This window comes from Sphingobium olei (assembly GCF_042678845.1).
Classification (GTDB): Bacteria; Pseudomonadota; Alphaproteobacteria; order Sphingomonadales; family Sphingomonadaceae; genus Sphingobium; species Sphingobium olei.
Genome location: NZ_JBHTLS010000122.1, coordinates 1 through 56,422 on the forward strand (window position 1 = coordinate 1; position 56,422 = coordinate 56,422).

The window sequence follows — 56,422 nt, forward strand, 5'->3', positions numbered from 1 at the left end:
TTCGGCCGCTTAAAGGACTGGCGCCGGGTCGCCACGCGCTACGATCGATGCCCCACTACGTTCTTCTCGGCCATCGCGCTCGCAGCCACCGTCATCTTCTGGCTGTGATCAACGAGTCCTGACCCTAACCGCCGATCCGGCGAGGATAACGGCGGTCGATCTCAACACCGCGCATATCGCGCTCAACCGATTGAAGCTGGCGGCAGCGCGAAACCTGCCCAACCATGCCAGCTTTCACCGCTTCTTCGCGCGCGCCGACGACCGGGCGAATATCGCGGCCTATCACGATATCGTCGCTCCCCATCTGGACGAAGCGACGCGCCGCTATTGGGAGGGGCGTGACCTTATCGGCCGACGCCGCATTGGCGGCTTCGCGCGGGGGATTTACAAACATGGCCTGCTGGGCCGCTTCATCGGTGCGGCGCACCTGCTGGCGCGCTTGCATGGGGTCGATCCGACCAGGATGCTGGATGCGAAGAACCGGGAGCAGCAGCGCGAAATCTTCGATCGCGAACTGGCGCCCATCTTCGACAAGGGCTTCGTACGCTGGCTGACGAACCAGCCGGCCTCGCTCTTCGGTCTCGGCATCCCGCCCGCACAGTTCGAGGCGCTGGCCGGCGACGCACGGATGGACAGCGTGCTCAAGGCGAGGCTGGAAAAGCTGGCCTGCGGCTTCGACCTCAAGGATAATTATTTCGCGGTGCAGGCGTTCGGCCGGGGCTATGCCGCCATGGACGGGCAGGGGGAGGGACCGTTGCCCCCCTATCTACAGGCAGCAAACCATGACGCGGTAAGGGACAGGGCGGAGCGCGTCGACGTTCGTCACATCAATTTCACGGACTTCCTCGCTGGCCAGCCGCCTGCATCCTGCGACCGCTACATCCTGCTAGACGCGCAGGACTGGATGGATGACAATCAGTTGAACGCCCTGTGGGCGCAAATCACGCGAACCGCCAGGCCCGAAGCGCGCGTGCTGTTCCGCACCGCCGGGGAGCCGAGCATTCTTCCGGGCCGGGTCTGCGATGCGGTACTGGCACGATGGAATTACCGGGCGGAGCAATCGCTGGATTACACCGCGCGCGACCGGTCCGCCATTTATGGCGGGGTCCACCTCTATGTCCTGAAGAACGCGGCATGAGCGACCATGGGCGGCTGATGGACGGCGTCTATCGCTACCAGCGGCATATCTATGACCTGACCCGCAAATATTATCTGCTTGGCCGCGACGGCATGATCAGCGGTCTCGCCCCGCCGCCTGGCGGGACCGTGCTGGAGATCGGATGTGGGACGGGACGAAACCTGATCGCGGCAGGAAAGGCGTGGCCCGAAGCGCACCTCCATGGCGTAGACATCAGCGAAGCGATGCTGAACACCGCCCGGACGTCCGTGACCAAGGCCGGCTTGTCAGATCGGGTGATCCTGGCAAAGGGCGACGCCTGCGCCTTCGATCCACAGTCGCTGTTCGGACGAACGCAGTTCGACCGCGTGTTCATCAGCTACGCCCTGTCGATGATACCGGGGTGGGAAGCGGCATTGGAGCAGGCCGCCCGCTGCGTCGCGCCCGGCGGACGGCTGGACATTGTCGATTTCGGTCAACAGGAAGGATGGCCGCGTCTCTGCAAAGCCATGTTGTTGACGTGGTTGGCCCGGTTCCATGTGTCGCCAAGGACGGGCATCGCGAGCGCAGTGGAAGCCGCGGCGCGCCATTATGGCGGACACGCCCTCAATCTGTCGCTGTATCGCGGCTACTGTTTCCGCGGGACGATCCTGGTGCCCAAAACGGCAAAAAACCGTGGAACGTTGGGCATTAGATAGACAATATATGGTCCAGCCCTGCTATTTCGACGACAATTAATGCAAGTCATTGTGTTGTGTTGTAATATCGCTACGCTCTTCTTGCTCGGCGGCAACGCCGATAACAGGGGAGGACGGCTGTGTGCAGCCAGCGATAAAGGCCGTGGGGCAAAGCAGTTCGGCGATTCTTGCGTGCGTCGGGTCCGAGGGTGTGGATTTCGCGCTGCCTTCCGCTGCGCCGGGTGAAGTCCATGGCTTGCAACATATCAACGCTAACGATTGTCCGACATTTACTGACGCATTGATGCGCTACGCGTCGCAGGCTCGGCTCAGCTTACGCGACACGAAGCTATTCATGTCCATCGCCGGGGCGGTGAATGGGACCACGGTTCGCACGACCAACGGCCGCTGGTTCATTTCCCTGTCCGGTCTATCCGCGGTGACGGGCGGGGAGCCGGTAATCCTCAACGATGTCGCCGCGACCGCATGGGCGACGGCTGACCGCCCCCGGGCCTTGCCCTTCGGCGGCCCGTCGGACCAGACGCGTTCGCATAAAGGCAGGCATGCCATTATTTCGGCCTGGCGCGGCGGGCTTGGTGCGGCCTGTGTCGACCGGCACGACGGCTTCCTCAAGATCGTCGAGAGCGAAGCCGGACATACACCGTTCGCCGTCCAGGACGAGGATGACTGGGCGATGGCCAAAGCCTGCATCGTCCGGCATGGAACGGCATCCTACGAACATATCCTGTTCGACCTGATGGACGGCCGGACACTGCACCGTCCCATCGCAGGGCATGAACTGGACGAGAAATTCGCGGTGCTGCTCGGCCGATACAGCGCTGAAGTGACGCTGACCTTCACGGCGTGGGATGGCATCTACCTGTGCGGATCGGTGTTCGACACGGTCGCCAAGCGAAGCCTGTCGGCCACCTTCCGCGCAGCGTTTGAGGGGAAGGGCAAGCTGCGGCAGTTGCTGCAACAAACGCCCAGCCAGCTTTTCCAGCTGCGCAACGGATCACTGAGCGGGCTGTCGATCCTCTACAGCCGAACGAGAACCGACTGAAGCGGCCCGGTCAGGCTGCCCGCCGCTCCATCAGTTCCAGGTCGAGCCGGTCCCAGATCTCCACCAGCGCGTTCACAAGGTCGCGCATCATCCGTTCGTCATGCGCCGGCCCTGGCGTGAAACGCAGCCGTTCCGTACCGCGCGGGACCGTGGGATAGTTGATAGGCTGCACATAGGCGCCATATTCGGCCAACAAGATGTCGCTGATCCGCTTTGCCTTCACCGGATCGCCGACCATCAACGGGACGATATGGGTGACGGAAGGCATGACCGGCAGCCCCGCCTCGGACATCAATCGCTTCAGCAGCGCGGCGGACGCCTGCTGCCCTTCGCGTTCCTCGCTCGATCCTTTCAGGTGTCGGACGCTCGCCAGCACGCCGGCGACCAGCACCGGCGACAAGGATGTGGTGAAGATGAAGCCGGGCGCGTAGCTGCGGATCACGTCGACGATCATCTGGTCTGCCGCAATATAGCCGCCCATCACGCCGAACGCCTTGCCCAGCGTCCCTTCGATGATGGTCAGCCGGTGGGCCACTTCGTCGCGTTCGGAAATGCCGCCGCCGCGAGCGCCATACATGCCCACGGCATGGACCTCGTCCAGATAGGTGAGCGCGTTGAATTCGTCCGCAAGATCGCAGATCGCGGCGATGGGGGCGACGTCCCCGTCCATCGAATAGACGCTTTCGAAGGCGATCAGCTTTGGCGCGTCGGGATCTTCGGCGGCGAGCATCTCGCGCAGATGATCGACGTCATTGTGGCGGAAGACGCGCTTCTCGCACCCTGAATTGCGGATGCCCGCGATCATCGATGCATGGTTCAGCTCGTCGGAAAAGATGATGCAGCCCGGGAGCAGCTTTGCCAGCGTGGACAGCGTCGCTTCGTTCGACACATAGCCGGAGGTGAAGAGCAGCGCCGCTTCCTTGCCGTGCAGGTCGGCGAGTTCCGCCTCCAGATCGACATGATAATGGGTATTGCCGCCAATGTTGCGGGTGCCGCCGGAACCGGCGCCGACATCGTGCAGCGCTTCCTCCATCGCGGCAACCACCTTGGGGTGCTGTCCCATGGCGAGATAGTCGTTGGAACACCAGACGGTAATGGGCTTGGGGCCGTTATGGCCATGAAAGCAGCGGGCGTTGGGAAAAGCGCCCTTGTTGCGCAGGATATCGATGAACACGCGGTAACGGCCTTCGCTGTGAAGCCGATCGATCGCCTGCGAAAAGATATGCTTATAGTTCACTACGACTGTCTTCCCGTTCCCGCGCGCCGGTTATGCGTGTCGCGCCATCCTCTGCCTCGACGTCGCATTTACCCGCGCAACCTGCGTATTGCCAGCGCTAAACGTTCGCAACTCTGGGTAGAAATGGCACTGACACTGATGGAAGGGCTTCGCCATTGGACAAATGGCCCATGGGTCATGGTGCTTCGATCAAAGGGCTTCGATGCGGTCCAGGCCATAACGGGCAAGCGCGGGACCGAGCGCCGACTGCCTTTCATCCAGCCGTGTGAACACCGCCGTCCCACGGCCGGCAACCGGCGGCCATGGCTGGCCCTGCGTCAGATATAGGATGCGCCGGGCGATGCCGTCGCCCCCATGCACGAAGGTCACGGGATGGGGCGCGGCGGCCGCCAGTTCGGCCTCCACCAGCGGAAAGTGGGTGCAGGCAAGAACCACGACATCCATGACATCGCCGCCGGGTTGATCGATCAGCCCGGCAAGCGCACCCCGAGCGACCGCCGGGTCGAGCGACTCTCCGCGCAGCTTGGCTTCGGCGAGTTGCACGAGAGCGGCCGATCCGTGGCGCAGGACGGTACAGTCGGCACCATGTTCCGCCGCCAGCCGGTCGACATAGGGCTGACGCACCGTGGCGTCGGTGCCTAGCACGCCGAACACCCTGCTTTTCGACAGGAGCGCCGCGGGCTTGATCGCCGGCACCGTGCCGACCACGGGAATGTCGAGCGCCGCGCGCACATGCTGGAGGGCGATGGTGGACGCGGTGTTGCAGGCGATGACGGCGAGCCGGGGGCGATAGCGTTCGACCAGCCGCCCCAGCAGCGCGGGAACGCGGGCCGCGACTTCCGCTTCGCTCTTCGTGCCATAGGGGAAACCGGCGCTGTCCGCCGCATAGACGATCGGCGCGGTGGGCAAGGCGGCGCGCGCCGGAGCGAGTATGGAGAGGCCGCCGACGCCGGAATCGAAGAAGAGAATGGGAGCATTGGGCGCAACCGTCATCGGCGCTGTGTCGTCACCTCAGGCGTCGCTGTCAACCAGGCTGGTTCGGGGCGGTATCGTCCAGCAGGCGGCGAAGAGCATCGAGACAAGCGTCGTAGCGCGCCTTGTCCGCCGCGTCATCTGACGCGCGCAGCGTCGCGAGATCACCGCGTAGCTGGTCGATGCGGCGAACAGCCATGTCGTGCTTCACGGCCTCGATCCGGGTCTTGAGCTTGTCCACTTCGGCAAAGGCTTCGGTTTCCTTCCAGTCGGGCTGCAGCTTCACCAGCACATCGACCGCATCCATCAGCTTGCCGATCTGGCGGCCATAGCTTTCGACCGCGACGATCGCCTGCTCGGTTTCAGGCGCGCTGCTGTTCTGACCGTTGATCGTCACATTGCCGAACGACCAGCCGTTGTTGAAGGATTGCCAGAGCTTCTGCGGGGCCAGTGCCATGCTGGTCCAGCCGTTGAGAAGCGTGTCCAATGGTGTGTCGGTCATCGCGGGCTCCAGGTCGGCCACAGGGTAGGCGCAGGGCGATGGAATGCAAGTGCGGTGAATAAGGCGGTACGCGACAGGGCCGCTACGGGCTTTCAGATGCGGGCCGCGTTGAATAAGATAATTGGCGTCCACCATTGCTCCGGGGCGCTGTCACGCTATGGTCGCGGGCATATTTTACCGGCGGATTTCATGACACCTCCCTGGATTCTTCCTGCTTTCGTGCTGCTGCTGGGCTATCTGCTCGGCTCTATTCCCTTCGGCATCATCCTGACCCGGATAGCGGGCGCGGGCGACCTGCGGCAGATCGGTTCCGGCAACATCGGCGCGACCAATGTGCTGCGCACCGGGCGCAAGGGGCTGGCGGCCGCGACTTTGCTTCTCGACCTGTTGAAGGGCGTGGCGGCCGTATTCACCGGCGCGGCACTGCTGGACGGCGGCGGGCCGATGGCGGGCGCGATGGCCTTCATCGGCCATTGCTACCCCATTTGGCTGCGCTTTGCCGGGGGCAAGGGCGTGGCGACGATGATGGGCGTCGTGACGGCACTGTACTGGCCGGCGGGGATCGTGTTTGCGGTCGTGTGGTTGGGGATGCTGTTCGGGACGCGCTGGTCCTCGGTCGGCGGCATGTCGGCAGGCGTCAGCGCGCCGATCGCCATGGGAGCGTTCGGACGGATCGACCTGGTGCCCGTCAGCCTCGCCATGGCGCTGATCCTGCTGTGGCGGCACCGCGAGAATATCGGGCGGCTGATGAAAGGTGCGGAGCCCAAGATCGGGTCGAAAAAGGAGTGAGCGAGGCCGAGCGGTTCGACCGCCTCCGCCTCATCCGATCGCCGCGCATCGGCCCGGTCAGCTATCGGCAACTGCTGGCCCGGTTCGGCTCTGCGGGCGAGGCCTTGCGCGCGATTCCGATGCTGGCCGAGCGCGGCGGTGGTCGCGCCGGCGTAGCGGACGCAGGGGCGGTGGAGCGGGAGATCGCGACCTCCCGCGCTCTGGGCGCACGCTACCTGCTGATGGGGGACGCCGACTATCCCATGCTGCTCGACCAGATGGAGGGCGCGCCGCCTGCGCTGATCATAAAGGGCGACGCGACCCTCGCCGGGCGGCCTTGCGTCGCAATGGTCGGCGCGCGCAATGCCTCGGCGGCGGCATGTCGCTTCGCGCGGACGCTGGCACAGGATATCGCCCAACGCGACGCGGTGGTCGTGTCGGGCCTGGCGCGCGGCATCGATACGGAGGCGCATCGCGGATCGATAGACGGGGGGACGATCGGCGTCATCGCCTGTGGCATCGATATCGTGTTTCCCCCGGAAAATGCCGCCTTGCAGGAACAGGTGGCGGAGCGGGGCCTGCTGGTGACCGAACATCCGCCGGGCACGCAGCCGCTGGCGCGGCATTTTCCCGCGCGCAACCGGATCATTGCCGGACTGGCGCTTGGCACGGTGGTGGTGGAGGCAGCACCTAAATCGGGATCGCTCATCACCGCGCGGCTCGCGGGGGACGCGGGACGCGAGGTGATGGCGGTGCCGGGATCGCCGCTCGATCCGCGCGCACAGGGATGCAACGAACTGATCCGGCAGGGCGCGACTTTGGTGCAGAACGCGGCGGACGTGATGGAGGCGATCGGCGGCTTCGACCCGCGCATGGTGCGGCAAGGCAGCTTCGACTTCGTGGGGGAGCCGGTGTCGAGCGACGTGGCGGAGGCGGAGCGCGTGGCGGTGATCGCGTTGTTGGGCCATGCGGCTGTGCCCGTGGATGAGGTGATCCGCCTGTCTGGCCTGTCCCCGGCCGTGGTGCAGACGGTGCTGCTGGAGCTTGAGCTGGGCGGGCGGCTGGAGCGCCATGCTGGCGGGCGGGTGAGCCTCGCATGATCCGTTTTGCGCCATCCATGCGGGCGCTGGCTGTCTGCCTCGCCTTTCTGGCGGGCTATGTCGACGCGCTGGGCTTTCTGGCGACGTCGGGCTTTTTCGTGTCGTTCATGAGCGGCAATTCGACGCGGCTGGCGGTAGGCCTTGCAGGTGCGCGGGCAGAGGCGGTGGCGGCGGGGACGCTGATCCTTTGTTTCGTTTCGGGGGTCATTCTTGGTGCGGTAACGGGGGCCAAGGCGGGGCCGCGGCAGAGCGCGGCGGTGCTGCTGCTCGTCGCGCTGTTGCTGGGCGGCGCGGCGGCTGTGAGTAGATGGAGCGGGCTGTGGACGCCGGGGCTGCTGGCGATCGCCATGGGCGCGGAGAATGCCGTGGTCGAGAGGGAGGGAGAGGCCCCGCTGGGCGTCACCTATATGACGGGGAGCCTGGTTCGGGTGGGCTTCGGCCTGTCGGGCCTCATCACCGGGCGGAGGCACGCTGGCTGGACCGGCTATGCGCTGCTATGGGCCGGACTGGTAGGCGGGGCCTTGGCGGGGGCGTCGCTGTTTCCCATGTTGCGGCAGGACGCGATGCTGCTGGCGAGCAGCGCTGCGGGCGCTCTGGCGATATGGGCCTGGATTGCGGGGACGCGCATCGAAGCCTAGACGCTTGACGCGCGCCGTCCTTTCTTTCCACCCTCGCGCGTATACGTGAGAGACTTTCAAACCGGGGCATAAATGCAGCTTGTCATCGTCGAATCGCCGGCCAAGGCGAAGACCATTGAAAAATATCTGGGCGGCGATTTTCACGTCCTTGCGAGCTACGGCCATATTCGCGACCTGCCGGCCAAGGATGGGTCGGTGGACCCGGACAATGGCTTTGCCATGTCGTGGGAAAATTACGGCGACAAGGGCAAGCAGCTCAAAGCCATCGCGGACGAGGCGAAGAAGGCGGACCGCCTGATCCTGGCGACCGACCCTGATCGCGAAGGTGAGGCGATCAGCTGGCATGTGCAGGAAGTGCTGCGCGCCAAGAAGGCGTTGCCGCAGAAGGTGGACCGCGTCACCTTCAACGCCATCACCAAGCAGGCGGTGACGGAGGCGATGGCTCAGCCGCGCGCGCTGGACGAGGATCTGATCGACGCATACCGCGCACGGCGGGCGCTGGACTATCTCGTGGGCTTTACGCTCTCGCCGGTGCTGTGGCGCAAACTGCCGGGCGCGAAGTCCGCGGGGCGGGTGCAGTCGGTCGCGCTGCGGCTGGTGGTGGAGCGCGAGCGCGAGATCGAGAGCTTCGTGCCGCAGGAATATTGGTCGGTCGCCGCCGAGATGGAGCAGGGGGGGCAGGCCTTCACCGCGCGCCTCGTCCGCTGGAAGGGCGAGAAGATCGAACGGCTGACCATCGGCCGCGAGGGTGACGCCATGGCGGCGAAGGCCGATGTGGAAGCGGGGCGCTTCACGGTCGACAAGGTCGAGACCAAGCCGCTCACCCGCAACCCGCCTGCGCCGTTCACCACATCGACGCTGCAACAGGAAGCGGCGCGCAAGTTGGGCTTTTCCGCCAGCCACACGATGCGGATCGCGCAGCAGCTCTATGAGGACGGCGCGATCACCTATATGCGGACCGACGGCGTGCAGATGGACGGCAGCGCCATCTCGACCGCCCGCAAGGCCATCGCCGAGCGTTATGACGGCGGCTACCTGCCGGAGAAACCGCGCCAATATCAGACCAAGGCCAAGAATGCGCAGGAAGCGCACGAAGCCATCCGGCCGACCGAGTTCGGCCGCGACAAGGTGGGTTCGGGCGATCATGCACGGCTCTACGACCTGATCTTCAAGCGGGCGCTGGCGAGCCAGATGGCGAGCGCGCGGCTGGAGCGCACGACCGTCGATCTGGTGGACGGCACCGGTAGCCACGCGTTGCGCGCGACGGGGCAGGTGGTGATCTTCCCCGGCTTCCTGGCGCTCTATGAGGAGGGCCGGGACGACAGCGAGGACGACGATAGCAAGCTGCTCCCTCGCATGGCCGTGGGCGACGCCCCTGCGAAAAAGAAGGTGACGGCCGAGCAGCATTTCACCCAGCCGCCGCCACGCTATTCCGAAGCGAGCCTCGTCAAGAAGCTGGAGGAATTGGGGATCGGGCGGCCGTCCACCTATGCGTCCACGCTTCAGGTGCTGAAGGATCGCGACTATGTGCGGATCGAGAAGAACCGCTTTTTCGCCGAGGAGAGCGGGCGGCTGGTGACGGCGTTCCTGGAGCGCTTCTTCGAACGCTACGTGTCCTACGATTTCACGGCCGGCCTCGAAGACGAGCTGGACGAGATCAGTGGCGGGCGGGCGCAGTGGCAGGCGGTGCTGGAAGCCTTCTGGCGTGACTTCAAGCCCAAGACCGCCGAGGTGATGGAGCAGAAGCCGTCCGACATCACGGCCGAGCTGGACAAGTTCCTGGAGCCGATGCTCTTTCCGCCCAAGGCGGATGGCAGCAACCCACGCGCCTGCCCATTATGTGGTGACGGACAGCTTTCGCTGCGCGGCGGGCGGTTCGGCGCGTTCATCGCCTGCTCCAACTATCCGGAGTGCAAATATACGCGCAAGTTCGGCCAGCCCGGTGGTAGCGAGGGCGGTGCCGATACCGGGCCAGAGGTGTTGGGGCAGCATCCCGAGACCGGGCAGGACATCGTCAAGAAGTCGGGCCGCTTCGGACCCTATATCGAGATGGGCGAGGGCAAGGAGGCCAAGCGCGGGTCGATCCCCAAGGATCTGCCCGATGGGGAGCTAACGCTGGACTGGGCGGTGAAGCTGCTCAGCCTGCCGCGCGAGGTGGGGCTGCATCCGGAAACGGGCAAGCCCATCGTGGCGAATATCGGTCGGTTTGGGCCGTATCTGCTGCATGACGGCAAATATGGGCGGCTCGCCAATACGGCCGAGATTTTCGAGGTCGGCATGAACAGCGCGGTCGCCAAGCTCGCCGACGCGGCAAACAAAGGCGGGCGCGGCGCGTCCTCGCGCGAGCCTTTGAAGGTGCTGGGCAAGCATCCGCGCACGGAGGCGGAGATCAAGCTGATGGCGGGGCGCTATGGCCCTTATGTCACCGACGGCACGACCAATGCGACTTTGCCCAAGACCATCGAGCAGGATGCGCTGACGCTGGAGGAAGCGGCCCAGTTGATCGACGCGCGCGCGGCGGCGGCCCCTGCGAAGAAGGGGAAGAAGGCACCGGCCAAGAAGGCTGCGGCGAAGAAGAGCGGCGATAAGAAACCGGCCGCCAAGAAGGCGCCTGCGAAGAAAAAGGTGGCGGCCGAATAGCCCTCGGCCGTTCACTTCCAGCTTAACGAGAAGCAGATAGCGCAGCGCTTCCTGGTTCTCGACAGGCTCGAACCGAACGGAGATTGAGAGCGTCAAGGCGCGGGCGGCGCGACGCCTTCGACGATGAACTGGCGGCCGGTGGCGGCGCGGCGACGGAGGGCCAAGGCCTCTTGTTCCTCGGGCGAGAATTGGAAGGTGCGGGCGGCCGCCAGGCTGGGAAATTCCATGATGACGACGCGGGCTGCGGGCGGCGCACCCTCAGCCGGCACCGTCTGCCCGCCCCGCGCCAGATAGGTGCCGCCATATTTGGCCGCCGCGATGCTCGCCTTGGCGACATAGGTCTTATAGGCTTCCGGGTCGGTCACGGTGATTTCCGCGACCACATAGGCCTTTGGCGAAGGCGGCGGGGTTTGGGAGTGGGCAGTAGCGGCGGCCAGGGCCAGGCCGAAACAGAGCGGCGTCAACAGTCGCATATCCCAACTCTCCCTTTACAGCCCTCATCTACCGAAGGCTTCGTGTTCCTGCGTTCGCAGAAGCACTATATGTAACGGCCTCGGTTTACTCCACCCAATCCAGCCCTATGTCGCGGTAGATGAAGCGGTCGTCCTCCCAATCCTCCTTCACCTTGACGTGGAGGTAGAGGTGGACCTTGACGCCGAGCAGCGCCGCCAGTTCGGCGCGCGCCTTGGACCCGATTTCCTTCAGGCGCTGGCCGCCCTTGCCCAGCACGATAGCGCGCTGCGTGGGGCGGGCGACGAGGATCTGCTGGTGGATTTCGACCGATCCGTCCTCGCGCTCCTTATATTGTTCGGTGTCCACAGCGGCAGCGTATGGCAATTCCGCATGAAGCTGGTGATAGAGCTGCTCGCGCGTGATTTCCGCCGCCAGCATCCGGTCGGTCGCGTCGGAGACCTGATCCTCGGGAAAATGCCACGGCCCCGCCGGCATGGCGTTGGCGAAGGCGGTTTTCAGTTCGGCAAGTCCGTCGCCGGTCTGTGCTGAGATGAAGAAAGTCTCCTCGAACCCGACCCGCTCGTAGAGCTTCTGGGTGTGGACCAGCAGCTTTTCCTTGATGGCGATGTCGACCTTGTTGAGGACCAGCCATTTGCGTTCGGGGCGATGGGTCAGCGCCTCTATGATCGGCTCCATCTTGGGGCCCAGACCCGCCTTGCCGTCGACGATAAGCGCGATGAGGTCCGCGCCCTGCGCGCCGCCCCAGGCGGCCTGCACCATTGCGCGGTCAAGGCGGCGTTTTGGCGCGAAGATCCCGGGCGTGTCGACCAGCACGATCTGCGCTTCGCCTTCGATCGCGACGCCCATCACGCGGGTGCGCGTGGTCTGCGCCTTGGGGCTGGTGATCGCCACCTTCTGCCCCACCAGCGCATTGACCAGCGTGGACTTGCCCGCATTGGGCGCGCCGACGATGGCGACGACGCCGCAGCGCTGGGATTCGATTTCGGCCGTCAAATTCGTTCCATTCGTTAGATAGCATGCAGTGTAGCATGATGCGAGGTCAGCCCGCCAATTTATCCAGCAGGGCTTTTGCCGCCGCCGTCTCCGCCTCCTGCTTCGATCCGCCGGTGGCACTTGCCTCGCCTGCCCCCTTGATCGAGACGGCCACCGTGAAGCGCAGCGCATGTTGCGGGCCGGAGCGGTCGACCAGCGCATATTCCGGGGGCTTGCGCTTGTTGGCGGCGGCCCATTCCTGCAATGCGGACTTGGGATGGCGCGGGGCGCTGGTCTGGGTGTCGACACGGTCCCCCCAAAGGCGGCGGACGAGCGTGCGGGCTTCGTCCAGTCCGCCTTCCAGATAGAGCGCGCCGATCAGTGCCTCCATTACGTCGCCCAGCACATTGTCGCTGTCCGCCGCGCCATCGTCCCGCGCTTGCTTGCCCAGGACCATATGTGTCGGCACTCCGGCGGCGCGGGCAATCTCCGCGCAGGTTTCGCCGGAAACCAGCGCATTGTAGCGGCGGGACAGCTTGCCTTCCGGTTCGTCGGTGAAACGTTCATAGACCCATTCGCCCACCAGCAGGCCGAGCACCCGGTCACCGAGAAACTCGACCCGCTCATAATTGACCGCGCTGGCGCTGCCATGGGTCAACGCCTGGTCGAAGGCGGCGCGGTTCTTCGGCGCGCGGCCGATCAGGTCTTTCAGCCAGGCGTCGGTGTCCGGCCGAGGAATGCTCACATTCAAAAACCTTCCCCGATGCGGCTCCAGCGTGCAGCCGAAACCCAAGTCCAGGGCAGCAGCCAGTTCGCGCTGCCGTCAGTCGAGAAGACGGAAATCAGCGCCTTGCCCACCAGATTCTTCTCGGGGACGAGGCCGATGCCGCCGCCTTCGACCGCAGGGAAGCGGCTGTCCGCACTGCGGTCGCGATTGTCGCCCATCATGAAGAGATGGCCTTCGGGCACCAGCACCGTGTCGCGGTCGTCCGCCGCGCCATCGGGAACCAGGTCGAGGACGTTATAGCTTTTCCCGCCGGGCAGCGTCTCGCGATATTGGGGATAGCGGCACTGGCGGCCGCCGCCCGGCGCGGCTTCCTCGAAACTGGGGCGATAGCAGGGGGAGGGCGCGCCTTCCTTGTCTGCGGCGTTGATCATGTTGGGCGTCACGGGAATGACGAAGTCGGCGACCTTCTGCTTGGGGATCGCCTGGCCGTTCAGATACACGGTGCCGCCGCGCACCGCGATCATGTCGCCGGGGAGGCCGATCACGCGCTTGATATAGTCGTTCTTCTGGTTCGGCGGTGCCTTGAACACGACGACGTCGCCGCGCTGGGGCGTGGAAGCAAGGATGCGGCCGGGGATCAGCGGCACGCTGAACGGCAGGGAATAACGCGAATAGCCATAGGGCCATTTCGCGACCAGCAGATAGTCGCCGATCAGCAGTCGCGGCTGCATCGATTCCGACGGGATGTTGAAGGGCGAGACGATGAAGCTGCGCAGGATGAAGACGAACAGCCCCAGCTTGACGAGAAACCAGAGGAAGTCCCGCGTTTCGGATTTGGCGGTCATGGAGGGTGCTTTTCGTCCTTCTTTCGGCCCGGAAAAGGCTCGTTGCGGCTTTTGCGGCGTCCTTCCGGTCGCGTCAAGCATGGCGGATGGTGCATTGCACGATCAACCCGTCTAGGAAGAGACAGAATCGACCGGTGCAGCGTCGATCTCGACCAACGTCACAAAAGGATCATTCCACGCATGACCAGCCCTGCACTGGCGGCCATTGCCGCGCTTCCGCAAGCCGACCTGAAGTCCGTCTTCGATACCGATCCCGACCGGCTGGAAAAGCTGGTGCTGCGGCAGGGGCCGATCCGCTTCGACTGGTCGAAGACGCACCTGACCGACGATGTGATGGCCGGATTCCTGAAGCTGGCCGAGGAGCAGGGTTTTGCCGCGCAGCGCGATGCGCTGTTTTCCGGGTTTGCGGTCAACAACACCGAAGGCCGGGCGGCGGAACATCCCGCCGAGCGAGGGGAGGGTAATGCCGACAGCGTGGCGCGGGCCAAAGTGCTGCATGGGCGGATGCGCGCACTGATCGACGCGATAGAGGCGGGCGCTCTGGGTGACGTGCGCCATATCCTGCACATCGGCATCGGGGGATCGGCGCTCGGCCCCAAGCTGATCGTCGATGCGCTGGACGGCGACGGCGTCCGCTATGACGTGGCGATCGTGTCCAATGTGGACGGCACCGCGCTGGAGCGGGCGATCGAGGGGTTCGACCCTCATGCCACGCTGATCGCGGTCGCATCGAAGACGTTCACGACGACCGAGACGATGCTGAACGCCGCCAGCGCGATCAACTGGCTGGTCGAGGCGGGCGTGGAAGACCCCTATGGCAGGGTGATCGCGCTGACCGCCGCGCCGGACAAGGCGATCGAATGGGGGGTGGACGAAACCCGCATCCTGCCGTTCGCGGAATCGGTGGGGGGCCGCTATTCGCTCTGGTCGTCGATCGGCTTTCCGGCCGCGCTGGCGCTGGGATGGGACGCGTTCGAAAGCCTGCTGGAGGGCGCGGCGGCGATGGACCGGCATTTTCGCCTGTCCCCGCCAGCGGAGAACGCGCCGCTGATCGCCGCCTTCGTGGACCAATATTATACCGGCGTCCTGGGTTGCCAGACGCGCGCGCTGTTCGCCTATGACGAGCGGCTGGCGCTGCTGCCCTCCTACCTCCAGCAGCTGGAGATGGAGAGCAACGGCAAGAGCGTGAAGCGCGACGGCACGCCGGTCGATGGCCCGACGGCGCCGATCACCTGGGGTGGAGTGGGCACCGACGCGCAGCATGCGGTGTTCCAGTTGCTGCATCAGGGGACGATCCTGACGCCGGTCGAGTTCATCGCCTCGATCGAGCCGGGCAACACGCTCGATCCCGCGCATCACCGGGCGTTGCTGGTCAACTGCTTCGCGCAGGGGGCGGCGCTGATGCGCGGCAAGGAGAATGCGGACGATCCCGCGCGCGCCTATCCGGGCAACCGGCCGTCCACGACCATCCTGCTGGACGATGTGACGCCAGAGGCGCTGGGTGCGCTGATCGCCTTCTATGAGCATCGCACTTTCGCGAACGCCGTGTTGATGGGGATCAACCCCTTCGACCAGTTCGGCGTGGAGCTGGGCAAGGAGATCGCCAAGTCGATCGAGGCGAACGGCCCCACCGGCTTCGATCCGTCGACCATGGCGCTCATTGGGCTGGCGCTGGGGGAATAAGCAACGGGATCGACATTCCCATTTGTAACTCGCCCCCGCACCCGCCATATCCGCCGCACACAAGCGGAGTGGCTTCATGAGCGAGTTTGACTACGACCTTTTCGTCATTGGCGCGGGATCTGGCGGGGTGCGCGCGTCGCGCGTATCGGCCGCGCATGGCGCGAAGGTCGCGGTGGCGGAGGAATATCGGGTCGGGGGCACCTGCGTCATCCGCGGGTGCGTGCCCAAGAAGCTGCTGATCTACGGCGCGCATTTTGCCGAGGATTTGAAGGATGCCCGCCGTTTCGGCTGGAACGTGCCCGATTGCGGCTTTGAATGGACGACGCTGCGGGACAATGTGCTGGCCGATGTCGACCGGCTGGAGGGGCTGTACCGCAACACGCTCAACAATCATCAGGTGGAGGTCATCCCCGAACGGGCGACCGTCACTGGCCCCCACACGGTGCGGCTGGCGAGCGGGCGGGAGATCAGCGCCAAGGTCATCCTGATCGCGACGGGCGCCTGGCCGATCATCCCCGAAATCGAGGGGGCGGAGCATGGCATCACCTCCAACGAGGTGTTCCATCTGGAAGAATGCCCCCGCCGCATCGTTATCGTCGGCGGCGGCTATATCGCCAATGAATTTGCCGGCATCTTCCACCAGTTCGGCGCACATGTGACGATGGTCAATCGAGGCAGCGACCTGCTGCGCGGCTATGATGCGCAGATTCGCGACCGGCTGCTCCAGATTTCCATGACCAAGGGGATCAATTTCCGTTTCAACGCGAAGATGCAGCGGATCGAGAAGAATGAGGACGGCACCTTGTGCGTGCGGTTCGAGAGCGGCGATCCGGTCGCCGCCGACCTGGTGCTGTTCGCCACCGGCCGCCGTCCCCATACGGAAGGGCTGGGCCTAGAAAATGCTGGAGTCGAACTCAATGAAAAGGGCGCGATCAAGGTCGATGAGTATAGCCGCACCAGTTGCGAGAGCATCTATGCTGTGGGCGACGTTACGGACCGCCTGCAGCTGACCCCGGTCGCCATCCGGGAGGGCCATGCCTTCGCCGACAGCGTGTTCGGCGGGAACAAGCGCAAGGTCGACTATAGCTGCGTGCCGTCCGCCGTGTTCAGCCATCCGCCGCTTGCGGGCGTTGGCATGACCGAGGCTGAGGCGCGCAACAAGCTAGGCACGGTGAAGATATTCACGTCCGACTTTCGCCCGATGAAGAATGTGCTGGCGAACCGGGACGAGCGCGCGCTCTACAAGATGGTGGTGGACGCGACCACCAATCGCGTCGTGGGGCTGCACATGATCGGGCCGGACGCGCCGGAAATCCTGCAGGCGGCCGCTGTCGCGGTGAAGGCGGGGCTGACCAAGCAGGATTTCGACGACACAGTCGCGCTGCACCCCAGCATGGCTGAGGAGTTGGTTCTGCTGAAATAGCGGCGGTTCAGGTCCGCGCGAACGTGACCACCAGCGCGTCGCGCCAGGCGGGCAGCGCTGGATTGAGAGGATGGATCTCCGTGACGCCGTGCAGGATGCGATGGTCGTCGATCAGCATCGTGTCCGCCGGGTCGGTCAGGGTGAATTCCCCGAGCGGGCGACCATCGGGCGCGCCGATGCGGGTCACGCCCTCCCGCACGTTGCGGCGCTCGACCAGCATCACCAGAACGCGGTCGACCCCGTCGCGATGCATCCCCTCGGGCGTGGGCCGGCCTTCTTCGCCCGCCTTCGCCTCGATGCGGAACTGGTGCAGTTCGACATGCCAGGTGCCAGTCGAGGGCGGATCGAAACTGCGGGCGCAGAAGGCAAGGATCGCCTGCATGGTGGTCGAGGCGGCGGTCGCATCCTCGACCGGATCGAACCAGCGCTGCACGTCGCCGTTCAGCGGATTATAGTCGCGGCTTTGATAATGGGGCTGGTGCGGCTTGCGCAGGTAAAGACCGCGATTCAGCGCGAAGGCGGCGTGGCGGCGGCGGCGGTAGCGCCCGCCATCGGCCATGTAGAGGTCCGGGCCGAGATGGTTCCAGCTTTGGGCGAACGCCACCCAGTCGGCGCCGCCGATGCCCAGGGTATCGAGCATCTGCGCGCCCGGTATGCGCGCATAGCCCTGGCGGTCCAGCGCGTCTTCCGATTTCGTCAGGCAGTCCGTGTCGCTCATATCATCATCCTTAAGCGGATGAAGAGACGAGCGACAGGGCCGCTTTCCCCAATGTGGCTCAGGCGCGTCGACCAGGACGGATGTCAGGCGATCGTCGGGACGATGCCGCCTTCCACCCGAAGGGCCGCGCCGTTGGTAGCGGCGGCAAGCGGGCTGGCGAGATAGGCCACCATCGCGCCGACTTCATCCGCTTCGATGAGGCGCTTGATGAGCGAGAGCGGGCGCAGCCTGGTGAAGAACTCCGCTTCGCGCTCGACTTCGGGCGCATCCTTGTTCTCGACCACCGATCGGATGAACTCCACGATCCCCTCGGACCGGGTCGGGCCGGGAAGGACGCTGTTCACCGTGACGCCGGTGCCCCGCGTCCCTTCGGCAAGGCCGCGCGAGATCGACAGCTGCGCCGACTTGGTCATGCCGTAATGGATCATCTCGGCGGGGGGCAGCAGGCCGCTTTCGCTGGCGATGAAGATGATACGGCCCCAATCGGCCTTCAGCATCTGCGGGAAATAGTGGCGGGACAGCCGAGCGCCGCTGACCACGTTCACCTCGAACAGATGGTGCCAGTCGGCGTCGCTGATCTGAGTGAAGTCCTTCGCTTCGTAGATGCCGAGATTGTTGACCAGGATGTCAGTCGCCGGGACGGCGGCGATGAGCGTAGCGGCCCCTTCTGCCGTAGCGGGATCGGCCAGCACCGGGTTCACCGCGCCGCCGATTTCCGCAGCGGCGGCATCCAGCTTGGCCTGGTTGCGGCCGGTGATGGTGACGGCGACGCCTTCCTGCGAAAGGCGCTTGGCGATGGCAAGGCCGATGCCTGCGGTCGATCCGGTGACGATGGCGGTCTTGCCGTCGAGCTTGAGGTCCATGACTGTGCTTCCTTTGTCGAAATGAGACAACGATGTGGACAGTAGATAGCGCATTGGGCATTGATGATTAGAGGGAATGATGGAACTTCATAAGTGAATCCAAAACATGAATAATCATCTGGCCGACGTGGAGAATTTCCTCATGGTGGCGGGCGAGGGCAGCTTTGCGGGAGCCGCGAAGGCCCTCCGCCTGACGCCTTCGGCGGTGAGCCGTTCCGTTGCGCGGTTGGAGAAGCGGCTGGGCGTGGCGCTGATCCGCCGAACCACCCGATCTCTGGCGCTGACGCGTGAGGGACTGGCCTATCGCGACCGGATGCGCGCGATCCTGAGCGACATGTTCGATCTTGAAAACAGCCTTGCGCAGGAAGCGCAGGGGCCGCGCGGCCTGCTGCGGATCAACGCGTCGCCCTCCTTCGGCGTGCATTGCCTGATCCCCGTCTTGCCGCGCTTTGCCGAGCTGTATCCGGCGATCACGGTCGACCTGACGCTGACCGACGCGATTGTCGATCTGGTGGAGGAGCGGGCCGACGTGGCGATACGGATTGGACCGCTGCGCGACACGCGGCTGCGTGCGAAGAAGCTGGGGCGCAGTCGCATGGTGCTGGTGGCGAGCCCGGACTATCTGGCGCGGCGCGGCACCCCGCAGAGGCCGGACGATCTGGACGCGCATGACTGCCTGCGCTTCAGCTTCCGCCGGTCGGTGGACAGTTGGCCCTTCTTGATCGACGGCCGGCTGGTGCATCGCCCGGTGGAGGGGCGCTTCTTCGGAAATTCGGGGGAGGTCGTGCGGGAAATGGCGGTCGCGGGCTGCGGCATCGCGCGCCACGGACGCTTCCATGTGGCGCGCGACCTGCGCGACGGGCGGCTGGTCGAGCTGCTGCGCGACTATGACGCCGGCGATGGCGAGGACATTCACGCCCTCTATGCGCCGGAAGACCGTGCCGCCGCGCGCATCAGGGCGCTGCTGGATTTCCTGGAAGCGGAGATGCACGTGGAGGGTTGAGCAACAGGCTCTATAGCGGTTTCTCGGCTAGCAACCTGCCACTCAACAGAGCTTGAGCCTCTCGGGCACTGTCAGCGCTCAATGTCGCGGAGCCGGCAGGCAACGGAGCGTCCGCGCGCCTGCCATGCCGATCGATATCCTCGATCAGCATTTTCATCTCGGCAATTTCCTTGACCTGATCGCGCGTGATCCGATCCGCGAGGTATCGGACGCGGGGGTCGCGAATATCGGCCTTGCGCGCATTGTTGATGGCGATGGAATGATGCGGGATCATGGCCTTCATGAAATCCGTATCCCCGATCAACGCCTGGCTGCGGTTCACCGCCAGCAGCGCAGCCCCGCCGATGATGGCCGCGGCGAGAATGGCAATCTTGGCCGCTTGCGGGCGATACATGCTCCACATGAAGCCGAGCATCACCGCCGTCATCACGCAGCCCATGACCAGCGAAGAGACGAGGCGCGTGAGACTGAACAGCGCGTGGTCCCAACTGTAGACAAGCTGGTACATCAGGAAGAACATGATGACGGTGGACGTGGCGATCATGGCCGCGAACCGCCCCCAGCCCATGCCCGTTTTGTGTTGCGTGGAATCTTTCATGGCCGCCTGGCTCCTCAGCCTGATCGATGTCGAACGACCTGCGGCCCGGATTGTTCAGCTTATGCGCTCAACCGATCCAGTAGGGCACGATCTGGCGATTGTCCGGGTCGACACGGATGGGTCGGTCGGCCGGCGGGAAGGCGCGCTGGTCGCAGCTTTGGCGGGGGCAGAGACGGCAGGTAATGCCGATGGGGGTGGCGGCACCTTCCACCTCCAATTGCAGGCCGTCGGCATAGACGAAGTTCGCCGCATGGGCGATCTCGCAGCCCAGCACGACGGCGAAGCGGCGGGGCGTGCGCTTGTAGCTGCCTGAGGGCTTCACCAGTCCTTTCGCCATGGAAACGTAGCGGACGCCATCGGGCGTTTCGCCAAGCTGCACGTTGATGCGGTCGGGCACGGCGACGGCTTCGTGCACGTTCCACAAGGGGCAGGCGCCCCCGAAGCGGGCGAATTGGAGGCGGGTGGCGCTGTGCCGCTTGGTGATGTTGCCCGCCATGTCGACGCGGCAGAAGAAAAAGGGGATGCCGCGCAGCCCCGGCCTTTGTAGGGTCGAGAGGCGATGGCAGGCCTGCTCGAAACTGACGCCGAAGGTTCGGGCCAGCCGGTCTATGTCATGGCGCATCGCACGGGCGGCTTCGCGGAAGGGCGCATAGGGCATGAGCAGCGCGCCAGCTGCATAATTGCCAAGGCCGATGGCGAGCAACCGATCCGCACCGAGGACCGGCAGGGCGGCCCGGTTCACGACATCGGCGATCACCGCCTGCCCCTCCAGCATCATGAGCTGGTGCGCGAGCATGAACTTGCGGCTTTCGGTCGGCAGCGCGGCGTTGATGAAGAGTTGGCGGTCGGCGGCGCGATAGGCGCGCAGCGCGCTGTCGGGCGTTTCGGCGATCAGCGTCGCGATACCGTGACGGCGGGCGAGTGCTTCAACCAGCATGCCTTCGTCCAGCACTTGCCCCGCCGTAAAGCTCTCCGCCATCTCCTCGGCCAGACAGTCTAGCGCATGGACATAGTTGCCCGCCTCATGAAACCAGTCCCGCGCCGCCTCCCATGGCAGGCGCGCCTGCACCTCATGGTCGTTGGCGATCGCTTCCTCGATCATGTTGATGCGCTCATTGGCGCGCATATGGGCGTTGTAGAGATCAACGTAGCGCGCCGCGAATTCGGGGAATTGCAGGTGCAGCTTCTCGATCCGCTCCGGCTCCATCGGCGCGCCGGGTAGCTCCGGATGGGCAAGCGCGTAGGTGAAGGCGCCCAGCAACTGCTCCTCCTCGCGCGCGTCGAAACTCGCCCAGTCGGTCGGGAAGGCGCTGGCGACGGCGGCCTTGACCTTGGCGGTCAGGGGGCGGTCGTCATTCTCCAGTTGCGAAAGATAGGATACGGATATGCCCAGCGCCAGCGCCATCGTCGCCTGATCCATCCGGTGATCGAGGCGAAGCTGGCGCAGGCGTGGTCCTGCGAAGATTCGGTTGCCGCGTGCCATAAACCGCACCCTATTTTGCGAAGTTGAGATTTGCAAATTGGCAAATTTGCATTTGCGAAAAATGTCGCGGACTGAAATGAGCGACAGCACGCATTTTGGGAGACGCAAGCGACCATGTCGAAACTCGCGATCATCGAACAGCTTGAGACCAAACGCGAAGCCGCGCGCCTTGGCGGCGGCCAGCGTCGCATCGATGCGCAGCACGCCAAGGGGAAGCTGACCGCGCGCGAGCGGCTGGACGTCCTGCTGGACGAGGGCAGCTTCGAGGAGCTCGACATGTATGTCGAGCATAATTGCGTCGATTTCGGCATGGACGCCGAACATATCCCGGGAGACGGCGTCGTCACCGGATCGGGCACGATCAACGGCCGACTGGTGTTCGTGTTCAGCCAGGACTTCACCGTCTATGGCGGCGCGGTGTCGGAACGGCACGCAATGAAGATCTGCAAGATCATGGACATGGCGATGAAGGTCGGCGCGCCCGTGATCGGCCTCAACGACAGCGGCGGCGCGCGCATTCAGGAGGGCGTGGCGTCGCTGGGCGGCTATGCCGAGATATTCCAGCGCAACGTATTGGCGTCCGGCGTAGTGCCGCAGATCAGCGTCATCATGGGGCCATGCGCGGGCGGCGCGGTCTATTCCCCGGCAATGACCGACTTCATCTTCATGGTGAAGGACAGCAGCTTCATGTTCGTGACCGGGCCGGACGTGGTGAAGACCGTGACGAACGAGGTCGTCACGCAGGAGGAACTGGGCGGCGCGGTCACGCACACGACCAAGTCGGGGGTCGCGGACGTCGCGTTCGAAAATGACATCGAGGCGCTGCTGGCGGTGCGCGATTTCGTGGACTTCCTGCCGGCGTCGAACCGGGAGCAGGTGCCCGAGCGGCCCACCGCCGATGCCTGGGATCGCGTCGAGGAGAGCCTGGACACGCTGATCCCGGCCAACGCCAACCAGCCCTATGATATGCACGAGCTGATCCGCAAGGTGGTGGACGAAGGCGACTTCTTCGAGGTCCAGCCCGCCCATGCTGGCAACATCCTCTGCGGCTTCGGCCGGATCGAGGGCAAGACGGTGGGCATCATCGCCAACCAGCCGATGGTGCTGGCCGGGGTGCTCGACATCAATTCGTCCAAGAAGGCGGGGCGGTTCGTCCGTTTCTGCGACGCGTTCGAGATCCCGATCGTCACCTTCGTCGACGTGCCGGGGTTCCTGCCGGGAACGGCGCAGGAATTGAACGGCATCATCAAGCATGGCGCGAAGCTGCTCTTCGCCTATGCCGAGGCGACCGTGCCCAAGATCACCGTCATCACGCGCAAGGCTTATGGCGGCGCCTATGACGTGATGAGCTCCAAGCACCTGCGCGGCGACCTAAACTACGCCTGGCCCACCGCCGAGATCGCGGTGATGGGCGCCAAGGGCGCGGTGGAGATCATCTTCCGCGGCAAGACGCCCGAAGAGATTGCACAGCGGACGAAGGAATATGAAGACCGCTTCGCCAACCCGTTCGTGGCCGCATCCAAGGGCTTCGTCGACGAGGTGATCCAGCCTCATTCGACCCGCAAGCGCATTGCGCTCGGCTTGCGGAAATTGAGGAACAAGAGCCTCGAAAATCCGTGGAAGAAGCACGACAATATTCCGCTGTGACGGCCTTTTGGGCCGTCATCCCAGCGAAAGCTGGGATCTCGCGCGCTTGGCTGGCCTGTCGAGGCATGAGACCCCGGCCTTCGCTGGGGTGACGAAATGAGGAAGATATGAAACTCGGACGCCTCAATCATATCGGCATCGCCACGCCTTCGCTGGAGGCGAGCCTCGCCTATTATCGCGATGTCATGGGCGCGACGCTTGGCCATGAGCCCTTCGACCTGCCCGCGCAGGGGGTGAAGGTCTGTTTCGTCGACACGCCGGGCGAGGGTGGCATGGCGGGCACGCAGATCGAGCTGATCGAGCCGCTGGGCGACGACAGCCCGATCCACGGCTTCATCGCCAAGAACCCGGCCGGCGGGCAGCATCATATGTGCTATGAAGTGCCCGATATTCATGAAGCGAAAGCCTGGTTCGAGGGGCTGGGGAAGAAGGTGCTGGGCGAGCCGCGTATCGGCGCGCACGGCACGCTGATCTTCTTCGTGCATCCCAAAGACATGAACGGGGTGCTGACCGAGATCATGGAGACGCCGAAGGAGGCGCATTAATGCAAAATCCTCTCCCGCAAGCGGGAGAGGATATATAGGCTTGGCAGCTTGCTGCCCAGCCGAAGTTGGTGAGGGCAGGGGTGGATCAATACCCTCACCACTGCGACTAAGGCCCGCTGCGCGGACCTAAGTCTCGTTGCCTCTCCCGCCTGCGGGAGAGGGGAAGTGGGTAAGGGACTTTGATGACCGAGAAGCCGACACTGGATCAATGGGCCGCCGCCGCCGCGAAGGAGGTGAAGGGCAAGGATCTGAACTGGGAGACCCCGGAAGGGATCATAGTGAAGCCGCTCTATACGGCGGAGGACGTCACTGTCGATCCAGGCCTCCCCGGTTTCGCGCCCTTTACGCGCGGCGTGAAGGCCAGCATGTATGCGGGCCGCCCCTGGACCATTCGTCAATATGCGGGCTTCTCGACCGCAGAGGAATCCAACGCCTTCTACCGCCGCAACCTCGCCGCCGGGCAGAAGGGCCTCAGCGTCGCCTTCGATCTCGCCACCCACCGGGGCTATGACAGCGACCATCCGCGCGTCGTTGGCGATGTCGGCAAGGCGGGGGTGGCGATCGACACGATCGAGGACATGAAGATCCTGTTCGACGGCATTCCACTCGACCAGATGTCCGTTTCCATGACGATGAACGGCGCGGTCATCCCGATTCTCGCCTTCTTCATCGTCGCGGGCGAGGAGCAGGGCGTCGACCGCAAGCTGCTCGACGGGACCATCCAGAACGACATCCTCAAAGAGTTCATGGTCCGCAACACCTATATCTACCCGCCCGAACCGTCGATGCGGATCATCAGCGACATTTTCGGCTATACCAGCCGCGAGATGCCCAAATTCAACAGCATCTCCATTTCCGGCTATCATATGCAGGAAGCCGGCGCGACGCAGGTGCAGGAATTGGCCTTCACCATCGCGGATGGCGCGGAATATGTGCGCTACGGCGTGGCATCCGGGCTCGACATCGACAAGTTTGCGGGGCGGCTTTCCTTCTTCTTTGCCATCGGCATGAACTTCTTCATGGAGATCGCCAAGCTGCGCGCCGCCCGCGTGCTGTGGCACCGGGTCATGACGAAGCTCGGCGCGAAAGACGAGCGGTCCAAGATGCTGCGCACCCACTGCCAGACCAGCGGCGTGTCGCTGACCGAGCAAGACCCCTACAACAACGTCATGCGCACCACCATCGAAGCGATGGCGGCGATGCTGGGCGGCACCCAGTCGCTCCACACCAATGCGCTCGACGAAGCCATAGCGCTCCCCACCGATTTCTCAGCCCGCATCGCGCGCAACACGCAGATCGTGATCCAGGAAGAGACGGGCATGTGCAATGTCGTCGATCCGCTGGGCGGCAGCTATTATGTAGAGGCGCTGACGCAGCAACTGGTGGATGCTGCGCAGGAGATCATCGACCGGGTCGAGGCCGAAGGCGGCATGGCGAAGGCTGTCGCGGCGGGCTGGCCCAAGGCGATGATCGAGACGGCGGCGGCGGCGCGACAGGCGCGGGTGGACCGGGGCGAGGACGTGATCGTCGGCGTCAACAAATATCGCCTTGCCAGTGAAGACCTGCTCGAAACGCTGGAGGTCGATAATAGCAAGGTGCGCGAAGCGCAGATCGCCCGCATCAATCGGGTGAAGGCAGAGCGCGACGAAGCCGCTTGTCAGGCGGCGCTGGAGGCATTGCGAAAGGCGGCGGCGGGACCGCAAAGCATCGAGAATAATCTTCTCGCCCACGCGGTCGAAGCTGCGCGCGCGCGCGCCACGCTCGGCGAAATCTCCTCGGCGATGGAGGACAGCTTCCAGCGCTACGGCACCCAGCCCACCCCCGTGAAGGGCGTGTATGCCGCGCCGTACAAGGATGACAGTCGCTGGAAACAGGTTCTCGACGGCGTGCAGGCCGTCGAACGGCGCCTCGGTCGCAAGCCTAAACTGCTCGTCGCCAAGATGGGGCAGGATGGACATGACCGGGGCGCCAACATCATCGCGTCGGCCTTTGGCGACATGGGCTTTGATGTCGTGTCAGGGCCGCTGTTCCAGACGCCTGAGGAAACGGTGGTGCTGGCACTCGACAGCGGGGTCGACGTGGTCGGCGCGTCCAGCCTGGCGGCGGGGCACAAGACGTTGATCCCCGAACTGATCCAGAAGCTGCGGGAGCAGGGGCGAAACGACATCAAGGTGATCGCGGGCGGGGTGATCCCGCCGCAGGATTATGACTTCCTCCGTGACGCGGGCGTCCAGGGCATTTATGGACCGGGTTCCAATGTCGTGGAATGCGCCGCCGACGTGCTGCGCCTCCTCGGCCACAACATGCCCCCCGCCGGGCTGGAGGAAGCCGCTTGACCCTGAATATTCCGCGCACCGACTGGATCCGCGACGAGATCGCCGCGCTGTTCGACCTGCCCTTCAACGACCTGATGTTCGAGGCGCAGTCGGTGCATCGCGCGAACTTCCCGCGCAACGAAGTGCAGCTTTCAACCCTGCTGTCGATCAAGACGGGGGGCTGTCCGGAAGATTGCGGATACTGCTCACAATCGACCGAGGCGGAAAGCGGCCTCAAGGCAACCAAGCTGATGGACGTGCAGGCCGTGCTGCAAGCCGCGGCGCAAGCGAAGGATCATGGGTCGGGCCGCTTCTGCATGGGCGCAGCGTGGCGCAACCCCAAGGAACGCGACATGCCAAAGCTCGTCGCGATGGTGCAGGGTGTGCGCGCGATGGGCATGGAAACCTGCATGACGCTGGGGATGCTGGACGAGAAGCAGGCAAAGACGCTCGCAGACGCGGGGCTCGACTATTACAACCATAATATCGACACCTCGCCGGAGAATTACGCCAACGTCATTACGACGCGAACATTCGAGGACCGGATCGAGACGCTGGAAAACGTCCGCAACGCCGGCATCAACGTCTGCTGCGGCGGGATCGTGGGCATGGGGGAGACGCGGAGCGACCGCATCGGTTTCCTCCATGCGCTCGCCACCATGCCGCACCCCGAAAGCGTGCCGATCAACGCGCTGGTGCCGGTCGCGGGCACGGTGCTGGGCGACATGCTGAAGGACACGCCGCTCGCGAAAATCGACGAGGTGGAGTTCGTCCGCACCGTGGCGGTCGCGCGGATCGTGATGCCGCAGTCGATGGTGCGGCTGAGCGCGGGCCGCGAGAGCATGAGCGAGGCGTGCCAGGCGCTCTGCTTCATGGCGGGCGCGAACAGCATCTTCACCGGCGACAAGTTGCTGACGGCGGCGAATGCGGGCGATGACAAGGACGCAGCGCTGCTGGGCAAGCTGGGGCTTACCGCAATGGCCGCGCAGCCGCACGGGCATCTGGAGGCGGCGGAGTGAGCAAGCGGGCCTCGTTCACTCTAGTACTTTTGGGATGTGCGCTTGTTACAGCTTATGCCTATTATCGGCTGTCGCTGCCACATTGCCCGCATTCGCCCACGGCGTGCGCGACGGCGCGAACAAACACGATGAATATTTTCTATATCGCGACACCGATCTTGTGGATCGTTTCGCTCACAACTTGGTGGCGAAGTTTCAGAAAAGAATGATCTCAAACCCCTTCGCTCTGAGCTTATCGAAGGGCCTCATTTTCTGCCGAAATGAAAAATGGGGCTTCGACAAGCTCAGTCCGAACGGGGTGAGAGGAACTGAATAAGGACTGGGGCAAGGACTGATAATGGCAATTACCAAGATCCTGATCGCGAACCGTGGCGAAATCGCCTGCCGCGTTATGCGCACGGCCAAGAAGATGGGCATTAAGACCGTCGCGGTCTATTCCGACGCCGATGCGCGCGCGCCGCACGTCCTGATGGCCGACGAGGCCGTGCATATCGGCCCATCGCCTGCCGCCCAATCCTACCTCATCGCGGACAAGATCATCGCGGCGTGCAAGGCAACCGGCGCCGATGCGGTCCACCCCGGCTACGGCTTCCTCTCGGAACGGGAATCCTTCCGCAATGCGCTCGATGCGGAGGGGATCATTTTCGTCGGCCCGCCCGCTAATGCGATCGCGGCGATGGGCGACAAGATCGAGTCCAAGAAGCTGGCCAAGGAAGCGGGCGTCAACGTCGTCCCCGGCTATGTCGGCGTGATCGACGACACCGAACACGCCGTCAAAATCTCCAACGAGATCGGCTATCCGGTGATGATGAAGGCGTCGGCCGGCGGCGGCGGCAAGGGGATGCGTCTGGCCTATAGCGAACAGGACGTGCGCGAGGGTTTCGAGGCGACCAAGCGCGAAGGGCTGGCGAGCTTCGGCGACGACCGCGTGTTCATCGAGAAGTTCATCGAAAGCCCGCGCCATATCGAAATTCAGATATTGGGCGATCAGCACGGCAATATCGTCTACCTCAACGAACGCGAATGCTCGATCCAGCGTCGCCACCAGAAGGTGGTCGAGGAAGCGCCGTCGCCCTTCGTCAGCCCGGAGATGCGCCGGAAGATGGGCGAACAGTGCGTCGCGCTCGCGCGCGCGGTGGGCTATTTCAGCGCGGGGACGGTCGAACTGATCGTGTCAGGCGAGGACAAGACCGGCGACGGCTTCTACTTCCTCGAAATGAATACCCGGTTGCAGGTCGAGCATCCGGTGACGGAGGAGATCACCGACGTCGACCTGGTCGAGCAGATGATCCGCGTCGCCAATGGCGAGAAGCTGGCCTTCACGCAGGACGATGTGAAGATCAACGGATGGGCGATCGAGAACCGCGTCTATGCCGAAGATCCCTATCGCGGCTTCCTGCCCTCCACCGGGCGCCTCATCCGCTACAACCCGCCAGAGGAAGGGACCGACGAGACCGGCGCGAAGGTCCGCGTGGACGATGGCGTGACCGAAGGCGGCGAGGTCTCCATGTTCTACGACCCGATGATCGCCAAGCTGGTGACATGGGCGCCGACGCGCCTCCAGGCCATCGACAAGCAGATCGAGGCGCTCGACCGGTTCGAGATCGAAGGGCCAGGGCACAATATCGATTTCGTGTCCGCGCTGATGCAGCATGAGCGGTTCCGATCGGGCAACATCACCACCGGCTTCATCGCGGAGGAATATCCCGAAGGTTTCCAGGGCGCGCCCGCCTCGCCGGAATTGGTCAAGCGCCTGTCCGCGATAGGTGCCTTCGCCGCCATGGCACAGGCCGACCGCGCTCGCCGGATCGAGGGGCAGCTTGGCAAGCGCCTCGCTCCGCCAACCGGCTGGCAGGTGAAGATCGGGGACGCGCTTCACGATGTCGTGATCGACGGCGACGATGTGACGGTGGACGGCGAGCCGCTCGACATGGCATTGGAATATACGCCGGGCGACCGCCTGATCGAAGCCGAGTTCGGGGAAGAGGTGCTGGCCGTGCGGATCGCACCGGTGCGGTCGGGCTTCGTGCTGACCGCCCACGGCGCGAGCCACAAGCTGCGCATCCTCCCCGCCCATGCCGCGCAGCACGCCGCACATATGATCGAGAAGGTGCCGCCGGACCTGTCACGCTTCCTGATCTGCCCGATGCCCGGCCTGCTGGTCGCGCTCAACGTGAAGGAAGGCGACAAGGTCGAGGTCGGCCAGCCACTCGCCGTCATCGAAGCCATGAAGATGGAGAATATCCTGCGCGCGGGGAAGGCCGGCACGGTCAAGAGCGTGTCGGCGGCGCAGGGCGAGAGCCTGGCCGTGGATGCGGTCATATTGGAGCTGGAATAAGCGGACGCCCGGTCCGCTTCGAGCGAAGTCGGGGCGCTCGTGCGACTCCGCCTCGACTTCGCTCAACCCGATTGGCTAGAAGGGGATCATGCACCTGACCCATGATCCCGCCGCGCCGGCCGCCGACACCATCGGCTTCGACGATTTCCTGAAGGTCGACATCCGCGTCGGCACGATCCTGTCGGCCGAACCCTATCCAGAAGCGCGCAAGCCCGCCTACAAGCTGCTGATCGACTTCGGTCCGGGCATAGGGACGAAGAAATCGAGCGCGCAGATCACCGAAAATCATGCGCTGGACGATTTGCCGGGGCGGCAGGTGGCGGCGGTGGTCAACTTCCCGCCGCGCCAGATCGGCAAGTTCTTGTCCGAAGTGCTGACCCTGGGATTTGCGGACGAAACAGGCGCGGTGACGCTGTTCGCGCCGGACAAGCCCGTACCCAATGGCGCGCGCCTTTTCTAGCAACCTGTCCTACATGCGATTGCCCATGGGATCGTCGAGGCCGGGCGAATGGGCAAGGCGGATGGATTGGACATTTCATTTCCAACATCCGCATCAAAATGTCAGGATCGGCGGGAAATATGCGAAGTTAAGGGGATGCAATGAGCGAAGCGGCGGGGGCGGAATATGTGATGGACGCGCGGCGCGACCGGTTGGTCATCACCGCGTCCGCGCTCGGCACCGTGTTCGAATGGTATGATTTCTACATCTACGGCGTGCTCGCGCCGATCATCGGACGGACCTTCTTCCCTACCGACAATCCCACGGTCGAACTGCTCTACACGCTGGCGGGTTTCGCCATCGGCTTCGCCTTCCGGCCCCTTGGCGCGGTGCTGTTCGGCTATCTGGGCGACCGGCTGGGGCGCAAATATACGTTCCTCGCCACCATCGTCCTGATGGGCACGGCGACGGCGGGCGTTGGCCTCACCCCATCCGCCGCCAGTATCGGTGTCGCCGCGCCCATCATCCTCATCCTGCTGCGGATCGCACAGGGGCTGGCGCTGGGCGGCGAATATGGCGGCGCGGCCATCTATGTCGCGGAACATGCACCCAAGGGGAAGCGCGGCTTCTATACCAGCTTCATCCAGGCCGGCGTGATCGGCGGCTTCATTCTGTCGCTGATCGTAGTGGTGGCCACGCAATGGATCGTCGGCCCGACAGTGTGGGATGCCTGGGGATGGCGCATCCCGTTCGTCGTGTCGCTGGCGCTGCTCGCCATTTCGCTCTGGATGCGGCTGATGCTGCGGGAAAGCCCGGTTTTTACCGCGATGAAGGCGGCGGGCGCGCAGGCGCAAAACCCGCTGAAGGAAGCCTTCACCTATCCGGGCAACGCCAAGCGCATGATCGTCGCGATGATCGGCATCGCCGCGGGCTTCACCGCCATCGCCTATACCGTGATGTTCCAGGCGCTCTACTTCCTGCAAAGCGGCCTCCGCGTCGCACCCGGCATGGCGCAACTGCTGGTTGGCGGCAGCGCCTTCGTCGGAATCGGCAGCTTCATCTTCTTCGGCTGGCTGTCGGACCGGGTGGGGCGCAAGCGGCCGATCGTCATCGGGTACGCGCTGGTGCTGCTGTTGGCGCTGCCCCTCTACCAGTTCATGGGCAGTACCGCCAACCCGGCTCTGGAACAGGCGGCACGGCGCGCGCCCGTTGTGGTGAGCGGTCCCGACTGCCGCTTCGACCCGTTCGCAAAGGTGCAGCCAACGATCTGCGGCAAGCTGCTCGATCATTTCGCCAAGCGCGGCGTGCCCTATGAAAAGCAGACCGGTGCCGCGCCGTCCGTGGCGATCGGCGGCGTGGCAGTGAGCGATCTCAGCCCGATTGGACTCGATTCCGCGCTGGCGGGGGCGGGCTATCCGACCGGCTCGGTGACGCCGGATTGGCCCCGCGCGATGATGATCTTCGGCGCGATGCTGCTGCTCTGGACGCTTTCGGGTGCGACCTACGGTCCTGTGGCGGCGCTGCTCTCGGAATATTTCCCCGCGCGCATCCGCTATTCGTCGCTTTCCATCCCCTATCATCTGGGCACCGGCTATTTCGGCGGGTTCCTGCCGCTCATCAGCCAATATCTGGTGGCGCGCACCGGTGATCCCTATGCCGGGCTCTGGTACACGCTGGCGGTGGTGGCGCTCGCGCTCGTCACCTGCCTCGTCGCCTTGCCGGAAACGAAGGATCGCCCCCTCGACGCCTGAGGTCGGGGCGGCTATCGGGCGGATGATGCAAGACCATGTCGCTCCGCTGCGCCTGCGCCTGGATGGCGACGCGCTTGTTGCCAACTGGCGGTGGCTAGACGGCGTGAGCGGCGCTGCAGCTTGCGGCGCGGCGATCAAGGCGAACGGCTATGGCCTGGGTGCGGGCGGCGTGATGACCCGGCTGATGCAGGCAGGGTGCCGCGACTTTTTCGTATCGAACTGGGGCGAGGCGGCGGCGCTGGAGCCGCTGATGGAGGAGGGCGTGAGCCTCTCGGTGCTGCACGGGGTGCGGCGCGAGGATATGGCGCAGGCGCTATCCTCCCGCGCGCGGCCGGTGCTCTCCACCCCGGAGCAGATCGGCCGCTGGCGGGAAGCGGGCGGCGGTCCCTGCGACGTCATGATCGATACCGGCATGAACCGGCTTGGCCTCGACTGGAGAAGCGATGTCGCCGCGCAGGTTCGGGGCCTCCGCATAGAGACGCTGATGAGCCATCTCGCCTCGGCAGACGAGGATGCCGACCTCAACCGCCTACAGCGGGACAGGTTCGCGGCGATCCGCGACGCAGTGCCGGCGCGGCGCTACAGCCTCGCCAACAGTGCCGGCATTTGCCGGGGCCATGCTTATCATTTCGATCTGACCCGTCCGGGTCTCGCTCTCTATGGCGGCGTACCTCTGGCCGAGGCGGCGGGCCATATCCGCCCGGTCGTGACCCCGCAGGCCCAGATCCTGCAACGCCGCCGCCTTATCGCCGGCGACAGCATCGGCTATAATGCGACCTTCACGGCGACGCGGGATCATGAGGTCGCGATCCTGAACCTGGGCTATGCGGACGGCTATCTGCGCGGCTTTTCCGGACGCGGTGCTGCCATGGCGGGTCATACACGGCTGCCGGTGATCGGGCGCGTGTCCATGGACCTGTTGGCTGTCGAGGTCAGCGATGCGCCGGACTTGGCGGAAGGCGACTGGCTCGACATCGCCTACGATCTGCGCGAGGCGTCCGCCGCGTCCGGCCTGTCGCAATATGAGCTGCTGACGGGACTCGGGGCGCGCTACGATCGGGCCTGGACCTGATGCCCAACGGCGTGGCGAAGGGCGATATGCCGACCAAGACCTGCCCGGCGTGCGGCAGGCCCTTCGCCTGGCGCAAGAAATAGGCGCGGGACTGAGAGAAGCTCGTCTATTGCTCGGAGCGCTGTCGGCGCGCGAAACCGACATAGAAAAAGCCGCCGGGCTTTCGACCGGCGGCTTTCCTCATCGGATATTCGCCTGGCTCAGCGTTCGATGCACATGGCAACGCCCATGCCGCCGCCGATGCACAGGGTGGCGAGGCCCTTCTTGGCGTCGCGCTTGGCCATTTCGTAGAGCAGGGTGGTCAGCACCCGAGCGCCGGACGCGCCGATCGGATGGCCGATGGCGATCGCGCCGCCATTGACGTTGACCTTCTCGGGATCCCAGCCAAGCTCCTGCCCCACCGACAGCGCCTGCGCGGCGAACGCCTCATTCGCTTCGATAAGGTCGAGGTCGGCTACGGACCAGCCCGCCTTTTCCAGCGCCTTGCGGCTGGCGGGAGCCGGACCGATGCCCATGATCGAAGGATCGACGCCGCAGGTCGCGAAGCCGGCGATCCGGCCCAGTACCGACGCGCCGCGCTTCGCCGCATCGTCTGCGGTCATCAGCACCAGCGCCGCCGCGCCGTCATTGAGGCCGCTTGCGTTGCCGGCGGTGACGGTTCCGTCCTTCTTGAAGGCGGGCTTCAAGCCCTGCATCGTCTCGATAGTGGCACCGTCGCGGATATATTCGTCGGCATCGACGATCGTATCGCCCTTGCGCCCCTTGACCGTGACGGGCGCGATCTCGTCCTTGAAGCGGCCAGAAGCGCGCGCGGCCGACGCCTTGTTCTGGCTGGCGACAGCGAATTCGTCCTGCGCTTCGCGGCTGATCTGATATTTCTCCGCCAGGTTTTCGGCCGTGATGCCCATATGATAATTGTTGAATGCGTCGGTCAGGCCGTCATGGATCATCGTATCGACCAGGGTGACAGCGCCCATCTTCGCGCCGCTGCGCAGGAATTGGGCATGTGGTGCCATGGACATGCTTTCCTGTCCGCCCGCAAGCATGATGCGCGCGTCCCCGACCCGGATCGCCTGTGCCGCAAGGGCGACGGCACGGAGGCCCGATCCACAGAGCTGGTTGAGGCCGATGGCGGTGCGTTCGACAGGAATGCCCGCGTTTACGGCAGCCTGACGCGCGGGATTTTGTCCCTGACCGGCGGCAAGCACCTGACCCAGAATGACTTCGTCTATCTCCTCTGGCGCGACTCCGGCCTGCGCAAGTGCAGCGAGGATCGCCTGACGGCCCAGTTCGTGCGCGGGGACGGACCCGAACGCGCCCAGGAAGCTGCCGACCGGTGTCCGCTTGGCGGCGGTGATGACGATATCTGACAAAGCCTTGATCCTCTTGCTGATGAATTATTCTTCGCGGGCGCACATAGCATCAGCCGCCATGGCTGGAAAGCCAAAGGGAAAGCGGCTTCCACAGCGCTTCGCAGGCGCGGCCGCCGACCATCATGCCGACGTGGCCGAGGGACAGGCTATGCTCTTGCGCAAGGGCGGGGCCGGCGGCGGCAGGGACGATCCGATCGCTGGTCGAGACAATGGAGAGGGTAGGGCAGGACAGCCGGGACGGATCGACCGCCACGCCGCCGATGCGCCATTCCCCCCTGCCGGTGACGTCGTCGCCGTAAAATCCCTCGAACAAGTCGCGCCCGGCGGCGTAGGTCAGCGGCGCGCCGCCATTCGCCCAATCCTCCACCGCGAGGAACGCCCGCTCCGCGTCGGAGCCGGATTCCGCATCGGCGAAGGCGGCATATTTGCGGATGGTGCGCTCCGGATCCATGGCCCAGAAGCCCGACTGGAGCACTTCCATGGGCACGTAGCCCAAGCGTTCGCACGTCGGGCGAGCATCCTCCCACAGCTTCGCGATCATCGCGCGATCGGCGGTGGGATAGGCGCTGAATTGCCAGGGTGTCGCGATCGTCGCCACGGCTGGAAAGGATTGTAGCGCCGTCGCCCCCAAGACGATGCTGCCGCCTAGGCAGTAGCCCACCAGGATGGGCGGACGGGGCAGGGCAGCGAGCAGCGGCATCAGGCGGTCGGCTACATGGCCGGCCAGTCCCAACCGCGCATCGGCCTGATCGGGCGAACCCCAGTCGACCAGATAGGCGTCATGCCCTGCTGCGGCCATGTGGCGCAGCACGGATCGGCTCTCGGAAAGGTCGAGCACCGCCGGCGGGTTGATGAGCGAAGGCACGAAAACGACCGGGGCACGGGAATTTTCTGACCCATATTGTAGCAGTCTCGCACGTCCTGCTGCGGCGAAGCATGGCGGCCTTTGCGGATGCTTGGGACGCTGCGCGTCCTGATAACGGCGCAATCCCGCAAGAGCGCGTCTGCGAAGGTCGGGGTCACCCTCCGTTTCGCGCCACAAAATATTGAGAAAAAGGGGCAAAGGCCGTGGGCCATGTTGCGGTGCGGCAACAGCCTGTGCTATTGCGGCATTTGCAGGTGTGGGAGAGGAATCCATGGCCAAATCCAAGACCGCCAACGAAGCAGAACCGGTCGTCATCAAGAAATACGCCAACAGGCGGCTCTATAATACCGAAACATCGAGCTACATCACGCTGGATCTCCTGTCCCAGATGACACGCGAGGGGCGCGAGTTCGTGGTCGTGGACGCCAAGACTGGCGAGGACATCACGCACAATGTCCTGACCCAGATCATCATGGAAGAGGAGCAGCGGGGCAAGAACATGCTGCCCGTCAACTTCCTGCGCCAGCTGATCGCCATGTACGGTGATTCGATGCAGTCCATGGTGCCGCAATATCTGGAAGCGTCGATGGATGCGTTCCGCAAGAACCAGCAGCAGTTCCAGGAAGCGATGAAGGGTGCATTCGGCGGCGGCCCGCTGGCCGAGATCGCCAAGCGCAACATGCAGATGTTCGAGGCGGCGGCCAGCGCCTTCGGCAACGGCGTTCCCGGGATGCCGGGCATGACGACGCCCGCTGCGACTGCCGAAGGCAGCAAGGACGACGAGATCGAGGATTTGAAGGCCCAGCTCGCCGCGCTCAACGCGAAGATCGACAAGCTGAGCTGACTGCTCCCTCTTTCTAAGAGTCGACACAGGTGGCGCGTCTGTCCTATGGCGCGCCATCTTTTTTGTCCTGCCATCCTTAAGGTCACCAGACAGTGAAACATGCCCTTCCCGTCACCCGCGAACAGGACTTTGCCGCCTGGTATCAGGCCGTCATTTCCGAAGCCGACATGGCGGAGGAAAGCGGGGTGCGCGGCTGCATGGTCATCCGGCCGTGGGGCTATGGCATCTGGGAGCGGATGCAGAAACTACTCGACGATCGGATCAAGGCGACGGGGCATGAGAATTGCTACTTCCCGCTGTTCATTCCGCTCAGCTATTTCGAGAAGGAAGCCGAGCATGTCGACGGCTTCGCCAAGGAAATGGCGGTCGTCACCCATCATCGCCTGATCCAGAAGGATGGACGTCTAGTCCCCGATCCCGAGGCGAAGCTGGAGGAGCCGCTGGTCGTGCGGCCGACATCCGAAACGGTGATCGGCGCGGGGTTCAGCCGCTGGGTGCAGTCGTGGCGCGACCTGCCCGTCCTCATCAACCAGTGGGCCAATGTCGTGCGCTGGGAAATGCGGACGCGCATGTTCCTGCGCACCGCCGAGTTTCTCTGGCAGGAAGGCCACACCGCCCATGCCACGGTGGACGAGGCGATGGACGAGACGCTGAAGATGCTGGAAGTCTATCGCAGCTTCGCCGAAGAGTGCATCGCGCTGCCGGTGGTCGCGGGCGAGAAGCCGGAGAATGAGCGCTTCCCCGGTGCGGTCGCCACCTACTCGATCGAAGCGATGATGCAGGACGGCAAAGCGTTGCAGGCCGGCACCTCACACTTCCTGGGCACGACATTTTCGTCCGCGCAGAATATCCGCTTCCAGAATGCCGAGGGGCAGCAGGAACTGGCGCAGACGACCAGTTGGGGCGTGTCCACCCGCATGATCGGCGGGCTCATCATGGTGCATGGCGATGATGATGGGCTTCGCGTGCCGCCGCGCGTCGCGCCCTATCAGATCGTCGTGGTGCCGATGCTGCGCGATACGGACGAAGATCAAGCAATCCTCGATTATTGCGGCGAACTGGCCGCGTCATTGAATGAACTGGATGCTTTCCGCGAACCTGTCCGCGCGCTGCTCGACAAACGGCCGGCCAAGGCGGCGAACAAGCGTTGGGGCTGGGTCAAGAAGGGCGCGCCCATTGTGATCGAGGTCGGCGGACGCGACGTGGCGGGCGGCAATGTCTCGGTCATCCGCCGCGACCGGCTCTACCGCGAGGATGGGAAGCTGGATAGCCAGATCATCGCCAAGGCGGCCCTCGTGGAACAAGCGGTCGCAATGTTGGAGGATATTCAAACGGCGTTGTTCGCCGATGCCAAAGCGCGGCTGGACGGCAATATCGACGCAACCATTACCGACATCGACGCGCTCAAGTCCCATTTCAAAGGCAGCGACAAGCCCGGCTGGGCGCTAGTCCAGTGGAGCAAGCCGACCGGCGACGCACTGGACAAGGTGGTGCAGTGGCTAAAGGGCGAGAAGCTGACGCTGCGCAACGTGCCACTCGATGCGGCGGAAGCGGACGGACTGTGCGTATTCACGGGCGATAAGGCCGTCGAGCGTGTGCTGGTGGGCCGGAGTTATTGAGGTTCCATCTCCCCTCCCTTTCAAGGGAGGGGCCGGGGGTGGGTGGCGAACGCAGCGATCCTCCTTCGGAGGCACCCACCCCAACCCTCGAAGGGAGGCCCGTGCCTCCCTTCGACTTGAAAGGGAGGGGCTTTTAGGCGGTCACAGGACATATTTGCTGAGGTCTGTGTCCCGCGCCACTGCCGCCAACTGCTTCTCCACATAAGCCGCATCGATCGTCAGCGTTTCGCCGCGACGGTCTTCCGCGTCGAAGCTCACATCCTCCAGCAGCTTTTCCATCACCGTCTGAAGCCGGCGCGCGCCGATATTCTCGACTTCGCTGTTCACTTCGGCGGCGATCTTCGCCACCGCGCGAATGCCGTCTGGCGTCAGGTCGATCGTCACCTCCTCGGTCGCCAGCAACGCGCGATATTGCGTGACGAGGCTCGCCTTCGTGTCCGACAGGATCGCGACGAAATCCTCTTCGGTCAGCGCCTTGAGTTCCACCCGGATGGGCAGGCGACCCTGCAACTCCGGCAGCAGGTCGCTAGGCTTGGCGACATGGAAGGCGCCGGACGCGATGAAGAGGATATGGTCGGTCTTGAGTGGACCATATTTCGTGGCGACGGTCGTCCCCTCGATCAGCGGCAGCAGGTCGCGCTGCACGCCTTCACGGCTGACCGATCCGCCGCGGACGTCGCTGACCGCGATTTTGTCGATCTCGTCGAGGAAGACGATGCCGTTCTGCTCAGCGCTGGTGATGGCGACGCGGGCGACATCGTCCTGGTCCAGGCGCTTGTCCTGTTCTTCCTCGACCAGCTTGTCCCACGCTTCGGCGACGCGCATCTTGCGGCGCTTCTTCTGGGTCTGGCCGAACGCCTTGGACATCATGTCGCTGAGGTTGATCATGCCGACCTGACCGCCCATGCCGGGGATCTCCATCGGCATGGAAGGGCTGTCGGCGACCTCGACCTCGACCTCGACATCGTTCATCTGGTCGCCCTCGATCCGCTGGCGGAAGGAGAGGCGGGTGGCCTCGCTCGCTTCCTTGCCGGTCAGCGCGTCGAGCAGGCGGGACATAGCGGCTTCGGACGCGGCTTCGCGCACAGCTTCGCGGCGGCGATCCTTCTCCAGCCGCACCGCTTCCTCGACCAGGTCACGGACGATTTGCTCGACATCGCGGCCTACATAACCGACCTCCGTGAACTTGGTCGCTTCCACCTTCACAAACGGCGCGTCGGCCAGTTTGGCGAGACGGCGGCTGATCTCGGTCTTGCCGCAGCCGGTGGGGCCGATCATCAGGATATTCTTGGGCGTCACCTCGTCGCGCAGATCTGCGGAGAGGTGCTGGCGGCGCCAGCGGTTGCGCAGCGCGACTGCCACGGCGCGCTTGGCGTCCTGCTGGCCGATGATATGCGCGTCGAGCGCGGCGACGATGGCTTTGGGGGTCAGGTTGTCGTTCATCATATGGCTCCCCCCTCCCTTTGAGGGAGGGGCAGGGGTGGGTGCGCGCATCGCGCGCGCTGCAACATATCGGGATGGAGCTAGCTCGCTGCGCTCGCACTCACCCCAACCCCTCCCTTGAAAGGGAGGGGCCTTTTTCGGTTTAGCTCGCGCTGTCCAGCGTTTCGATCGTCAGCTGGTCGTTGGTGTAGACGCAGATGTCGGCCGCCACGCCCATCGCCTTGCGCGCGAGAGTTTCGGCGTCCTGCTCATACTCCACCAGCGCCCGGGCGGCGGCGAGGGCGAAATTGCCGCCCGACCCGATTGCCGCGACGGTTCCGTTTGGATGGGCAACCGGCTCCAGCACATCGCCATTGCCGGTCAGGATCAGCGTCACATCCTTGTCCGCGACGATCATCATCGCTTCCAGATTGCGGAGATATTTATCGGTGCGCCAGTCCTTGGCGAGTTCGACGGCGGCGCGCATCAGCTGGCCGTTATGGCGCTCCAGCTTGGCCTCCAGCCGCTCGAACAGGGTGAAGGCGTCGGCGGTCGCTCCGGCGAACCCGCCGATGACGGAGCCGTCATGCAGGCGCCGCACTTTCTTGGCGTTGGGCTTCATCACGGTCTGGCCCATGGACACCTGGCCGTCGCCGGCGACGACGACTTTCCCGTTTTTCCTGACCGACATGATGGTGGTGCCATGCCACACCGGCATGGAGGAACTGCGTTGATCACTCATGGCCGCCATATGGGGCGAACCTCCCCGTGCCGCAAGATCGGCCGTTTGCGACGGACCGTGTCAAATCAGCTACCATTTTGTGACACGCGGTCGCGGAACAAACCTGGCTCAATTGACATTGTGCACTGCACAACGGATCATCACTCACCGGCTAATCAAGTGGAGCGGCACGCATGTCCCTGAAGGCGAGGGCTCAGGAAAAGGTCGAACGGGCCGGAATTTCAAACTACTCCTTCGACCAGGACGTGCTGGTCATGTGCGGCGTACGCTACACCATAAAGGCCTGCACCTGCGGAGAGCCCGAATGCGACGGGGTTCAGTTACTGAAGAGCGCGTCCGCCATGGGCACGCTTCTCCAGTAAAGGCGTCGGCATCTCCTTAGTGAATGACGTCCTTGCCGGCTCGGCCCACCGATTCGATGTCCCGCCCTACGCCCTGAACCGTATTGCAGGCGGCAAGTGTCGCCAGGAGCAGAGTTCCGACGAGAATGGCGCGGGTTCGACGCATGAAGCACAGGCTCCTGTTGAGGGTTGGAAACATGCTATTGGCATCCATCCCGCCCGCGGAAAAGCCTTTTGCGCCAATTCGCCTGTGATCGCTTGACAGGGCGCGCCGGCGATGCCAATGGCCGCCTCCTCCTTTCAAGGGGGCGCGTAGCTCAGCGGTAGAGCACACCCTTCACACGGGTGGGGTCACAGGTTCAATCCCTGTCGCGCCCACCATGACCCGACAGGGCATGGCAGGACAGATTATTTCCCGGCATTGATCTTTTCCGACCCGCCGCGCTAAGCGTTCCGGCGACATGGCGGCGTTTTTGCGTCGCCCGGAAAGGATGACGATGCCCCCCTATCTGAAAGCCGGCGCGGCGCTGCTGGCGCTCTTCCCGACCTCCTTTGCGGTGCAGGCGCAGGAGAAGCTGACGCTGGAGCGCGTGTTCGCAAGCCCTGACCTTGCCGGGCCGCAGCCGCGCGCGCTGAAACTCTCGCCGGACGGGTCGCTGGTGACGCTGCTCAAGCCCCGCGCGGACGAGAAGGAACGGCTGGATCTCTGGGCCGTCGACACGCGCACGGGCAAGGAGCGGATGCTCGTCGATTCCAAGAAGACCGGAAGCGGCGCGGATCTCAGCGAAGCGGAAAAGATGCAGCGCGAACGAGACCGGAGCGTTGCGGGCAGCACGGGCATCACCAGCTATGACTGGTCGCCGGACGGGAAGACCATCCTGGTTCCGGTGGATGGCGACCTGTATCTGGCCGGATTGGATGGCAAGGTTTCCCGCCTGACCGACACGCCGGACGGCGAGCTGAACGGCGTCGTCAGCCCCAGAGGCGGCTTCGTTTCCTTCGTGCGTGGCGGCAACCTGTTCGTAAAGCCCATCGGCGGCGCGGAACGACAGCTGACGCAGGGCGCGAGCGATACGGTCAGCTGGGGCGTGGCGGAGTTCGTCGCGCAGGAGGAAATGGACCGGCGCACCGGCTATTGGTGGTCGCCCGACGACGCGCTGATCGCGGTCGCGCGGGTCGATGAGAGCCCGGTCGGCACCGTAACCCGCACGGCCATCGGCGGGGAGGGGACCAAGGTCTACCAGCAGCGCTATCCCGCTGCCGGCACGCCCAATGCGATCGTCGACCTCTATGTGATGAAGGCCGACGGATCGGGCCAGGTGAAGGTCGATCTCGGCACGGACAAGGACGTCTATCTGGCGCGGGTGAACTGGTCCAAGGACGGCCGCACGCTCTATGTGCAGCGGGAAAGCCGCGACCAGAAACGGCTGGACCTGCTGGCGGTCGATCCCGCCACTGGCAAAGCGAAGCTGGTGCTGTCGGAAACCGCGAAGTCCTGGGTCAACCTTTCCGACAATTTCCGGCCGCTGAAGGACGGCAGTTTCCTGTGGTGGTCGGAAAAGACGGGCCACGGACATCTCTATCGCGTCAACGGGGCAAAATGGACGGCGCTGACCAGCGGCGACTGGGAAGTGCGCGATGTCGTTGGCGTCGATGAAGGCAGGGGCCTTGTCTATTTCACCGGCAACCGGGAGACGCCGCTGGAACAGCAGCTCTATGTGACGTCGCTCGGCAAGGCCGCGCCGGCAAGGCCACTGACCCAGCAGGGCTGGTGGAACGACGCAGTGATGGACGGCGCGGCAAGCCGGGTGATCGTCACGCGGCAGAATAGTGACCAGCCCAAGCAGGTCTATCTGGCTGACAGCGCGGGCAAGCAGCTGCAATGGCTGTCGCAAAATGCGCTGACGGGAAGCCATACTTACGCCCCCTATGTCGCCAGCCACGCCAAGACGACATTCGGCACGGTGAAAGCGGCGGACGGATCGACGCTTTATACCAAGATGATGACCCCGCCGCTGGAGCCGGGAAAGCGCTACCCGGTCTTCATGATCCATTATGGCGGGCCGGGCGCGGGGCGGCAGGTGACGAACACTTGGTCCGGGGCGCTGAACCAATATCTGGTGGACCGCGGCTGGATCGTCTTTTCGATCGACAATCGCGGCACGCCCGACCGCGGCAAAGCGTTCGAGGACCAGCTTTACCGCGCGATGGGCAGCGTGGAGGTCGACGACCAATTGAAGGGCGTCGAATGGCTGAAGGCGCAACCCTTCGTCGATCCGCAGCGGATCGCAACCTATGGCTGGTCCTATGGCGGCTATATGTCGCTCAAGCTGCTGGAGAAGGCGCCGGGCGTCTTTTCCGCCGCCATCGCCGGGGCGCCGGTGACGAAGTGGGAGCTTTACGACACCCATTATACGGAACGCTATCTGGGCCAGCCCGGCGACCGCCGCAGCGCCTATCCGGGTTCGGATGCAGTGGAGGATGCGGTAAAGATCCGCGACCCGCTGCTGCTGATCCACGGCATGTCGGACGACAATGTCGTGTTCGACAATTCGACCGCGCTGATGGCGAAGATGCAGGGTGCCGCCGTGCCGTTCGAGCTGATGGTCTATCCGGGGCAGACGCATCGTGTGGGCGGGCCGAAGATCGGCGTCCACCTCTGGCGCACGATCGAGGACTTTCTTGCCCGGCGCGGCGTCGCCCCTGCCGCGCAATAAAAGGATCGGGAAAGCCGGGGTTCGGCGCAACAAAGCCCATATGTCTGGACAAATGACGCAAGGGCGCTATGCGCCGGCCCCGCAAATCATTGCATGAGTGGAGTGTAGAGTCATGGGTTACAAGGTCGTCGTCGTGGGAGCCACCGGAAATGTGGGCCGCGAGATGCTGACCATTCTCGCCGAGCGCGAGTTCCCGATTGACGAGATCGCGGCGGTCGCTTCGCCCCGGTCGCAGGGCACCGACGTCGATTTCGGTGACACCGGCAAGACGCTCAAATGCAAGAATATCGAACATTTCGATTTCACCGGATGGGACATCGCACTGTTCGCGGCAGGCAGCGGCCCAACGGCGGAATATGCGCCCAAGGCGGCGGCAGCGGGCTGTGTCGTGATCGACAATTCGTCGCTGTACCGAATGGACCCGGACGTGCCGCTGGTCGTGCCGGAGGTCAATCCGGACGCAATCGACGGCTATACCCGCAAGAACATCATCGCCAATCCCAACTGCTCGACCGCGCAGATGGTAGTGGCGTTGAAGCCGCTGCATGATGCCGCGAAGATCAAGCGCGTTGTCGTCGCCACCTACCAGTCGGTCTCCGGCGCGGGCAAGGCGGGGATGGACGAGCTGTTCGAGCAGAGCCGCAACATCTTCGTCGGCGATCCCGCCGAGCCGAAGAAGTTCACCAAGCAGATCGCCTTCAACGTGATCCCGCACATCGACACCTTCCTGGACGATGGGTCGACCAAGGAAGAATGGAAGATGGTCGCGGAAACGAAGAAGATCCTCGACCCCAAGGTCAAGGTGACGGCGACCTGCGTGCGCGTGCCCGTGTTCGTCGGCCACAGCGAGGCGATCAACATCGAGTTCGAGAACGAGATTTCGGCCAAGGAAGCGCAGGACATCCTGCGCGAGGCGCCGGGCATCATGCTCGTCGACAAGCGCGAGGATGGCGGATACGTCACCCCGGTCGAGTGCGTGGGCGACTACGCCACCTTCGTCAGCCGCGTGCGCGAGGATTCGACGGTCGACAATGGCCTCTCGCTCTGGTGCGTCAGCGACAATCTCCGCAAGGGCGCGGCGCTGAACGCGGTTCAGATCGCCGAGCTGTTGGGCCGCCGTCACCTCAAGAAGGGCTGAAAAAGGACATGACCGACCTGCCCCTCGAACGGCACGAGATCAAAGGCTTCGACGGCCTGCCGATCGCCGTGCATGTCGTGGGGCGGGGACGGGATCTGATGCTCATCCACGGCTATTTCTCCAATGCCTGGACCAACTGGATCCGCTACGGCCATGCGGCGAAGCTGGTGGAAGCGGGCTTCCGCCTGATCCTGCCGGACCTGCGCGGCCATGGCGAAAGCGCGAAGCCGCACGATCCTGCCGCCTATCCACCCGATGCCCTGACCGACGACAATCTGGCGGTGGTGGAGCAGATGGGCCTCACCGACTATGATCTGGGCGGATATTCGCTCGGCGCGCGGACGACGGTGCGGATGCTGGCGCGCGGCGCGACCCCGCGCCGCGTCATCCTGTCCGGCATGGGGCTGCGCGGGCTTATCCAGACGCTCGACAATGGCGGCTATTATCGCAACGTTCTCACCAATCTGGGGACGTTCGAGCGGGGCACGTCGGAATGGATGACGGAGGCGTTCCTCAAGACCACGAAGGGCGATCCTGTCGCGTTGCTCAATATCCTCAACACCTTCGTCGATACGCCGCGGGAGGTGATTGCCGGCTTTCAACAGCCAACGGCCGTGATCTGCGGGGTGGACGACGACAGCAACGGCAATGCGCGCGAACTGGCCGATATCCTGCCTGATAGCCGCTATGTGGAAGTGCCCGGCAGTCACATGAATGCCGTCACCCGCAAGGAGCTGGGGCAGGCGATGGTCGATTTCCTGACCGCTTGACTGTATCGCAGGACCAAGTCACCTTTCGGCCATAGGTCTAAAAGGGGACTCCCATGAAAATCGCTATTTCGCTGGCCGCGCTTGCGGCCGCTCTCGTTGCTTCGCCGGTCATGGCGCAGCAGCAGGCAAACACGCCGACAGCCGCCGACGCCGAGGCGTTCCTGACCAAGGCCGAGCAATCACTGTTCGACCAGTCGATCGTCAGCGGCCGCGCCGCGTGGATCAACGCGACCTATATCACCGATGACACGGACGCCATCGCCTCCTATTTCGGCGCGATCGACACCAAGCAGCGGGTCGATTACGCGCTGGAAGCAGCGAAATTCGCGACCGCGCCGGGCCTCACCCCGGAAACCAAGCGCCGGTTGACGCTGCTGCGCACCGCGCTGACGCTTCCCGCGCCGACCACGCCGGGCGCGGCGGAACAGTTGAACGACCTCGCGACCAAGCTGCAGTCCGCCTACGGCAAGGGCAAGGGCACGCTGAAGGGCCAGCCGATCAACGGCAGCGACATCGAAGAGCAGATGGGGATCAACCGCAATCCCGAAGAATTGAAGGAAATGTGGGTCAGCTGGCACGACAATGTCGGCGCGCCGATGCGGCAGGATTATGCCAAGCTGGTGAGCATTGCCAATGCCGGCTCCAAGGAACTGGGCTTCGCCGACACAGGCGCGATGTGGCGATCCAAATATGACATGCCGGCCGACGATTTCGCGAAGCTGACCGACAAGATTTGGGCCGAGGTGAAGCCGCTCTATGACGAGCTGCACTGCTACACCCGCACCAAGCTCAACGAGAAATATGGCGACGCGGTGCAGCCCAAGACCGGCCCGATCCGCGCGGACCTGCTAGGCAATATGTGGGCGCAGGAATGGGGCAACATCTACGACATCGTCGCGCCGGCAGGTGCGGGCGACCTTGGCTACGACGTTACCGACCTGCTGAAGGCCAAGAATTACGACCCGGTCAAAATGGTGAAGGCCGGGGAAGGCTTCTACAGTTCGCTTGGCTTCGACCCGCTGCCCGCGACATTCTGGGAACGGTCCCAGATCGTGAAGCCGCGCGACCGGGAGGTCGTGTGCCATGCGTCAGCCTGGGACATCGACAACAAGAACGACATCCGCATCAAGATGTGCACCAAGGTCAATGGCGACGATTTCGTGACGATCCACCACGAGCTGGGCCACAATTACTATCAGCGCGCGTATCAGGTTCAGAAGCCGCTCTATCTCGACGGCGCCAATGACGGCTTCCACGAGGCAATCGGCGACTTCATCGCACTGTCGATCACGCCCGACTATCTGGTGAAGATCGGTCTGCTGGACGCGGGCAAGGTGCCGGGCGCGGACAAGGATCTGGGCCTGTTGCTGCGTCAGGCGATGGACAAGGTCGCGTTCCTGCCCTTTGGCCTGTTGATCGACAAATGGCGCTGGGGCGTGTTCGACGGATCGATCCCGGAAAGCCAGTATGAGAAGGGCTGGACCGACCTGCGCCTCAAATATCAGGGCATCGTTCCGCCGGTCGCGCGCGACGAGAGCAAGTTCGACGCGGGCGGCAAATATCACATCCCCGGCAATACGCCCTATACCCGCTATTTCCTGGCCCGGGTGCTGCAGTTCCAGTTCTACGAAGCCGCGTGCAGGCAGGCGGGGTGGAAAGGCCCGCTCCACCGCTGTTCCTTCTACGGCGACAAGGCGGTGGGCGAGAAGCTGAACGCCATGCTGAAGATGGGCGCGTCGAAGCCCTGGCCCGATGCGCTCGCCGCCTTCACCGGCAGCCGGACAATGTCCGGCAAGGCGCTCGTCAATTATTTCGCTCCGCTCCAGAAGTGGTTGGTTCAACAGAATAAAGGCAAGTCCTGCGGCTGGTAAGTCCGCGCGAAAATTGATAGGCGGCTGCGCATGAACGCAGCCGCCATTCTTCTGTCGCTCCTCTTTGGCACCGCGCTGGTCATGACGATTGCGCTCACGGTCGCCTGGCAGCATTTCGGACGGCAAAGATATGTCCTGACATGGACTGCGTCCTATGCAGTCGGCATGTTGCAGTGGATCGCCAACGCAGGCGGCTTTTTCCTGAAGAGCCCGGCCCTTTACATCCTGACAGGCATCGGATTGATCGTGAGCGGGTCGCTGCTGGCCGTTGGCGTTCGCCAGCGTTCGGGCCGTCCCCTCCGGCTGATGGCCTTCATTCTGCCGGGTGCGGTGGTGATCCTCGCCATGGCGCTTGCGATCGGGCCGGCGAGCAGCCAGTTGATGCAGGGCTTCATCATCCCCGTCTATGTGGGGCTGTTGCTCGCCGTCAGCGCGATTTCGCTCTTGCCGCGGGATCGCAGGATCACGCCCCCGGAACTCGCCTTTTTCGCGGCATTGGTGGCCTTCGTCATGGTCCAGTTCACCCTGGCTGCGTCGGCGATACTGATACACGGTCCGGAGAGCGGCAAGGATCTCTATCGGCTGATCTTCAGCATCTTCACGCCGACCATCTATGTCGCGAACGCCGTCACGGCCGTTCTGGTCGTCGCCGGCGATCTGGCGCAGCAGCTCCGCCGGCAGATGCGGCACGACCCTCTGACGGAGGTGCTGAACCGTCGCGGGCTTGACGATGCGGCCGATCAGGCGATCGCCCTGGCGCGGCGGCACAAGCGGCCGCTGGCGCTGGTGGTGTGCGACCTGGACGGGTTCAAGGCGCTCAACGACAATCATGGGCACATTGCCGGGGATCAGGCGCTGCGGAGCTTCGCCCGGCTCCTAACCAGTGCGCTGCGCCGGGGCGACGTGGTGGGACGCATGGGCGGGGACGAGTTCGGCCTGTTGCTGCTGGACACGGACGCGCACGCCGCGGCCGAGGTCATGGAGCGGGTGCGCGCGGAAATGCCTCACTTGGCGGTCGAGCAGGTGCCGAGCCCGCACCTGCGGGCCAGTTTCGGCGTGGCCGAACTGATGGCCGAAGACACCCGCCTGGAGGACATGGTCGCTCGGGCCGACGCCGCCCTCTACGAAGCGAAGAATCTCGGGCGGAACCGCGTCGCCGTGTGGCGCGCGGCCGCCTGACCGAAGCGGACCTTAACGGAAGGGAGGTTCGTTGAAGGCGCGCAGCTTGCGGCTGTGCAGCTTCGCGCCCTCCTGCCGCAACAGTTCGCAGGTCATGATGCCGACCCGCAAATGCCCGGCGATCGCCTCCTCGTAGAAGCGGTTCGCCTGCCCCGGCAATTTGAGTTCGCCGTGGATGGGCTTGTCGGACACGCAGAGCAGCGTGCCGTAGGGAACGCGAAAACGATAGCCTTGCGCCGCAATCGTCGCGGACTCCATGTCGATCCCGACGGCGCGCGAGAGGCTGAAGCGCAGCGCGGAACTGGAATAGCGCAACTCCCAATTGCGATCGTCCGTCGTCACCACGGTCCCGGTGCGCAACCGCCGCTTGAAATCCTCCGGATTGCCGCCGCCCAATATCGCCTCGGCGGCGCTGGCCATCGCCACCTGCACCTCCGCGATCGCCGGCACAGGAATTTCGGGCGGCAGCATCGCGTCGAGCACATGGTCGTCGCGGAGGTAGGCGTGGGCAAGGACGTAGTCGCCGATCCGCTGGCTGGGGCGCAGGCCGCCGCAATGACCGATCATCAGCCAGGCTTCGGGGCGCACGACCGCCAGATGGTCGCAGATCGTCTTGGCATTGGACGGCCCAACGCCGATATTGACCAGGGTGATGCCGCTGCGATCGGGCGCGATCAGGTGATAGGCGGGCATCTGGTGCCTGCGCCACGCGCTGTCCGCCACCATCCGGGCCGGGTCGGCGGTCTCGGGCGTCACATAGACGCCGCCCGCGCCGGACAGGGCGGTGTAGCGGCTGCCCTCGCGCTGCAATTCCGCGCAGGCCCAGGCGACGAACTCGTCGACATAGCGGTGATAGTTGGTGAATAGGATGTAGCGCTGCACATGCTCGGCAGGGGTGCCGGTATAATGTTTCAGCCTGGCGAGCGAGAAGTCGGTGCGAAGCCCGTCGAACAGCGCCAGCGGCCGATCCCCGTGCGCGTCGGGCACGAACAGGCCGTCCGCGATCTCGTCGCCGATCTCCGCCAGTTCGGTCGCGGGGAAGTGCCGCGCCAGTTCCGTGGGCGGCGTGCCGTCGAGCGCGCTGATGTCCAGGCCATCGAGCACATAGGGGAAGGGGATTTGCTGGTCGCTAAGCCCGACATCCACCTCCACCCCATAGTCCCGGACCAGAAGGTCTATCTGTTCGGCCAGATAGTCCGCAAACATGCCCGGCCGCGTTACGGTCGTAACATAGCGTCCCGGCTTGGAGAGGCGGGCGAAGGACCGGCCCGGTGGCGGCGCCTCGCCATCGCCATGATGGGTGATGTGCAGTTCGGGGTAGCAAAAGCGGCGGTCGGTCCGCGCTTCGGGTGGCGGGATCGCGCCGTCGCGCGCATAGGCGCGCATCGCGTCACGCAGGGTTTCTATCGATGTCTGATAAATCCGGTCGAGCTCTGCGACCGTCGCTGTGCCGATGCTTTGTGTCATCGCCCCCTGTTACCGCCTTTGGGTGACGGAAGAAAGACCTTGGGGCGGAAGCCGCGCGCCGGTGGACGACCGGCCGGCGCGCGGCCCGGCACTTAAAGCTGGCCGAGCATATAGTCAGCGGAGGAAAGCTTGAAGTCGCCAGGCGCTTCGACATTCAGTTCCTCGACGACGCCGTCCTTTACGATCATCGAAAAGCGCTGGCCGCGCGTGCCGAGCCCGAACTTGCTGCCGTCCATGGTGAGTCCCACCGCCTTGGCGAAATCGGCATTGCCATCGGCCAGCATCGTAACCTTGCCCTCGGCGCCTGCGGACTTGCTCCAGGCGCCCATCACGAAGGGATCGTTGACCGCGGTGCAGGCGATCTCATCGACGCCCTTCGCTTTCAACTCTTCAGCCTTGTCGATGAAACCCGGCAGGTGCCGGGCCGAACAGGTCGGCGTGAAAGCGCCAGGCACCGAGAAGAGGGCGACGGTCCGGCCGGCGAAGAAATCATCGGACGAGACGGTTTCGGGGCCGTTCTCCGTCATTTTCGCAAAGCTGGTTGTGGGAAGGCGATCGCCCTTGGAAATCGTCATATGTTTGTTCTCCTGGCCTGATTGGGGACGGGAGGTCGGCCCAAAGCCGCCCTGTGTCAAGACAAGCCGCTTCAATAAGCCGGCCCGCCCCATGCGAACGGCGGGCACGGCTTGGCATCGCCCGGCAGCCGCCTATATTCGGGGATATGACAGCGGCGCGCTTTTATGGCGGGCAGTTCCTGCTCGCCCTTCCTGGCATGGAAGACATGCGGTTCGATCATAGCGTCGTGGCGCTGTGCGTGCATGACGAGAATGGCGCGCTTGGCATCGCGGTGGACGAGGAGATTGAGGGCGTCCGCTTTCGCGACCTGCTGGAAAGCTTCGACATCGATCCCGCCGGCGTAGCGGACGTGCCAGTACTGCGCGGCGGCCCCGTCGAGCCAAGGCGTGGCTTCGTCCTCCACTCGCTCGATTGGGGCGGGCAGGACATGGTCGATGTGGGCGGGTTGTGGGGCCTGTCCGGGTCGCTCGACATATTGAAGGCGATCGCGGAGGGGCGCGGACCCAGCCGCTATCTGATAGCGCTGGGCTATGCAGGCTGGGGCGCGGGGCAGCTGGAACAGGAACTGACGGGCGAAAGCTGGTTCCTGGCGGACGGCGATCCTGCCCTGCTGTTCGACATGCCCGCGCGCCGCCGATGGGCGGCCGCCTTCGCTGCGGCGGGGGTGGATTCTTCGCATCTGGTTCCCGGCGCCGGCTCGGCCTGACCCGCCATCGACATAAAGAAAACTTTATATAGGGTTGTCACCACCGCCTGCGGTTGATAAGGCGCTGGCCATTGCCATCGTGCGTCCCCTCGGCGCGGGTGGACCCATTCTAAGCTAACGGAGACATGAACGTGGCCACCGCACCCGCCACCCAGGCGCAGGATTATGTGATTGCCGACATCGGCCTCGCCGCCTTCGGCCGCAAGGAAATCGAGATCGCCGAAACCGAAATGCCGGGCCTGATGGCGCTGCGCGAGGAATTCGGCCCCAGCCAGCCGCTCAAGGGCGCGCGCATCACTGGTTCGCTGCACATGACGATCCAGACCGCCGTGCTGATCGAGACGCTGACCGCGCTTGGCGCGCAGGTCCGCTGGGCCACCTGCAACATCTTCTCGACGCAGGACCACGCCGCCGCCGCCATCGCCGCGTCGGGCGTGCCGGTCTTCGCGGTGAAGGGCGAAACGCTCCAGGAATATTGGGACTATGTCGAGCGCATCTTCGACTGGCACAATGACGATAGCGGCGTGTGCAACCTGATCCTGGACGATGGCGGCGACGCGACGATGTTCGCGCTGTGGGGCGCGCGGGTCGAGGCCGGCGAGGAATTGTTCACCCCGTCGAACGAGGAAGAAGAAATCTTCTGCGCCGTGCTGAAGCGCGTGCTGAAGGAACGTCCGGGTTTCCTCACCAAGACTGTCCAGTCGATCAAGGGCGTGTCGGAAGAAACCACCACCGGCGTCCATCGCCTCTATGAACTGTCGAAGAAGGGCAAGCTGCCCTTCCCGGCGATCAACGTGAACGACAGCGTCACCAAGTCGAAGTTCGACAATCTCTATGGTTGCAAGGAGAGCCTGGTCGACGCCATCCGTCGCGGCACCGACGTCATGCTAGCCGGCAAGGTCGCCTGCGTCGCGGGCTTCGGCGATGTCGGCAAGGGCTCGGCGGCGTCGCTGCGCAACGGCGGCGCGCGCGTCCTCGTTACCGAAGTCGATCCGATCTGCGCGCTGCAGGCCGCGATGGAGGGCTATGAAGTCGTGACGATGGAAGAAGCCGCACCGCGCGCCGACATCTTCGTCACCGCCACCGGTAACGAAGGCGTGCTGACCGTCGACCATATGCGAGCCATGAAGAATATGGCGATCGTGTCCAACATCGGCCACTTCGACAGCGAGATCGAGATCGCCGGCCTCCAGAACTTCAAATGGACCGAGATCAAGCCGCAGGTCGACGAAGTCGAATTCCCCGATGGCAAGAAGATCATCGTCCTGTCGAAGGGACGCCTGGTCAACCTCGGCAACGCGACCGGCCACCCCAGCTTCGTCATGTCGGCCAGCTTCACCAACCAGACGCTGGCGCAGATCGAGCTGTGGACCCGCAGCGAGCAGTATAAGAACGACGTCTATGTGCTGCCCAAGCATCTGGACGAGAAGGTCGCCGCGCTGCACCTCGAAAAGCTGGGCGTCAAGCTGACCAAGCTTAGCCAGCGCCAGGCCGACTATATCGGCGTACCGGTAGAAGGGCCGTTCAAGCCCGACCATTATCGCTACTGATCCTGCACACGGGTCGAACGAGTGGAAAGGGAGGCGGAAACGCCTCCCTTTTTTGTTGCGTCCCTTCTTCCCGATAGGAACGATCTGCTTTAGGCCGGGGTGGATGAAGATCGGGATCGTGCAGGGCAGGGGTAAGGGAGGCTGGCGGACATGACGGCGCTGTCCCCCTTCGCTGCCGTGATCCTGGGCGTGGTGCTCGCGCTCTGGCTTGGCGGCGCGGTCTGGGCACTCGCCAGCGGCCAGCGGATGCGGCGCGAAGGGACGCAGGCCCAAGGCAAGTTCGATCGGCTGGCCGTGCTGCTGGCGTCCGCGCCGGCCGCGCCGGTCATCATCCATCCCGACGGCCGGCTGGAGGCGGCGGACCGGCTCGCCAAATGGCTGGGCAAGACGCGCGTGCCCGCCTTCGTTTCGGAACTGGTTGCGGAGGACGGAGGGCTGGAGCCGGACGACGCGGCCGCCCTGTCGCGCGAGATCGCAGCGGTGCAGAGGGCAGGCAGGAGCTTCGCCCTGGCGGTTCGTGGGACGGGATCGACGCGCCTGCTGCTGGTGCGCGGGGCGCCCGCCCCGCCGGGGCTTGCCGAAAGCGGCGGCGTCGTCCTGTGGATATTCGACGCGACGGACAGCCAGTCGGAAATCCAGTCTCTCAAGGAACAGGTCGAGCAGTTGCGCGATGCCCTCGAGGCGTTGGCGGGACTGCTGGAGGCAGCGCCTTTCCCGATGTGGCATCGCACGCCGGACCTCCGGCTAAGCCTCGTCAACAGCGCCTATGTCCGCGCCGTCGATGCCGAAAATGCGGCCGAGGTGATCGCCAACGGCATCGAACTGGTCGAGGTGGCAGGCGGTGTCAGCCCGCAAGCCGCGGCGGCGGAGGCGGTGGCACAGGACGCGCCCATGGATCGCATGGTTCCGGCCACGATTGACGGCGAACGGCGGACCATGCGGGTGGTCGACGTGCCACTGGGACCGGCGGGCATCGCTGGCTACGCCGTCGATCAGCATGAGTTGGAGCAGGCGCGGGTCGAGCATCGGCGGCTGGAGGCGGCGCAGCGCGACCTGCTGGACCGCTTGTCCGCCGGCGTCGCGCGCTTCGGAGCGGATCGCACGCTTCGCTTCTGGAACCAGCCCTTCATCAGCCTGTTTGGGCTGCGGCAGGAGGCTTTGGCCGACGCGCCCCTGTTCGAGCGGGTGCTGGACCAGATGCGCGACGCCCGCCGGTTGCCTGAGCATCGCGACTTTCCGGCCTGGCGCGGGGAGCGGCGCAACTGGTTCCTGTCGCCCGAACCGCAGGAGGAGAACTGGCTGCTGCAGGACGGCACGCACCTGCGCGTCTATGCCCAGCCGTTGCCGGATGGCGGCCTTCTGCTGATCTTCGAGGATCGCACCGAACAGGTGCAGCTGTCGAGCGCGCGCGACACGTTGCTGCGGGTGCGGACCGCGACCTTCGACAATCTGTTCGAATCCATCGGCGTCTTTTCGGCGGACGGCAGGCTCCAGATGTGGAACAGCCGGTTCCGCGCCGTATGGGGAGCGCCGGAAGACCTGCTCGCCACCCATCCGCGCATCGACGATCTGATGCGGGCGGTGCAGGCGCAACTCGCCAAGCCGCAACAGTCCAACCTTGTGCGCGAACTGGTGCGCGCCGCCACGGTCGAGCGGAAGCAGCGGACAGGCCGGGTCGGCTTTGCCGACGGGCGCATCTTCGAATTCGCAGCCATGCCGCTGCCGGACGGCAATGCGCTCTTCACCATGCTGGACGTCACCGACAGCCGGCGGGTGGAGCAGATATTGCGCGACCGCAACGAGGCGTTGGAGCAGGCAGACAAGGTCAAGACCGCGTTCGTCACCAATATGAGCTATGAGCTGCGCACCCCGCTCACCACCATCTCGGGGTTCGCCGAGATGATGAGCGCCGGCTATGCGGGGGAACTGAGCGAACCGGCCAAGGGCTATGTTGATGGCATCCTGCAAAGTACGGCCCGCCTCTCCATGCTGATCGACAATGTGCTTGACCTGACGCAGAGTGAGGTGAGCGGGCTGCCGATCGAGCGCGCCCCGGTCGATCTTGCCGCCGTCGCGCGCGACAGCTTAGAACGCGCACGGGAACAGGCGTCTGCCAAGGGTATCGAGATGGCGGTGACGCTGCAGGACGATCTTGGCCGGGTGAAGGGCGACGCGCGCCGTATCGGCCAGGCGATCGACCATCTTCTGGAAAATGCCCTGCGCTATTGCGGACGGGGCGCGCGCATCCTGGTCCATGGGGACGGGACGGAGGAAAAGGCGCGCCTCATCGTATCGGACAATGGTCCGGGCATGACGCCGGCGCAGCAGAAGGCCGCTTTCGATCCGGTGGAGCGTGCGGACCAGGCGCGCAGCGGTGGCCGGGCCGGCATCGGCCTGCCGCTGGCGCGCCAGCTCGCCGAAGCGCATGGCGGCACCTTGACGCTCTTGTCGGAGCCGGGGCAGGGCACGATGGTCACGATCGAGCTGCCGCGTGGCTGATGCGTCGATGCTCCTGAGCGGCGAAGCGGAGATGCTCGACCTCGGCCGCCGGATCGCGGCGCAGGTCCAGATCGGCGACGTCATCGCGCTGGAAGGAGGTCTCGGCGCCGGCAAGACGACGCTGGCGCGCGGCCTGCTGGAAGCCTTGGGCCTTGCGGGCGAGGCCCCAAGCCCCAGCTTCGCCATCGTCCAGCCCTATGACGTGCCGGAGGTGCGGCTGCCCGTCACCCATGTGGATCTCTACCGACTGGACGGACCGGACGAAGTGGAGGAACTGGCGCTGGGCGACCATCTGATGGACAGCCTGTTGATCGTGGAATGGCCGGACCGGCTTGGCAACGCGCTATGGCCCCATGCGCTGCGGCTGACCGTCGAGATCGTTGATGAAACCGCGCGGCGCTTGACAGCGGACGTGCCGGACGCTTGGACGGCGCGATGGTCACAGATATGATCCCGCCCGCCGCTGCGCCCGCTTTCCTTGCCGAGGCTGGCTGGGGCGACGCGGCCGTCGTGCCGCTGGCCGGCGATGCCTCCTTCCGCCGCTATTTCCGGGTCGTGGATGCCGGGCGCCGCGCCGTGCTGATGGACGCGCCACCGCCGCACGAGGATCCGCGCCCCTTCATCGCCATTGCCGAGCATCTGAACGCGGACGGCTTCGCCGCGCCTCGGATATTGGCGCGCGACCTGGAACAAGGGCTCGTCCTGATCGAGGATTTCGGTGACCTGCGGATCAAGGAGCATCTGGAGGCGGACCCTTCCGATGAATTGGCCGTCTATGGCCGCGCCGTCAGCCTGCTGGCCGACCTGCACCGCCTGCCAGCCGCAGACCTGCCGCCCTATGACCGCGCGGTATATCAGCGGGAAACGGGTTTGCTGACCGAATGGTTTTGCCCGGCCGCCGGGTTGGACGTCGATGAAGCGGCCTATGTCCGCGCGTGGGACGCCGTCCTGCCGGTGGTGGAGGCGTCGGCCAGCCCCGCCGTCACCGTGCTGCGCGACTATCATGCCGAAAACATCATGCTGGTCGATCGGGCGGCGTCGCATGGCCTTGGCCTGCTCGATTTTCAGGACGCGTTGGCCGGGCACCCGGCATACGATCTCGTCTCGCTGCTTCAGGATGCCCGGCGCGATGTGCCGGAAGAGGTGGAAGCGGCGATGCTGGCCCATTACAAGGCGCTTGCCTCACCGCCGGACGATTTCGATGCCGCCTATGCGGTGCTCGGCGCACAGCGCAACGCGAAGATCATCGGCATCTTCACGCGTCTCTGGAAGCGGGACGGAAAGCCCCGTTATTTGTCTTACCTGCCGCGAATGTGGGGGCTGTTGGAGCGCGACCTCGCCCATCCCGCGCTGGCCCCGGTGGCGGACTGGTTCGCCGCCAATATCCCGGCCGAGAAGCGACGCGACGCGCTGGCGGAGTTCGCGCCCGCATGATCGACACGGCGATGCTGATGGCGGCGGGCCTTGGCAAGCGGATGCGCCCGCTCACCGCCACCCGGCCCAAGCCGCTGGTGAAGGTCGCGGGCAAGCCGCTCATGGACCATGCGCTGGACCGGCTGGAGGCCGGCGGCATCCGCAGGGTGATCGTCAACGTCCATTATCTGGCCGACACGGTGGAAGCGCATCTGAAGGCGCGCCGGTGCGGCATGGAGTTCATCGTCTCTGACGAACGGGCAAAGCTGCTGGAGACCGGGGGCGGCCTTGTAAAAGCCAAGCCGCTGCTGGGCGACGCGCCCTTCATCTGCGCCAACAGCGACAATCTCTGGATCGACGGGCCGCAGGAAACGCTCGGGATGATGCGGCGCATCTGGGATCCGGAAAGGATGGATGCCCTCCTGCTGCTGGTGCCGCTTTCGCGCGCGATCTGTCACAGGGGGCAGGGGGACTTTCACATGGATGCGAGCGGCCGGCTGAGCCGGCGCAAAACCGCGCATGTCGCGCCGTTCGTCTTCACCGGCGTTCAGATCATGGCTCCGTCGCTGATCACCGATCCGCCGTCCGACGTGTTTTCGACAAACATTTTCTGGAACCGCGCGATCGAGCGAGGACGGCTGTTCGGCGTATCGCATCAGGGGCTCTGGTTCGATGTGGGTACGCCCCAGGCGATCCCGGTC

At 64.6% G+C, this 56,422-nt stretch carries 50 protein-coding genes, 1 tRNA gene and 2 pseudogenes (1 of these 53 cut by a window edge); 35 read left to right on the forward strand and 18 right to left on the reverse strand.

What is annotated here, in order from left to right; genetic code table 11:
* From ACFQ24_RS10160 to ACFQ24_RS10175, 4 genes and pseudogenes are all read left to right on the forward strand, one after another.
* Positions 1–108 (forward strand): annotated as a pseudogene (locus ACFQ24_RS10160) (IS5/IS1182 family transposase); the annotation flags it as partial.
* A pseudogene (locus ACFQ24_RS10165) lies at positions 92–1,138 on the forward strand (DUF3419 family protein); the annotation flags it as partial. The pseudogenes ACFQ24_RS10160 and ACFQ24_RS10165, both read left to right, overlap by 17 nt.
* Complete coding sequence (locus tag ACFQ24_RS10170) at positions 1,135–1,815, forward strand: class I SAM-dependent methyltransferase (protein WP_380910896.1); 681 nt, start codon at positions 1,135–1,137, stop codon at positions 1,813–1,815. The pseudogene ACFQ24_RS10165 and the gene ACFQ24_RS10170, both read left to right, overlap by 4 nt.
* A gap of 142 nt (positions 1,816–1,957) precedes the next feature.
* Positions 1,958–2,857 (forward strand): glucokinase, encoded by a 900-nt coding sequence (locus ACFQ24_RS10175; protein WP_380911008.1) that lies wholly within the window; start codon positions 1,958–1,960, stop codon positions 2,855–2,857.
* A 10-nt stretch (positions 2,858–2,867) separates the two neighbouring features.
* Here the strand turns inward: ACFQ24_RS10175 and hemA are convergent, their stop codons facing one another.
* From hemA to ACFQ24_RS10190, 3 genes are all read right to left on the reverse strand, one after another.
* Positions 2,868–4,094, reverse strand: coding sequence for a 5-aminolevulinate synthase (gene hemA / locus ACFQ24_RS10180; protein ID WP_380910898.1), 1,227 nt, complete (start codon positions 4,092–4,094; stop codon positions 2,868–2,870).
* A 189-nt stretch (positions 4,095–4,283) separates the two neighbouring features.
* On the reverse strand, positions 4,284–5,087 hold the full coding sequence (murI, locus tag ACFQ24_RS10185; protein WP_380910900.1) for a glutamate racemase: 804 nt from the start codon (positions 5,085–5,087) through the stop codon (positions 4,284–4,286).
* A 31-nt stretch (positions 5,088–5,118) separates the two neighbouring features.
* Entirely contained in the window at positions 5,119–5,568 is a 450-nt protein-coding gene (locus ACFQ24_RS10190; RefSeq protein WP_380910902.1) for a hypothetical protein, read from the reverse strand.
* A gap of 189 nt (positions 5,569–5,757) precedes the next feature.
* Here ACFQ24_RS10190 and plsY point away from each other — a divergent pair, with 189 nt between their 5' ends.
* The 4 genes from plsY to topA all read left to right on the forward strand — a co-directional run bounded on the left by plsY (position 5,758) and on the right by topA (position 10,714).
* Positions 5,758–6,357: a glycerol-3-phosphate 1-O-acyltransferase PlsY gene (plsY, locus tag ACFQ24_RS10195; RefSeq protein ID WP_380910904.1), complete on the forward strand. Its 600-nt coding sequence runs from the start codon at positions 5,758–5,760 to the stop codon at positions 6,355–6,357.
* Positions 6,354–7,436: a DNA-processing protein DprA gene (gene dprA, locus ACFQ24_RS10200; RefSeq protein WP_380910906.1), complete on the forward strand. Its 1,083-nt coding sequence runs from the start codon at positions 6,354–6,356 to the stop codon at positions 7,434–7,436. Before plsY ends, dprA begins: the two co-directional genes overlap by 4 nt.
* A complete protein-coding gene (locus tag ACFQ24_RS10205; protein WP_380910908.1) occupies positions 7,433–8,074 on the forward strand; it encodes a YoaK family protein in 642 nt (213 codons plus the stop codon). Before dprA ends, ACFQ24_RS10205 begins: the two co-directional genes overlap by 4 nt.
* 72 nt (positions 8,075–8,146) lie before the next feature.
* Positions 8,147–10,714 carry a type I DNA topoisomerase gene (topA, locus tag ACFQ24_RS10210; RefSeq protein WP_380910910.1) on the forward strand — a complete coding sequence of 856 codons (2,568 nt, stop codon included), beginning with the start codon at positions 8,147–8,149 and terminating at the stop codon, positions 10,712–10,714.
* Between the two features lie 92 nt (positions 10,715–10,806).
* Here topA and ACFQ24_RS10215 read toward each other — a convergent pair whose 3' ends face one another.
* From ACFQ24_RS10215 to lepB, 4 genes are all read right to left on the reverse strand, one after another.
* On the reverse strand, positions 10,807–11,187 hold the full coding sequence (locus tag ACFQ24_RS10215) for a DUF1330 domain-containing protein (protein ID WP_380910912.1): 381 nt from the start codon (positions 11,185–11,187) through the stop codon (positions 10,807–10,809).
* Positions 11,188–11,272: 85 nt separating this feature from the next.
* Positions 11,273–12,181, reverse strand: coding sequence for a GTPase Era (era, locus tag ACFQ24_RS10220; RefSeq protein WP_380910914.1), 909 nt, complete (start codon positions 12,179–12,181; stop codon positions 11,273–11,275).
* 46 nt (positions 12,182–12,227) lie between these two features.
* Positions 12,228–12,899 carry a ribonuclease III gene (rnc, locus tag ACFQ24_RS10225; RefSeq protein WP_380911010.1) on the reverse strand — a complete coding sequence of 224 codons (672 nt, stop codon included), beginning with the start codon at positions 12,897–12,899 and terminating at the stop codon, positions 12,228–12,230.
* Positions 12,900–12,907: 8 nt separating this feature from the next.
* Positions 12,908–13,732 (reverse strand): signal peptidase I, encoded by an 825-nt coding sequence (gene lepB / locus ACFQ24_RS10230; RefSeq protein ID WP_380910916.1) that lies wholly within the window; start codon positions 13,730–13,732, stop codon positions 12,908–12,910.
* A 180-nt stretch (positions 13,733–13,912) separates the two neighbouring features.
* On the opposite strand from lepB, the gene pgi reads away from it, so the two are divergent.
* Together pgi and gor are read left to right on the forward strand one after the other, a co-directional pair.
* Positions 13,913–15,415, forward strand: coding sequence for a glucose-6-phosphate isomerase (gene pgi, locus ACFQ24_RS10235; protein ID WP_380910918.1), 1,503 nt, complete (start codon positions 13,913–13,915; stop codon positions 15,413–15,415).
* Positions 15,416–15,491: 76 nt separating this feature from the next.
* Positions 15,492–16,838 (forward strand): glutathione-disulfide reductase, encoded by a 1,347-nt coding sequence (gene gor, locus ACFQ24_RS10240; protein ID WP_380910920.1) that lies wholly within the window; start codon positions 15,492–15,494, stop codon positions 16,836–16,838.
* Positions 16,839–16,845: 7 nt separating this feature from the next.
* Here the strand turns inward: gor and ACFQ24_RS10245 are convergent, their stop codons facing one another.
* Positions 16,846–17,556 carry a 2OG-Fe dioxygenase family protein gene (locus ACFQ24_RS10245; protein WP_380910922.1) on the reverse strand — a complete coding sequence of 237 codons (711 nt, stop codon included), beginning with the start codon at positions 17,554–17,556 and terminating at the stop codon, positions 16,846–16,848.
* 83 nt (positions 17,557–17,639) lie between these two features.
* Positions 17,640–18,419, reverse strand: a complete 780-nt coding sequence (locus tag ACFQ24_RS10250) for an SDR family NAD(P)-dependent oxidoreductase (RefSeq protein ID WP_380910924.1) — start codon at positions 18,417–18,419, stop codon at positions 17,640–17,642.
* A 106-nt stretch (positions 18,420–18,525) separates the two neighbouring features.
* On the opposite strand from ACFQ24_RS10250, the gene ACFQ24_RS10255 reads away from it, so the two are divergent.
* Positions 18,526–19,422: a LysR substrate-binding domain-containing protein gene (locus tag ACFQ24_RS10255; protein WP_380910926.1), complete on the forward strand. Its 897-nt coding sequence runs from the start codon at positions 18,526–18,528 to the stop codon at positions 19,420–19,422.
* A 10-nt stretch (positions 19,423–19,432) separates the two neighbouring features.
* On the opposite strand, the gene ACFQ24_RS10260 is transcribed toward ACFQ24_RS10255, so the two are convergent.
* Positions 19,433–20,020: a DUF305 domain-containing protein gene (locus ACFQ24_RS10260; protein ID WP_380910928.1), complete on the reverse strand. Its 588-nt coding sequence runs from the start codon at positions 20,018–20,020 to the stop codon at positions 19,433–19,435.
* Positions 20,021–20,087: 67 nt separating this feature from the next.
* The gene (locus tag ACFQ24_RS10265) at positions 20,088–21,503 is read right to left on the reverse strand and encodes a helix-turn-helix domain-containing protein (protein WP_380910930.1); all 1,416 of its coding nucleotides are present in this window, start codon (positions 21,501–21,503) and stop codon (positions 20,088–20,090) included.
* Positions 21,504–21,617: 114 nt separating this feature from the next.
* Between ACFQ24_RS10265 and ACFQ24_RS10270 the strand changes: the two genes are divergently transcribed.
* The 9 genes from ACFQ24_RS10270 (at position 21,618) to ACFQ24_RS10310 (ending at position 32,712) form a co-directional block, all read left to right on the forward strand.
* The gene (locus ACFQ24_RS10270) at positions 21,618–23,150 is read left to right on the forward strand and encodes an acyl-CoA carboxylase subunit beta (protein ID WP_380910932.1); all 1,533 of its coding nucleotides are present in this window, start codon (positions 21,618–21,620) and stop codon (positions 23,148–23,150) included.
* Positions 23,151–23,257: 107 nt separating this feature from the next.
* Complete coding sequence (mce, locus tag ACFQ24_RS10275; protein ID WP_380910934.1) at positions 23,258–23,695, forward strand: methylmalonyl-CoA epimerase; 438 nt, start codon at positions 23,258–23,260, stop codon at positions 23,693–23,695.
* A 182-nt stretch (positions 23,696–23,877) separates the two neighbouring features.
* The gene (scpA, locus tag ACFQ24_RS10280; protein ID WP_380910935.1) at positions 23,878–26,031 is read left to right on the forward strand and encodes a methylmalonyl-CoA mutase; all 2,154 of its coding nucleotides are present in this window, start codon (positions 23,878–23,880) and stop codon (positions 26,029–26,031) included.
* 2 nt (positions 26,032–26,033) lie between these two features.
* Complete coding sequence (gene bioB / locus ACFQ24_RS10285; RefSeq protein ID WP_380911012.1) at positions 26,034–27,029, forward strand: biotin synthase BioB; 996 nt, start codon at positions 26,034–26,036, stop codon at positions 27,027–27,029.
* Between the two features lie 337 nt (positions 27,030–27,366).
* Positions 27,367–29,367, forward strand: coding sequence for an acetyl-CoA carboxylase biotin carboxylase subunit (locus ACFQ24_RS10290; RefSeq protein WP_380910937.1), 2,001 nt, complete (start codon positions 27,367–27,369; stop codon positions 29,365–29,367).
* An 88-nt stretch (positions 29,368–29,455) separates the two neighbouring features.
* Positions 29,456–29,827 (forward strand): tRNA-binding protein, encoded by a 372-nt coding sequence (locus ACFQ24_RS10295; protein WP_380910939.1) that lies wholly within the window; start codon positions 29,456–29,458, stop codon positions 29,825–29,827.
* Positions 29,828–29,967: 140 nt separating this feature from the next.
* The gene (locus tag ACFQ24_RS10300; RefSeq protein WP_380910941.1) at positions 29,968–31,557 is read left to right on the forward strand and encodes an MFS transporter; all 1,590 of its coding nucleotides are present in this window, start codon (positions 29,968–29,970) and stop codon (positions 31,555–31,557) included.
* A gap of 25 nt (positions 31,558–31,582) precedes the next feature.
* Positions 31,583–32,629 carry an alanine racemase gene (gene alr, locus ACFQ24_RS10305; RefSeq protein WP_380911014.1) on the forward strand — a complete coding sequence of 349 codons (1,047 nt, stop codon included), beginning with the start codon at positions 31,583–31,585 and terminating at the stop codon, positions 32,627–32,629.
* Positions 32,629–32,712 (forward strand): DUF2256 domain-containing protein, encoded by an 84-nt coding sequence (locus ACFQ24_RS10310; RefSeq protein ID WP_380911016.1) that lies wholly within the window; start codon positions 32,629–32,631, stop codon positions 32,710–32,712. The genes alr and ACFQ24_RS10310 overlap by 1 nt, the downstream gene beginning before the upstream one ends.
* 117 nt (positions 32,713–32,829) lie before the next feature.
* Here ACFQ24_RS10310 and ACFQ24_RS10315 read toward each other — a convergent pair whose 3' ends face one another.
* Positions 32,830–34,002 (reverse strand): acetyl-CoA C-acetyltransferase, encoded by a 1,173-nt coding sequence (locus tag ACFQ24_RS10315; protein WP_380910942.1) that lies wholly within the window; start codon positions 34,000–34,002, stop codon positions 32,830–32,832.
* Positions 34,003–34,051: 49 nt separating this feature from the next.
* Entirely contained in the window at positions 34,052–35,140 is a 1,089-nt protein-coding gene (locus ACFQ24_RS10320; protein WP_380910944.1) for an alpha/beta hydrolase, read from the reverse strand.
* On the opposite strand from ACFQ24_RS10320, the gene phaR reads away from it, so the two are divergent.
* Both phaR and proS read left to right on the forward strand, forming a co-directional pair.
* Positions 35,139–35,711, forward strand: a complete 573-nt coding sequence (gene phaR / locus ACFQ24_RS10325; protein ID WP_380910946.1) for a polyhydroxyalkanoate synthesis repressor PhaR — start codon at positions 35,139–35,141, stop codon at positions 35,709–35,711. The two genes, ACFQ24_RS10320 and phaR, sit on opposite strands and share 2 nt — an antisense overlap.
* A gap of 92 nt (positions 35,712–35,803) precedes the next feature.
* A complete protein-coding gene (proS, locus tag ACFQ24_RS10330) occupies positions 35,804–37,330 on the forward strand; it encodes a proline--tRNA ligase (protein WP_380910948.1) in 1,527 nt (508 codons plus the stop codon).
* Positions 37,331–37,471: 141 nt separating this feature from the next.
* On the opposite strand, the gene hslU is transcribed toward proS, so the two are convergent.
* Positions 37,472–38,773, reverse strand: coding sequence for an ATP-dependent protease ATPase subunit HslU (hslU, locus tag ACFQ24_RS10335; RefSeq protein ID WP_380911018.1), 1,302 nt, complete (start codon positions 38,771–38,773; stop codon positions 37,472–37,474).
* 142 nt (positions 38,774–38,915) lie between these two features.
* Positions 38,916–39,494, reverse strand: a complete 579-nt coding sequence (gene hslV, locus ACFQ24_RS10340) for an ATP-dependent protease subunit HslV (RefSeq protein ID WP_380910950.1) — start codon at positions 39,492–39,494, stop codon at positions 38,916–38,918.
* 173 nt (positions 39,495–39,667) lie between these two features.
* Between hslV and ACFQ24_RS10345 the strand changes: the two genes are divergently transcribed.
* On the forward strand, positions 39,668–39,856 hold the full coding sequence (locus ACFQ24_RS10345) for a hypothetical protein (protein ID WP_380910952.1): 189 nt from the start codon (positions 39,668–39,670) through the stop codon (positions 39,854–39,856).
* Positions 39,857–39,872: 16 nt separating this feature from the next.
* On the opposite strand, the gene ACFQ24_RS10350 is transcribed toward ACFQ24_RS10345, so the two are convergent.
* Positions 39,873–40,001 carry an entericidin A/B family lipoprotein gene (locus tag ACFQ24_RS10350; protein ID WP_380910954.1) on the reverse strand — a complete coding sequence of 43 codons (129 nt, stop codon included), beginning with the start codon at positions 39,999–40,001 and terminating at the stop codon, positions 39,873–39,875.
* A 140-nt stretch (positions 40,002–40,141) separates the two neighbouring features.
* On the opposite strand from ACFQ24_RS10350, the gene ACFQ24_RS10355 reads away from it, so the two are divergent.
* The 6 genes from ACFQ24_RS10355 (at position 40,142) to ACFQ24_RS10380 (ending at position 47,510) form a co-directional block, all read left to right on the forward strand.
* Positions 40,142–40,216: transfer RNA gene (locus tag ACFQ24_RS10355), tRNA-Val, on the forward strand.
* 116 nt (positions 40,217–40,332) lie between these two features.
* Positions 40,333–42,552, forward strand: coding sequence for a S9 family peptidase (locus ACFQ24_RS10360; protein WP_380910956.1), 2,220 nt, complete (start codon positions 40,333–40,335; stop codon positions 42,550–42,552).
* 112 nt (positions 42,553–42,664) lie between these two features.
* Positions 42,665–43,690 (forward strand): aspartate-semialdehyde dehydrogenase, encoded by a 1,026-nt coding sequence (locus ACFQ24_RS10365; protein ID WP_380910958.1) that lies wholly within the window; start codon positions 42,665–42,667, stop codon positions 43,688–43,690.
* Between the two features lie 8 nt (positions 43,691–43,698).
* Positions 43,699–44,460 (forward strand): alpha/beta fold hydrolase, encoded by a 762-nt coding sequence (locus ACFQ24_RS10370; RefSeq protein WP_380910960.1) that lies wholly within the window; start codon positions 43,699–43,701, stop codon positions 44,458–44,460.
* Positions 44,461–44,513: 53 nt separating this feature from the next.
* On the forward strand, positions 44,514–46,331 hold the full coding sequence (locus ACFQ24_RS10375) for a M2 family metallopeptidase (RefSeq protein ID WP_380910962.1): 1,818 nt from the start codon (positions 44,514–44,516) through the stop codon (positions 46,329–46,331).
* Between the two features lie 30 nt (positions 46,332–46,361).
* Entirely contained in the window at positions 46,362–47,510 is a 1,149-nt protein-coding gene (locus ACFQ24_RS10380; protein ID WP_380910964.1) for a GGDEF domain-containing protein, read from the forward strand.
* Positions 47,511–47,522: 12 nt separating this feature from the next.
* Here ACFQ24_RS10380 and ACFQ24_RS10385 read toward each other — a convergent pair whose 3' ends face one another.
* Positions 47,523–48,977 carry an AMP nucleosidase gene (locus ACFQ24_RS10385; RefSeq protein WP_380910966.1) on the reverse strand — a complete coding sequence of 485 codons (1,455 nt, stop codon included), beginning with the start codon at positions 48,975–48,977 and terminating at the stop codon, positions 47,523–47,525.
* Between the two features lie 92 nt (positions 48,978–49,069).
* Entirely contained in the window at positions 49,070–49,552 is a 483-nt protein-coding gene (locus ACFQ24_RS10390; RefSeq protein WP_380910968.1) for a peroxiredoxin, read from the reverse strand.
* A 146-nt stretch (positions 49,553–49,698) separates the two neighbouring features.
* Between ACFQ24_RS10390 and ACFQ24_RS10395 the strand changes: the two genes are divergently transcribed.
* The 6 genes from ACFQ24_RS10395 to ACFQ24_RS10420 all read left to right on the forward strand — a co-directional run.
* Positions 49,699–50,259 (forward strand): YqgE/AlgH family protein, encoded by a 561-nt coding sequence (locus ACFQ24_RS10395; protein WP_380910970.1) that lies wholly within the window; start codon positions 49,699–49,701, stop codon positions 50,257–50,259.
* A 125-nt stretch (positions 50,260–50,384) separates the two neighbouring features.
* Positions 50,385–51,809, forward strand: a complete 1,425-nt coding sequence (gene ahcY, locus ACFQ24_RS10400) for an adenosylhomocysteinase (RefSeq protein WP_380910972.1) — start codon at positions 50,385–50,387, stop codon at positions 51,807–51,809.
* A 150-nt stretch (positions 51,810–51,959) separates the two neighbouring features.
* The gene (locus ACFQ24_RS10405) at positions 51,960–54,308 is read left to right on the forward strand and encodes a PAS domain-containing sensor histidine kinase (protein ID WP_380910974.1); all 2,349 of its coding nucleotides are present in this window, start codon (positions 51,960–51,962) and stop codon (positions 54,306–54,308) included.
* 7 nt (positions 54,309–54,315) lie between these two features.
* Positions 54,316–54,759: a tRNA (adenosine(37)-N6)-threonylcarbamoyltransferase complex ATPase subunit type 1 TsaE gene (gene tsaE / locus ACFQ24_RS10410; RefSeq protein ID WP_380911021.1), complete on the forward strand. Its 444-nt coding sequence runs from the start codon at positions 54,316–54,318 to the stop codon at positions 54,757–54,759.
* The gene (locus ACFQ24_RS10415; RefSeq protein ID WP_380911023.1) at positions 54,756–55,742 is read left to right on the forward strand and encodes an aminoglycoside phosphotransferase family protein; all 987 of its coding nucleotides are present in this window, start codon (positions 54,756–54,758) and stop codon (positions 55,740–55,742) included. Before tsaE ends, ACFQ24_RS10415 begins: the two co-directional genes overlap by 4 nt.
* Positions 55,739–56,422, forward strand: partial view of a nucleotidyltransferase family protein gene (locus tag ACFQ24_RS10420; RefSeq protein ID WP_380910976.1) — the 5' portion only. 27 nt of this gene lie beyond the right edge of the window; 684 of the gene's 711 nt are visible here — the first part of the coding sequence; it begins with the start codon at positions 55,739–55,741; the stop codon falls past the right edge of the window. The genes ACFQ24_RS10415 and ACFQ24_RS10420 overlap by 4 nt, the downstream gene beginning before the upstream one ends.

What these genes read in the sequence shown, in the direction of transcription:
- ACFQ24_RS10170 (WP_380910896.1), top strand. Translation starts at nt 1,135, where the DNA reads ATGAGCGACCATGGGCGGCTGATGGACGGCGTCTATCGCTACCAGCGG.
- murI (WP_380910900.1), bottom strand. Translation starts at nt 5,087, where the DNA reads ATGACGGTTGCGCCCAATGCTCCCATTCTCTTCTTCGATTCCGGCGTC.
- ACFQ24_RS10190 (WP_380910902.1), bottom strand. Translation starts at nt 5,568, where the DNA reads ATGACCGACACACCATTGGACACGCTTCTCAACGGCTGGACCAGCATG.
- plsY (WP_380910904.1), top strand. Translation starts at nt 5,758, where the DNA reads ATGACACCTCCCTGGATTCTTCCTGCTTTCGTGCTGCTGCTGGGCTAT.
- ACFQ24_RS10205 (WP_380910908.1), top strand. Translation starts at nt 7,433, where the DNA reads ATGATCCGTTTTGCGCCATCCATGCGGGCGCTGGCTGTCTGCCTCGCC.
- topA (WP_380910910.1), top strand. Translation starts at nt 8,147, where the DNA reads ATGCAGCTTGTCATCGTCGAATCGCCGGCCAAGGCGAAGACCATTGAA.
- ACFQ24_RS10215 (WP_380910912.1), bottom strand. Translation starts at nt 11,187, where the DNA reads ATGCGACTGTTGACGCCGCTCTGTTTCGGCCTGGCCCTGGCCGCCGCT.
- lepB (WP_380910916.1), bottom strand. Translation starts at nt 13,732, where the DNA reads ATGACCGCCAAATCCGAAACGCGGGACTTCCTCTGGTTTCTCGTCAAG.
- pgi (WP_380910918.1), top strand. Translation starts at nt 13,913, where the DNA reads ATGACCAGCCCTGCACTGGCGGCCATTGCCGCGCTTCCGCAAGCCGAC.
- gor (WP_380910920.1), top strand. Translation starts at nt 15,492, where the DNA reads ATGAGCGAGTTTGACTACGACCTTTTCGTCATTGGCGCGGGATCTGGC.
- ACFQ24_RS10245 (WP_380910922.1), bottom strand. Translation starts at nt 17,556, where the DNA reads ATGAGCGACACGGACTGCCTGACGAAATCGGAAGACGCGCTGGACCGC.
- ACFQ24_RS10250 (WP_380910924.1), bottom strand. Translation starts at nt 18,419, where the DNA reads ATGGACCTCAAGCTCGACGGCAAGACCGCCATCGTCACCGGATCGACC.
- ACFQ24_RS10255 (WP_380910926.1), top strand. Translation starts at nt 18,526, where the DNA reads ATGAATAATCATCTGGCCGACGTGGAGAATTTCCTCATGGTGGCGGGC.
- ACFQ24_RS10260 (WP_380910928.1), bottom strand. Translation starts at nt 20,020, where the DNA reads ATGAAAGATTCCACGCAACACAAAACGGGCATGGGCTGGGGGCGGTTC.
- ACFQ24_RS10265 (WP_380910930.1), bottom strand. Translation starts at nt 21,503, where the DNA reads ATGGCACGCGGCAACCGAATCTTCGCAGGACCACGCCTGCGCCAGCTT.
- ACFQ24_RS10270 (WP_380910932.1), top strand. Translation starts at nt 21,618, where the DNA reads ATGTCGAAACTCGCGATCATCGAACAGCTTGAGACCAAACGCGAAGCC.
- mce (WP_380910934.1), top strand. Translation starts at nt 23,258, where the DNA reads ATGAAACTCGGACGCCTCAATCATATCGGCATCGCCACGCCTTCGCTG.
- scpA (WP_380910935.1), top strand. Translation starts at nt 23,878, where the DNA reads ATGACCGAGAAGCCGACACTGGATCAATGGGCCGCCGCCGCCGCGAAG.
- ACFQ24_RS10290 (WP_380910937.1), top strand. Translation starts at nt 27,367, where the DNA reads ATGGCAATTACCAAGATCCTGATCGCGAACCGTGGCGAAATCGCCTGC.
- ACFQ24_RS10295 (WP_380910939.1), top strand. Translation starts at nt 29,456, where the DNA reads ATGCACCTGACCCATGATCCCGCCGCGCCGGCCGCCGACACCATCGGC.
- ACFQ24_RS10300 (WP_380910941.1), top strand. Translation starts at nt 29,968, where the DNA reads ATGAGCGAAGCGGCGGGGGCGGAATATGTGATGGACGCGCGGCGCGAC.
- alr (WP_380911014.1), top strand. Translation starts at nt 31,583, where the DNA reads ATGCAAGACCATGTCGCTCCGCTGCGCCTGCGCCTGGATGGCGACGCG.
- ACFQ24_RS10310 (WP_380911016.1), top strand. Translation starts at nt 32,629, where the DNA reads ATGCCCAACGGCGTGGCGAAGGGCGATATGCCGACCAAGACCTGCCCG.
- phaR (WP_380910946.1), top strand. Translation starts at nt 35,139, where the DNA reads ATGGCCAAATCCAAGACCGCCAACGAAGCAGAACCGGTCGTCATCAAG.
- ACFQ24_RS10320 (WP_380910944.1), bottom strand. Translation starts at nt 35,140, where the DNA reads ATGGATTCCTCTCCCACACCTGCAAATGCCGCAATAGCACAGGCTGTT.
- hslU (WP_380911018.1), bottom strand. Translation starts at nt 38,773, where the DNA reads ATGAACGACAACCTGACCCCCAAAGCCATCGTCGCCGCGCTCGACGCG.
- hslV (WP_380910950.1), bottom strand. Translation starts at nt 39,494, where the DNA reads ATGAGTGATCAACGCAGTTCCTCCATGCCGGTGTGGCATGGCACCACC.
- ACFQ24_RS10345 (WP_380910952.1), top strand. Translation starts at nt 39,668, where the DNA reads ATGTCCCTGAAGGCGAGGGCTCAGGAAAAGGTCGAACGGGCCGGAATT.
- ACFQ24_RS10350 (WP_380910954.1), bottom strand. Translation starts at nt 40,001, where the DNA reads ATGCGTCGAACCCGCGCCATTCTCGTCGGAACTCTGCTCCTGGCGACA.
- ACFQ24_RS10360 (WP_380910956.1), top strand. Translation starts at nt 40,333, where the DNA reads ATGCCCCCCTATCTGAAAGCCGGCGCGGCGCTGCTGGCGCTCTTCCCG.
- ACFQ24_RS10365 (WP_380910958.1), top strand. Translation starts at nt 42,665, where the DNA reads ATGGGTTACAAGGTCGTCGTCGTGGGAGCCACCGGAAATGTGGGCCGC.
- ACFQ24_RS10370 (WP_380910960.1), top strand. Translation starts at nt 43,699, where the DNA reads ATGACCGACCTGCCCCTCGAACGGCACGAGATCAAAGGCTTCGACGGC.
- ACFQ24_RS10375 (WP_380910962.1), top strand. Translation starts at nt 44,514, where the DNA reads ATGAAAATCGCTATTTCGCTGGCCGCGCTTGCGGCCGCTCTCGTTGCT.
- ACFQ24_RS10380 (WP_380910964.1), top strand. Translation starts at nt 46,362, where the DNA reads ATGAACGCAGCCGCCATTCTTCTGTCGCTCCTCTTTGGCACCGCGCTG.
- ACFQ24_RS10385 (WP_380910966.1), bottom strand. Translation starts at nt 48,977, where the DNA reads ATGACACAAAGCATCGGCACAGCGACGGTCGCAGAGCTCGACCGGATT.
- ACFQ24_RS10390 (WP_380910968.1), bottom strand. Translation starts at nt 49,552, where the DNA reads ATGACGATTTCCAAGGGCGATCGCCTTCCCACAACCAGCTTTGCGAAA.
- ACFQ24_RS10395 (WP_380910970.1), top strand. Translation starts at nt 49,699, where the DNA reads ATGACAGCGGCGCGCTTTTATGGCGGGCAGTTCCTGCTCGCCCTTCCT.
- ahcY (WP_380910972.1), top strand. Translation starts at nt 50,385, where the DNA reads ATGAACGTGGCCACCGCACCCGCCACCCAGGCGCAGGATTATGTGATT.
- ACFQ24_RS10405 (WP_380910974.1), top strand. Translation starts at nt 51,960, where the DNA reads ATGACGGCGCTGTCCCCCTTCGCTGCCGTGATCCTGGGCGTGGTGCTC.
- tsaE (WP_380911021.1), top strand. Translation starts at nt 54,316, where the DNA reads ATGCTCCTGAGCGGCGAAGCGGAGATGCTCGACCTCGGCCGCCGGATC.
- ACFQ24_RS10415 (WP_380911023.1), top strand. Translation starts at nt 54,756, where the DNA reads ATGATCCCGCCCGCCGCTGCGCCCGCTTTCCTTGCCGAGGCTGGCTGG.